Here is a 57289-nt window from a genome sequence, read left to right as displayed (position 1 = left end):
TGATCCCGGCCCGGGGCGTGGCCGAGGCGCGCGTGGCGCTCGCGCGGGGCGAGGAGCCGGACCTCGTGGTGCTCGACCTGCGGCTGCCCGACGGGTCCGGGAAGGACCTCGTGGCCGACCTGCGCCGCAGCGGGCGGCTGCGCCACGTCCCCCTCGTCGTGTACTCGGGGGCAGAGGTCGGGTCGCGCGAGCGGGACGACCTGCGACTCGGCAGTACCGTTTTCCTCACGAAGGGGAAGAAGGCACCGGACGCCGTCCTGCGCCCCGTGCTCGACCTCCTGGACGCGGCGTCCGGCCGCGTCGCCCCCGTGCCCCCCGACCCGTCGAACCCGAGGACCCCATGACCGAGCCCCTGACCATCCGCGTGAGCGCCGGCACCGGGAGCGGGCGCACCACCCTCGCGGCGTTCGACGCCGCGCTCGTCGCCGCCGGAGTCGGCGACTTCAACCTGGTGCGCCTCAGCTCCGTGGTCCCCCCGGGCAGCGTCGTCCTCGAGGTCGACGGCCCGGACCAGCTGCAGGGGGAGCACGGCGACGCGCTGTGGTGCGTGTACGCCGCGGGGTACGCGTCGCTGCCGGGCCACGAGGCGTGGGCTGGGGTGGCGTGGTCGCGCCGCGACGACGGCAGCGGCGCGGGCCTGTTCGTCGAGCACGACGGGCCGTCGCACGAGCAGGTCGCCACCGACCTCACGCACAGCCTCGAGGACCTGTCGACGACCCGCGGCGGCACCTACGCCCCGGAGGGGCGCATGGTCACCGGGCTGACGTGCGAGACGCTCCCGGTGTGCGCGGTCGTCGTCGCGACCTACCGGCGAGCAGGCTGGGAGGAGCAGGGCCGTGCACGCTGACGTCACGTTCGAGCCGACCGTGTCCGGCGACGTCGCCGACGGCTTCTGGCGCCTCTACCTGGAGGCGTTCGAGCCGCTGCGCACGCGCGCCGCGGCGCGGCACGTGCTGCACCGCGAGGAGTTCGACGAGGAGATGGCCGACCCGCGCGTGCTGAAGCTCCTCGCCCACGACCGGGCCGGCGAGCCGGTCGGCCTGACGACGCTCGCGACGGACCTGGCCGCGGTGCCGTGGGTGAGCCCGGAGTTCTTCGCGGCCCGCTACCCGGAGCACGCCGCGCGCGGCGCGGTCTGGTACATCGGCTTCACGCTCGCGCACCCCGGTCGGCGCGCCACGCGCACCTTCATGGACATGATCGACGCGTTGGTCGCCCACCTCGCCGAGCACCGGGTGGTGTGCGCGTACGACGTGTCCCGCTTCAACGACGACTCGCTGCGGTTCGCCGACAACCTGCGCCGCCGGCTGGAGCGCACGCAGGACGTCACGGTGGAGACGGTCGACCGCCAGACCTACTACGCGACGACGTTCCACTGACGGCCGGCGGGCCGGCTCAGACCCGGCCGGCGTCCCGGTGGGCGACGTCCACGGCCCGCGCCCACGCGGCGACGTCGGCGGGGAGCTCGGGGCTCCGCGGCGGCGCGTCGTGGCCCATCAGCGCGACGACGTCGGGGGCGGGGACCCGCGCGTTGCCGGGGCCCAGGAACCGCCCGGCCACGTAGCCGCGGGCGTAGAGGCGGCCCTTGCAGGTGAAGGCCTGCTCCATGTAGACGACGCGCTCGTCCCACCCGAGCACGCGGGTCGTGATCTCGAACCGGTCCCACAGCTGCAGGGAGCGCTTGTACGTCATCGTCGACGCGGCGACGACGGGGTACCACTTGCGGTCGCCGATCTTCGCGAACCCGTCGAGGTCGGCGATGAAGTTCGAGCGCGCCACGTCCATCATCTGCAGGTACGAGCCGTTGTTGACGTGCAGGTACAGGTCGAGGTCGCCGGGGTGCACCCGCATCGTCGTCACGGAGGGGTCGAGCAGGCCCTGGCCGGGGACGGGCTTGCGCGGCCGCAGGGAGGCCCAGGTGAGCTGGATCATTCGAGTCACCCGCGCAGGCTATATCGGCGACCGCCGGTATCAGGTACCCGGCGGTGCGGGGCGCGGGAGGCGGCGCTAGACCGGGGGAGCCGGGTCGTACTGGATGCCGCGCCGCACGGCGCGGGCGACCTCCGGCGACTCCAGGCGGGCCACGAGGTGCAGGGCCATGTCGATCCCGGCCGAGACGCCGGCCGCCGTGACGACGTCGCCGTCGTCGACGAACCGCGCCTCGGTGTCCACCACGACGCTCGGGTCGAGCTGCGCCAGCTCGTCGTAGTGGTCGCGGTGCGTCGTCGCGGGCCGGCCCGCCAGCAGGCCCGCCGCCGCGAGCACGAGCGCCCCGGTGCACACGCTCGCGAGGAGCGGCGTCTGGAGGCGCACCTGCCGCAGCCACTCCAGGTGCGCCGGGTCGGCGATCATGGCGCGCGTGCCCCAGCCGCCCGGGTACACGAGCACGTGCAGCGGCCCGACGTCGTCGGCGGAGTGCGCCGGCACGAGCCGGAGGCCCTTCGCCAGCCGCACGCCCTCGCCGTCGCGCGAGAACGTGCTCACGTGCGGCTTGAGCCCCGACTCGACGAGCGAGTGCTGCTCCCAGGCGGCGAGCACCTCGAACGGCCCGACGACGTCGAGCTCCTCGGCGTCGTCGAACACGAGGATCCCGATGTGGAGCCCGCTGTCCGTGCTCATGCCTTCTCCCGTGTCCCGGGCCGTGCGGCCCCCGGTCAGATCCCCGGCAGCGCCAGCATCTGGTCGAGCGCCACGCGCGCCCAGTGGGCGTCGTCGGCGTCGACCACGATCCGGTTGACCACGCGCCCCTCGACCAGGGACTCCATCGCCCACACCAGGTGCGGCAGGTCGATGCGGTTCATGGTCGAGCAGAAGCACACGGTCGAGTCGAGGTAGTGCACCTGCTTGTCCGGGTGGGCCTTGGCGAGGCGCCGCACCAGGTTGAGCTCGGTGCCGATCGCCCAGGAGCTGCCGGGCTCGGCGGACTCCAGGGCCTTGATGATGTACTCCGTCGAGCCGACCCGGTCGGCGGCGGTGACGACCTCGTTCTTGCACTCGGGGTGCACCATCACCTCGACGCCGGGCACCTTCGCCCGGACGTCCTCGACGTTGCGCACGGAGAACCGGCCGTGCACGGAGCAGTGCCCGCGCCACAGGATCATGCGCGCGTCGCGCAGCTGCTGCTCGGTGAGGCCACCCAGCGGCTTGCGCGGGTCGTACACCACGCAGTCGTCCAGGCTCATGGCGAGCTGGAGGACGGCCGTGTTGCGGCCCAGGTGCTGGTCGGGCAGGAAGAGCACCTTGCCGGTGCCCTCGACGCCACCCACGCGGTCGAACGCCCAGCGCAGCGCGACCTGGGCGTTGGACGACGTGCAGACGGTGCCGCCGTGCCGGCCGGTGAAGGCCTTGATCGCGGCGGAGGAGTTCATGTACGTCACCGGCACGGTGTCGTCGGCGATCCCGACGTCCTGCAGCACGGACCAGGCCTCCTCGACCTGACCGATCTCCGCCATGTCGGCCATGGAGCAGCCGGCGGCGAGGTCGGGCAGCACGACCTGCTGCGCGTCCGACGTGAGGATGTCGGCGCTCTCGGCCATGAAGTGGACGCCGCAGAAGAGCACGAACTCCGCCTCGGGGCGGGCGGCCGCCTCGCGCGCGAGCTTGAAGGAGTCGCCCGTGACGTCCGCGAAGTCGATGACCTCGTCGCGCTGGTAGTGGTGCCCGAGGACGAACGCGCGCTCGCCCAGCGCGGCGCGCGCGGCGCGGGCCCGGTCCACCAGGTCGGGGTCGGACGGCGCGGGCAGCGCCCCCGTGCACTCGACGCCGCGCTCGGAGGCGAGGTCGCGGCCCTGGCCGAGCAGCAGCAGCGCGGAGGGTGCGGGCTCGGCGAAGCCGGTCGAGGCGCCGGTCGGGGTGCCCGCGGTGTCGTTCAGCAGGGTGGTCACCCGCTCATGTTTCCACAGCGCACGCGTGCGCGAGGCCGTGCGTCCGGCCCGCGGCGTCGTCCCGCGGGCTCGCGCCGGACCCGTCGGCGTCCCGGCTGTGCCACGATCACGGCATGCACGTGCTGCTCTGCGTCGGCGAGGACGCCGACCTGGCCCAGGGGCTCGCGACCGCGTGGCGCGAGGCCGCGCCGTCCTGCGAGGTGCGGACCGCGGTGGTGCCCGGGGCCGCGCCCGCCCCGCCCGGCCACGGCGGGCCAGCCGGGGTGTTCGTCCCGCTGGACGCGCTGGGCCTGACCTCGGTGGCCGCGCCCGGGACGGGCCCGCTGGGCGCGCCGGCCGGCGCGGCGGACCTCGTGGTCGTGCACCTGGCGGTCCTGGACGCGACGACGCTGCGCGAGGGCCTCGTGGCCGCCGCCGTCCGTGCCGCCGCGCCCCTCGCGGTGCCCGTCGTGCTGCTGGTCGGCCGCAGCGAGGTCTCGCGACGCGAGTGGTCCGGGGCGGGCGTCAGCGGGGTGCACGAGACCGGTGCGGACGTCGTGGCGGCGACGGCGCGCGTGGCGCGGACGTGGGCGCCGTCGTGGGCCTGACGCGGCGTGACGTTGCCTGACGTTGCCCGACGTGGCCCGACGCGGCCCGAGGACCGCCGGTCCGGGCGTGCGGCACGCAGGCTGTGAGCCGCGTCATCGCGTCCGCGAGATTCGCGCGTAGGATCGGGAACAGCCGCAAAGGTCCGCCTGTTGGAGGAAGCATGACCGACACCACCGAGATCGCCACGCACGGCGTGGACCTGTCCGACGTCGCCGCCGACAAGGTTCGCAGCCTGCTCGAGCAGGAGGGCCGCGACGACCTGCGTCTGCGTGTGGCCGTCCAGCCCGGCGGCTGTTCCGGCCTGATCTACCAGCTCTACTTCGACGAGCGTCTGCTCGACGGGGACGCGCTGCGTGACTTCGACGGCGTCGAGGTCGTCGTGGACCGCATGAGCGTGCCCTACCTCGAGGGCGCGAAGATCGGCTTCGCGGACACCATCGAGAAGCAGGGCTTCACGATCGACAACCCGAACGCCGGCAGCTCCTGCGCCTGCGGCGGCTCGTTCAGCTGAGCCGCTGATCCCGGCCTCCGACGGCCCGGTCGCCCCTCTCGGGGGTGGCCGGGCCGTCGTCGTGCGCGGGCGTCGCGCTCACGGTCCGGCGGCGAGCCGCACCGTCAGCACCCACACGGCGTCACCCTCGTCCGGTTCGCGGAGCTCGGGGTCGCCCGCCATGGCGTGACCGCGCATCCGCGCCCACGCGGGGACGTCGTGCCGGGCGGCGGGGTCGGTCGACAGCACGGTGACGAGCGTCCCGGCGGGGAGGTCGCGGGCGGCGGCCGCGAGCCGGATCACCGGCAGCGGGCAGCGCAGGCCACGGGCGTCGACCACGACCGTGCCGGTGCCGTCCCCGGGGTGCGCGGTCACAGCCCGCTCACCCCGAGCACGTCGCGGACCCGCCGGACCGCACCGGGCAGCACGGCCAGGAAGCGCTCGACGTCGTCCTCCGTCGTGGAGCGGTCCAGCGCGACCCGGACGTTCCCGTGCGTGAGCACGCCCATCGCCGCGAGCACGTGGGAGGGCTCCAGGGTGCTCGACGTGCACGCGGAGCCCGAGCCGACGGCGAAGCCGGCCCGGTCCAGCTCGGTCACCAGCGCCTCGCCGTCGACGTAGAGGCAGGAGAAGGTCACGACGTGGGGGAGCCGGTCGTCCGGGTCGCCCACGACCTCGACGTCGGGGACCGCCGCGACGGCGGCCCGCACGCGGCCCACGAGCGCGCGGCGTCGCGCGTCCTCGGCGACCCGGTCGGCGACCGTGGCCTGCAGCGCGACGGCCGCGGCGAACGCCGCGGGCACGCTCACGCCGCCGGGCGCCCACGGGTCGGCGTCCTCGGGGCCGGGCGGCACGGTCCGCACGCGCTGGCGCACCGCGAGGACGCCGACGCCCGCCGGGCCGCCCCAGTCGGAGGGCTGGGCGGCGAGGAGGTCCCAGGCGTCGGGCACGTCGTCGTGGCCGAGGCTCGCGCCGGCGTCCACGAGGAGGGGCACGCCGGCGGCGCGGGCGGCCTCGTGGGCGGCGCGCAGCGGCTGGCGCGTCCCGACCTCCCCGTTGGCGTGCTGGAGCGCGGCGACCGCGACACCGGGTGCGGCGACGGCGGCGCGGAAACCGTCGAGGTCCACGCGGCCGTGGCGGTCGACGCCGACCGTCACCCGGGCCCCGCCGTGCGCCGCGGCGGACGCGGAGGCGGCGTGCAGCACCGCGGCACGCTCGGTCTCCCCGACGACGACGTCGCCGCCGGCGCGCCGCCGGGCCTCGGCGGTGCCGAGCACGGCGGCGTGGAGAGCGGCGACGTGGCTGGCGGTGAACCGGACCTCCTCGGTGCGCGCCCCGAGGACGGCCGCCACGGCCTCCCGGGCGCCGTCCAGCAGCCGGGCGGCACGCCGCCCCTCCGTGTGAAGACGGCGCGGGTCGGCCCAGCCGTCCTCGAGCGCCTGCAGCAGCCCCTGCCGCGCCAGCGGGTGCAGCGGCGCGCCGCCCCCGTTGTCCAGGTGCACCCGCGCGGCAGGCGCGGGTGTCGCGCGTGCGGGCGAGGCCGCGGGGGAGGGGGGCGCGGCGGGATCGGTGGTGTCCGTCACAGGTGTGCTCCGTGGGGGATGACGTGCGGCGCGACGGCCGGCGGACGGCGCGCGACGGGGCGCGGAACCCGCACCCAGGGCACGATCGTGCCATCTTCGGCGGGTCGGGGCGGGGCGCCGATCGGGCCGGCGGGCGGCCGAGGATCTGACACCCGAGGGCAACGATCTGACACTCCGCAGGGGTCTGTGTGCAACGAGCAGATGTGGACGTCCCGTGCGGAAAGAGTCACGTCCCGACGGGGCTTTCGCGGCGTCGAACCTGCTCCGGGCGCGCTAGGCTGCACCACATCGAGGACGAAGGTCCCGTCTGCGCGCCCGCCCCCCAGGGCGGTGGCGTTCGGGCAGGACGTGACGTGAAAGGCCTCCCTTGCACTCGAAGAGCCCCACCCGCACCCGGCGGGTCATCCTGCGCGCGACGGTCATCGCCGGCGCCGTCGCGGTGTTGGCGTCCGGTTGTGCCAGCGACTCCGTCAAGCGCGGATACCTGCCCGGCTACAGCGACGGGGAGGTGACCAACCAGACCGAGCGAATCACCAACCTCTGGGTCGGCTCCTGGATCGCAGCGCTGATCATCGGTGTCATCACCTGGGGCCTGATGCTGTGGTGCGTCGCGGCCTACCGCAAGCGCCGCAACGACCACCAGCTCCCGGTCCAGACGCGCTACCACATGCCGCTCGAGATCATGTACACGGCCGTGCCGACGATCATGATCCTCGTCCTGTTCTTCTACACGGACCGCGACATGTCCGCCGTGAAGGACACGAGCGCCGAGCCCGACGTGAACATCCAGGTCATCGGCAAGCAGTGGAGCTGGGACTTCAACTACCTGGACGACGGCGTCTACGACTCCGGCCAGCACCTCCTGGACGTCGGCGGTCAGACCGTCGACGACGAGGTGGACGGCGCCCCGGGCACATCGAAGGACGTCCCGACGCTGTACCTGCCGGTCGACAAGTCGGTCGAGTTCACGCTCGACTCGCGCGACGTCATCCACTCGTTCTGGATCCCCGCGTTCCTGTACAAGCAGGACATGATCCCGGGCCGCACCGGCACGTTCCAGGTGACGCCGACCCGCGAGGGCACGTACGCCGGTAAGTGCGCCGAGCTCTGCGGCGAGTTCCACTCCGGGATGCTCTTCAACGTCAAGGTCGTCTCCCAGGCGGAGTACGACGCACACATGAGCGACCTGCGCGACGCGGGGCAGACGGGCGAGCTCGGCCTCGACCTGAACCGCCAGCAGCACGCGAACTTCCCGCAGGACGACACGCTCCCGGAGGTCGAGAACTGATGGCGGCCACGACAGCCACCGCGTACGGCGCCGAGGTCATCCCCGGCCTCGCGCCGAAGCGCCAGAACCTCGGTCGCACCGTGGTCAAGTGGATCACCTCCACGGACCACAAGACGATCGGGTACATGTACCTCATCACGTCGTTCATCTGGTTCGCCGTGGGAGGCATCCTCGCCCTGCTGATCCGGGCCGAGCTGTTCTCGCCCGGCCTGCAGATCGTGCAGAGCAAGGAGCAGTACAACCAGCTCTTCACCATGCACGGCACGATCATGCTGCTGCTGTTCGCGACGCCGCTGTTCGCCGGCTTCGCCAACGTGATCATGCCGCTGCAGATCGGTGCGCCGGACGTCGCCTTCCCGCGGCTCAACATGTTCGCGTACTGGCTGTTCCTCTTCGGCGGCATCATCGCCGCGGCAGGCTTCTTCACCCCGCAGGGCGCCGCCTCCTTCGGCTGGTTCGCGTACGCACCGTTGTCGAACACGACGTTCAGTCCAGGGTTGGGCGGAGACCTCTGGGTGTTCGGCCTCGCGCTGGCGGGCTTCGGCACCATCCTCGGTGCCGTCAACTTCATCACCACCATCATCACGATGCGCGCGCCGGGCATGACCATGTTCCGGATGCCGATCTTCACGTGGAACACGCTCGTCACGAGCCTGCTGGTGCTGATGGCCTTCCCGCCGCTGGCCTCCGCGCTCTTCGCGCTGGGTGCCGACCGCCGCCTCGGGGCGCAGGTCTTCAACCCTGAGAACGGTGGCGCCATCCTCTGGCAGCACCTGTTCTGGTTCTTCGGCCACCCCGAGGTGTACATCATCGCGCTGCCGTTCTTCGGCATCGTGTCGGAGATCTTCCCGGTCTTCAGCCGCAAGCCGATCTTCGGTTACAAGGGCCTCATCATCGCGACGATCGCGATCGCGGCCCTGTCTGTCACGGTGTGGGCGCACCACATGTACGTGACCGGCGCCGTGCTGCTGCCGTTCTTCGCCTTCATGACGATGCTCATCGCGATCCCGACGGGCGTGAAGTTCTTCAACTGGATCGGCACGCTCTGGCGAGGCAAGCTCACGTTCGAGACACCGATGCTGTGGTCGATCGGCTTCCTCGTGACGTTCCTCTTCGGTGGTCTGACCGGCATCATCCTGTCGAGCCCCGCGCTGGACTTCCACCTGTCCGACTCGTACTTCGTCGTGGCGCACTTCCACTACGTCGTCTTCGGCACCGTGGTGTTCGCGATGTTCGCCGGCTTCTACTTCTGGTGGCCGAAGTTCACGGGGCGGATGCTGAACGAGCGCCTCGGCAAGGTCCACTTCTGGATGCTGTTCGTCGGCTTCCACATGACCTTCCTCATCCAGCACTGGCTGGGCGTCGAGGGCATGGCCCGCCGCTACGCGGACTACATGCCGGAGGAGGGCTTCACCTGGGAGAACCAGGTGTCGACCATCGGCGCGTTCATCCTCGCCGCCTCGACCCTCCCGTTCCTGTGGAACGTGTACACGACCTGGCGCAACGCGCCGAAGGTCACCGTGGACGACCCGTGGGGCTACGGTCGCTCGCTCGAGTGGGCCACCAGCTGCCCGCCGCCGCGCCACAACTTCACGTCGCTGCCGCGCATCCGCTCGGAGTCGCCGGCGTTCGACCTCCACCACCCCGAGGTCGCGGCGATGGAGCAGGCGCCCGGCCACGGAGCGCTGAACGCCGTGTACGGCGACTCGCAGCGCCGGGGCCAGCAGGAGGTCGTCGAGGAGCGGCGCGACAGCGCGCAGTCCGACGCGGCGCAGTCGACCACGACGGTCATCGAGGACGAGGGGGAGAACCGCAAGTGAAGATCGAGATCAAGCTCTTCCTGTTCCTCGCACCGTTCTTCGTCCTGGTGGGCGTGATCTACGGGCTCGTCACGCACTTCACGGAGCCGGTCGGCTACCTGGGCATCCCGCTCGTGGGTGCACTGATGGCCATGGTCGGTGCCTACCTCGCTCTGACGGCCCGGCGGATCGACGCGCGGCCCGAGGACGACGAAGAGGGCGAGATCGAGCAGGGCGCCGGCGACCAGGGCGTGTACTCGCCGTGGAGTTGGTGGCCTCTGGTCATCGCCGCGTCCGCCGCCATCGCCTTCCTCGGACTCGCGGTCGGCTGGTGGGTGCTCTACATCGGCTTCGTCCTCGGTGTGATCGGCCTCGTCGGCTGGGTCTTCGAGTTCAGCCGCGGACAGCACGCGCACTGACACAGCGGTAGCCGACGCGCCTCGCTCCTCCTCCGGAGCGGGGCGCGTCGTCGTTCGCCGGGCGGACACGGAACGGCAACGATCCGCGAAGGGTGCGGCCGCGCACCCCACCGTCGGGCCCTGCCGTGATGGAATGAAACCTCATCATTCCCTGAGAAGGAGCAGCACGTGCGCGTCCCCCAGAAGTCCGTGGCCCTGGCATCGGCGGGCCTGGTCGCCCTCGCACTGAGCGCCTGCGGGAGCGGAGAGCCCGCTGCCTCCACCTCTGGCGGCTCCGAAGCCGCCCAGGAGCAGACCGCCGAGATCACCACCGCGGCGGACCTCACCGACCTCGCCGAGCAGATGCAGGCGGCGCAGGAGAAGGCGACGACGTCGCACATGGAGATGACCTACGGCGGTGAGCTGGCCGACTCCGCCGGGATGAGCGAGACCACCACCACGGCGGACATCTCCTACGGCAAGACCGTCGAGGACACGGCCATGCAGATGTCCATGGGCGTCATGGGCATGGACATGGACATCATCCTGCTCGACGGCACGATCTACATGTCCATGGGCGAGCTGACGCAGGGGAAGTACCTCTCGCTGACGGCCGAGGAGATGGCCGCGGACCCGAACATGGCGGGCACCTTCGACTCGATGGAGTCGATGGACGCCGCCGCCCAGGCGGAGGCGATGGCCGACGCCGTCACGAAGTTCGAGCACACCGGCACGGAGAAGGTCGACGGCGTCGAGGCCGACGTCTACACGATGACCATCGACCCCTCGAAGCTCGAGAACGGCGCGACCGGCGTGAACGCGGACATGGCCGACCAGGTGGGGGAGATGACCCTGGTCTACAAGGTCGCCCCCGAAGGCCTGCCGGTCGCCGCGGACATCACGATGGACGTCAGCGGCCAGGAGATGGTCGTCTCGACGGCCTTCTCCAAGTGGGGCGAGCCCGTCGACATCAAGGCCCCGGCCAAGGACGAGGTCGTCCCGTACTCGGAGTTCGGCACCCAGGGCTGACGACCGGGCTCCACGACGACGGGGGCCCCGCACGCATCGCGTGCGGGGCCCCCGTCGTGCGTCCGGGCGGTCTGCGTCAGGCGGGGACGATCAGGCCGGCGGTCTGGGTGCGGGCGCGCTGCAGGCGGGCGGCGACGTCCTGCCAGTTGGCGATGTTCCAGACGGCCTTGACGTAGTCGGCCTTGACGTTGAGGTAGTCGAGGTAGAAGGCGTGCTCCCACATGTCGAGCATGAACAGCGGGGTGATGCCGACGGGCACGTTGGCCTGCTGGTCGAAGAGCTGGAAGATCGCGAGGCGTCGGCCGATGGAGTCCCAGCCGAGGACGGCCCAGCCGGAGCCCTGGATGCCGGTGGCGACGGCGGCGAACTGGGCCTGGAAGGCGGCGAAGGTCCCGAAGGCGTCCTTGATGGCCTCGGCGAGCTCGCCCTCGGGCTCGCCGCCGCCCTCGGGGGACAGGTTGTGCCAGAAGACGGTGTGGTTGGTGTGGCCGCCGAGGTTGAACGCGAGGTTCTTCTCGTGCAGGTTCACCGCGGCGTTGTCGCCGGACTCGCGGGCCTCGGCGAGCTTGTCGAGGGCGGTGTTGGCGCCCGCGACGTAAGCCGCGTGGTGCTTGTCGTGGTGCAGCTCCATGATCTTGCCGCTGATGTGCGGCTCCAGGGCGCTGTAGTCGTAGGGCAGGTCAGGGAGCGTGTAGACAGCCATGCTGAGATACCTCCGGTTGCGTGCCGCACGTCGTGGTCGGCGTGCGATGGGGACGTCGTCGAGGGCTGCGTCCGGCCGACACTAGGTGCCGGGAACGACGACGGCCCGCGCACCCCGCCCGACGAATCGGGGGAAGGGAGCGCGGGCCACCGTTCCAGCCTGCAGGAGACTCAGTGCTCCCGCTCGACGGATCCAGACCCCGAGACCAGCTCGGGGGTGTCGTGGGCCGGCTCGAGCTCGTCGTGCTCGCCGTGCGCGTGCGCCGCGGCCAGCTCGGCCGGGGTCACGGGCTCGACACGGTCCTCGTAGAAGAACCGCGACAGCTTCTGCCAGCGCTTGTCCTTCTTGTAGCCCTTGCGCTTGACGCCACGCGAGTCCGTCGCCGGCTCGATCTCGAGCGGGCGGCGCGGCTCGTAGTTCACGCGGAGCCAGCGCTCCTGCTCGTCGAGCGGGCGGTGGACCTCGATGTACTCGCCGTTCGCGAACCGGACGATGCGCCCGGTCTCGTGACCGTGGAGCACGAGCTCACGGTCCTTGCGCTGCAGGCCGATGCAGATCCGCTTGGTGACCCAGAACGCGAAGACCGGGCCGACGAAGAACAGGACCCGGAAGACCCAGGTGATCGCGTTGATCGACAGCGCGAAGTGCGTGGCGATGAGGTCGTTCGACCCGGCCAGCGCGAGGATGACGAACGCCGTGAGGAACGCGACGCCCAGGCCCGTGCGGGTGGGCACGTTGCGCGGCCGGTCGAGCACGTGGTGCTCGCGGTGGTCGCCCGTCACCTTCGCCTCGACGAACGGGTACACGAACAGGAACGTGAACAGCAGGCCCGGGATGATGACCGCCGGCACGAGGATGTTCAGCGAGAGCGTGAAGTCGCCCCACGTGACGATCTCGGCCTGGCCCGGCATGAGGCGTAGCGATCCCTCGAGGAACAGCATGTACCAGTCGGGCTGGGCGCCTGCGGACACCGGTGACGGGTCGTACGGGCCGTAGTTCCAGACGTTGTTGATCGCCAGGGTGCCGCCCATGAGGGCCAGCACGCCGAAGATGATGAAGAAGTTGCCGCCCATCTTCGTGGCGAACGCCGGGACCGCCGGGTAGCCGACGACGTTGCGGTCGGTGCGGCCGCCGCCCGGGTACTGCGTGTGCTTGTTGAGCACCATGAGGAACAGGTGCACGCCCACGAGCGCGAGGATCAGCGCCGGCACGAGCAGGATGTGCACCGTGAACAGGCGCGGGATGATGTGCTCGCCCGGGAACTCGCCGCCGAAGACGAACCAGGACAGGTACGACCCGATGATCGGGATCGACTTGATGACGCCGTCGGTGATGCGCAGACCGTTGCCGGAGAGCACGTCGTCCGGGAGGGAGTAGCCGGAGAAGCCGGCCAGCAGGCTCATGATCAGCAGCAGCGTGCCGACGAGCCAGTTGAGCTCGCGGGGCTTGCGGAACGCGCCGGTGAAGAAGACGCGCATCATGTGCACCACGATGCCGGCGACGAAGATCAGCGCCGACCAGTGGTGGATCTGCCGCATGAGCAGACCGCCGCGCACCTCGAACGACATGTCGAGGGTCGAGGAGAAGGCCACCGACATCAGCTGGCCGTCCATCGTCGCCGGGGCGCCGTGGTGCGTGGTGAGCGCCATCGACGGCTCGAAGAACATCGCCAGGAACACGCCGGAGATGAGGAGCACGACGAACGAGAACAGTGCGATCTCGCCGAGCATGAAGGACCAGTGGTCCGGGAAGACCTTGCGGACGAGCTGCTTCGCGAGCACGCCCATCTTGGTCCGCTGGTCGAGGTAGTCGGCGGACTTGCCGATCAACGTCGTGGGTTCCGCCGTGGCGGGGGGAGTTGTCGTGGTGCTCACTTCAGTCGCTCCCAGTAGCTCGGGCCGACGGGCTCGTCGAAGTCGTCCTCAGCCACAAGATACCCCTCGTCGTCGACGGTGATGGGCAGCTGGGGCAGCGGGCGCTTGGCAGGACCGAAGACCACCTTGGCGCCGTCGGCGACGTCGAACGTCGACTGGTGGCACGGGCACAGCAGGTGGTGCGTCTGCTGCTCGTAGAGGGCGACCGGGCACCCGACGTGGGTGCAGATCTTCGAGTACGCGACGATGCCGTCGTAGGAGGCACCGGGGCGGTGGTCGCGCTTGAGGTCGCGGGGGTCCATGCGCACGAGGAGCACGACCGCCTTCGACTTCTCGGTGATCCACTCGTGCGACTCGCGCTCCTCGGCGGGGACGTCGGGGATGACGTGGGCGACCGAGCCGACCGTGAGGTCCGAGGCCTTGATCGGACGACCGGACGGGTCGTACGCGAGACGCATGCCCTTCCGCCAGATCGTGTTGCGGAACGAGGCGACGTTCCAGGTACCGCCGACGCTCGACACGAGCGGCACGGCGATGGTCAGCGGGAAGAGGGCGAGCGCCGAGACGACCGCTCCCTTGAGCACGGGACGACGGGCGATGCCGGAGTCCTCGAGACCGTCCTTGAACTGCTGCTGGACGACCTCGCGCACGTCCTCCGAGCTCGCGCTCGAGTGGCGCTCCTCGACGTACTCCTTGGAGGACATCAGGGTCTTGGCCCAGTGCACGGCGGCGAAGCCGATGCCGAACAGCGAGACTGCGATCGCCACGCCGAGCAGCACGGTCGACATACGGACGCCGGGCGTCGTGCCGTCCGGCCGCACGGCGAAGTACGCCACGAGGGACGCGACGGTGCCCACGCAGGAGATCGCGAAGAGGATCGCGATGATCCGCTCGTTGCGCTTGGCGGCCTTGGTGTCGGTGTCCGCGAGGCGCGGGTGGTGCGTCGGGACGCCCGGGTCGGCGAAGCGGTCGGAGTGCTCGACCGTGCCGTTGCCACCGTGGGGGGTCACGTCGCGCGACGCGCCCTGGGGGTTCTGGTTCTCGCTCACGAGGACTTCGCTCCGATCCACACAGCGCCGCCGATGATCAGGCCGATGCCGATGATCCAGGCCCAGAGGCCCTCACTGACCGGGCCCAGCGAACCGAGGGTGAGGCCACCGGCCGAGCCCTGGTCCTGCTCGTCGAGGAACGCGATGATGTCGCGCTTCTCGGTCGGCGTGATGTTGGCGTCGTTGAACACCGGCATCGACTGCGGGCCGGTGAGCATCGCCTGGTAGACGTTGCGGCCGGAGGTGTCCCACAGCGGCGGCGCGAACTTGCCCTCGGAGAGGGCGCCACCGGCACCGACGGCGTTGTGGCACATCGCGCAGTTGGTGCGGAACAGGGCCATGCCGTTGGCCGGGTCGCCCTGGCTGCCGTCCACCTGCTCGTCGGTGGGGATGGCCGGGCCGGCGCCGAGGGACGCGACGTACGCGGCGAGCGCGGCCGTCTGCTCCTCGTTCATCTGCCGGGGCTTGGCCTCGGCCTGGGGGCCGTTCATCTGCATGGGCATCCGGCCGGTGGAGACCTGGAAGTCGACCGCGGCGGCGCCCACGCCGACGAGCGACGGCGCCTGAGCGGTGCCCTCCGCGTTCGGTCCGTGGCAGGTGGCGCAGTTGGCCTGGAAGAGCTTCTTCCCGGTCTCGATGTCCGCGGTGCTGGCGGTGTCGGCCTGGGCCGGGCTCGGGGCAAGGGCGGCGTAGACGCCGCCCGTGACCAGCAGCGCCAGCAGCAGCAGCACGACCGGCGCCAGCCGGTGGTGCCTGCGGGCGGCGAGTGCCTTCACGAAATGATCCTCGTCTCGCAGATCGAAGGTGCAGGTTCAGAGCCGGCTCCGACGCCGGCCGGGGGGTTCATCGCAGGAGGTAGATGACGGCGAAGAGGGCGATCCACACCACGTCGACGAAGTGCCAGTAGTAGGACGTGACGATCGCGGTCGTGGCCTCGTGGTGGCCGAAGTTCCGGGCGGCGAACGAGCGGCCGAGCAGGAACAGGAAGGCGATGAGGCCGCCGAGCACGTGGAGGCCGTGGAAGCCGGTGGTCAGGTAGAAGACCGAGCCGTACGGGCTGGACGAGATGGTCAGGCCCTCGTGCACCAGCTCGGTGTACTCGAAGATCTGGCCGCCGATGAAGAAGGCGCCCATGAGGTAGGTGAGGGTCATCCACTCGTGCATGCCCCACTTGTTCACCTGGAAGATGGAGCCGGAACGCACCGGCTTGAACCGCTCCGCGGCCCACACACCCATCTGGCAGGTGACCGACGACAGCACCAGCACGGTGGTGTTGATCGTCGAGAAGGTGATGTTGAGCTTGTCCGCCTGAGCGGCCCACTCCGCCTCGGGCATCACCGAGCGCACGGTGAAGTACATGGCGAAGAGGCCGGCGAAGAACATGAGCTCGCTCGCGAGCCAGACGATCGTCCCGACCGACACGGGGTTCGGACGGTTGACGCTCACGTGCTGGTGGGCATGGGGGGCAGCAGCCGTTGCGGTCGACACGTCAGCCATTATGGCCGACATGTGGCCGGTTCGAGCCACTCGTGTGGGCGCTGCGCGAAGTCGATGCGCACAGAATCTGCGGAAACTCGCCACTCTGCCCCTACGAGGTGACGGATCGATGGAGAGTGCCAGTAAAAGACCACGTTTGGTGGCTGCCCGAGGTGACGTGGGTGTGCCACGATGCCAGCAAACGTCGACGTCCGGCAGCCGCGCGCCTGGCCCGGGCGTCGTGTCCGTGCCCGGTGCCGCGCACGTCCACGAAGGGGAGCCTCGATGACGGATCAGACGACGGAACACCCGACCAGCCTCGAGCCGGCCGCGCCCGCCCGCGGGCCGCGCGTCCTGCTCTACAGCGACGACCGGACGGTGCGCGAGCAGGTCCGGACCGCCGTCGGCCCCCGGCTGCGGGCGCACGCCCCGGAGATCGCCTGGGCCGAGGTCGCGACCTCCGCCGCGCTGATCGCCGCCGCGGACCGTGGCGGGTGGGACCTGCTGGTGCTCGACGGCGAGGCGGACAAGGCCGGCGGGATGGGGCTGTGCCGCCAGCTCAAGAACGAGGTGTACCGGTGTCCGCCCGTCGTGGTCCTCACCGGCAGGCGGGACGACGGATGGCTAGCATCGTGGTCGCTCGCCGACGCCGTGGTGCCGAGGCCGCTCGACGCGATCGAGCTGCAACGCACCGTGGCCGGCTTCCTGACCGCAGCCGCCTGACCCGCCGAGGGGCGTACGCCCTGCCCCGGGTGCCCGGCTCCGAACCGAAGGGACCCTCGTGGCATCCACCGACCCGGCAACCGACCCCACCTGGCCCGGCATCCTCACCGAGCTGGTCGCCGGGCGCGACCTGACCGCCGCGGAGACGGCGTGGGCCATGGACGAGGTCATGTCGGGCGAGGTCCCGCCCACCCGCCTCGCCGGCTTCCTCGTCGGCCTGCGTGCGAAGGGAGAGACGGCGGCGGAGCTCACCGGGCTCGCCGACGCGATGCTCGAGCACGCGACGCGGATCGAGGTGCCCGGGAGGACGGTCGACATCGTCGGCACCGGCGGCGACCGGCACCACACCGTCAACGTGTCCACGATGGCCGCCGTCGTCATCGCCGGTGCCGGGCTCCGGGTCGTCAAGCACGGCAACCGGGCCGCGTCCTCGTCGTCGGGCTCCGCGGACGTGCTCGAGGCCCTCGGGATCCGTCTCGACCAGGCGCCCGAGCGGGTCGCGGCCCTGGCGGGCGAGGTGGGGATCACCTTCTGCTTCGCGGGGCTGTTCCACCCGTCGATGCGGCACGCGGGCGTGGCGCGCCGCGACCTGGGCATCGCCACCGCGTTCAACTTCCTCGGCCCGCTCACCAACCCGGCGCAGCCGGGTGCGACCGCCGTCGGCTGCGCCGACGCGCGCATGGCGCCCCTCATGGCGGGCGTGTTCGCCGGCCGCGGGACGGACGCGCTCGTGTTCCGTGGCGACGACGGGCTCGACGAGCTCGCCGCCACCGGGGGAGCGACCGTGTGGGAGGTGCGCGGCGGCACCGTCGTCGAGCACCGCCTGGACGCCGCGGCGGACCTCGGCCTGCAGCGCATCGAGGTCGCAGACCTGCGCGGCGGCGACGCCCCCCACAACGCGGGAGTGGCGCGCCGGGTGCTCGACGGGAGCGACCGCGGACCCGTGCGCGAGACGGTGCTGCTCAACGCCGCCGCGGGCCTCGTGGCCGACGGCAGCCTGCCGGGCACCGGCGAGGGGTCGCTCGTCGAGCGGCTCGCGGCCGGGATGGGTCTGGCGGCCCGGAGCGTCGACGAGGGCGGCGCCGTCCGCGTGCTCGACGGCTGGGTCGCGGCGACGCAGGCCTGACGGCCCGGGCTCGGCCGCGCCGGTCGGCCGCGAGGCTCAGTCGTCGAGGCCGAGGGCGAACGCCTGCTCGAGGTCCACGTGGGAGTAGGTGCGGAACGCGATGAGGGTCTCGGTCCGCACCACGCCGGGGACCTTGCTGATCCCGTCGGCGATCACGTCGGCCAGCTCCTCGTGCTCGCGCACGCGCACCATGGCGACCAGGTCGGCCTTGCCGGTGACGGAGTAGACCTCGCTGACCCCCTTGAGATCCGTGACCTTGACGGCCACCTCGGGAATCTGGTCGGCCTCGGTGTCGATAAGCACGATGGCGGTCAGCATGCGGTCATCGTAGCCACGCCGGCCAGCTCCGCGACGCTGGCCGACACGGTCCCGAGGTCGACGTGGGCCGCGGCAGACCGGGCCGGGCACGACCACGGCTCGCTCACGTGCACGAGGCGGACCCCCGGCGACTCGAGCCAGGCGAGCACGAGGGCGGCCTCCTCCGGGTGGCACGCGGGCGCGGGCGCCACGGGCGGGGCGACGTCCTCGGCCGTCGCCCGCAGGGCGTCGACCACGGGCAGCGGGTCCTCGTCGGGGCCCGTCACCGCCGTGGCCGCCAGCCGGGCGTGCTTGACCACGACGAGCTCCCAGCCCCCCGCCGCCGTCGGCCTGCCGGCGACGAGCTCGGCGCACCGTGCGACGGGGGTGAGGCGCTGGGCCCGCGCGGCGCCCTGGACGAACGACCGGAGCCGGTGCGTGACCTGCCCGGCCTCCTCGAAGCGTTCCTGGGCGGCGAGGCGTGCCACCCGGGCGGCGAGCGCGTCGACGACGGCGGACGGGTCGCCGGTGAGGGCCGTGCGCGCCGCGTCGACCACGGCGTCGTAGCCGGCGTCGGCGGTGCCGGTGGCCGTGCACGGCGCGGAGCAGCGCCCCATCCCGGCGAGCGCGCACGGGCTGCCCGGCGTCCGCGCGACGCGAGGCAGCCGCGCGGTGCACTGGCGCAGCGGAAGGGCGTCGTGCAGGGCGTCCACGGCCGCCTGGGCCGCCTGCCGGGAGCTGAACGGGCCGATGTGCGGGGCGCCCTCCCGGACGTCGCGCACGACCGACAGGCGTGGGTACGCCTCGTCGGTGAGCCGCACCCACGTCTGGCGCTCGGGGTGCTTGGAGCGGCGGTTGTAGCGGGGGGAGTGCTCGGTGATCAGGCGCAGCTCGCGCACCTGGGCCTCCAGCGGCGTCGCGCACACGACCGGGGTGACCGCGTGCGCGATGCGGACCATCTCTGTGATGCGGCCGCGCTTCTCGGCCGCCGTGAAGTACGACCGCACCCGCTTGCGCAGGTTGGTGGACGTGCCGACGTACAGCACCTCGTCGCCGGGCCCGCGGAACAGGTACACCCCCGGAGCCTCGGGCAGGCCGTCGGCGAGCGTGCGCTTGCGGCGCACGTCGGGCGGCACGGGGTCCGCGGCGGTGGCGAGGTCCTCCAGGTGCGTGATCCCCAGCGGCGCCAGGCGCTCCAGGAGCGCGTGCAGCACGTCGACGGTCGCGCGGGCGTCGGCGAGCGCGCGGTGGTCGGGCGTCACCCGGGCGCGGAACAGCATGGCCAGCGTGGAGAGCTTGTGGTTGGGCGCCTCGTCGCGCGTGACGACCCGCCGCGCGAGCGGCACGGTGTCGACCACGCGGAACCCGGGCCAGTCGTAGCCCAGCCGGTCGCACGCGGCCCGCAGGAACCCGACGTCGAAGGGCGCGTTGTGCGCCACGAGCACGGCGTCGCGGGCGAACTCCAGGAAGCTCGGCAGGACGAGGTCGATCGGGGGAGCGGTGGCGACCATCGAGGTCGTGATCCCCGTGAGCCGGGCGACGAACGCCGGGACCGGGTGGCCCGGGTTGACGAGCGACTGCAGCTCGCCGAGGACCTCGCCCGCCCGCACCTTGACCGCGCCGATCTCGGTGATGCCTCCGTCGGCGGCCCGGCCCCCGGTGGTCTCGAGGTCGACCACGACGAAGGTGACGTCGCTCAGCGGCGTGCCGAGGTCCTCGAAGGACGGCTGCAGCGGGGTCGGGCTCGCCGCGGGCGGGGTGGTGCTCGGCATGTCGGGAACGTAGCGAGACCCACCGACACGCACCGGGCGTGCCCGCCCGGTCCTCAGGACGCCGCCGTGAGGACCGGGCCGGCACCGCCGGTGCCGAGGTGGGTCCGGGTCAGCTCGCGGACTTCTGGCGGGTGTCGACGTACAGGTTGTCGATCTCCGTGGCGAAGTCCTTGACGAACACGTGCCGGCGCACGCTCTGCTTGGGGGTGAGGTACCCGTTCTCGACCGTGAGGTCGCCCGGCAGCACCGCGAACTTGCGGATGGACTCCGCCTTCGACACGGCCTGGTTGGCGCGGGTCACCGCGGCGTCCAGGGCGGCGAGCACGTCGGGGTCCGTCGAGGCCTGCTCGGGCGTCATCTCCGGCTTGCCGTGCATCTTCAGCCAGCCGGGCAGGCCCTCGGCGTCGAGGGTGACGAGCGCGGCGATGAACGGCCGGTTGTCGCCGACCACGACGCACTGGCTCACCAGGGCGTGGGCGCGGATCCGGTCCTCGAGGAGCGCGGGGGCGACGTTCTTGCCGCCCGCCGTCACGATGATCTCCTTCTTGCGGCCCGTGATGGTGAGGAACCCGTCATCGTCGAGGACGCCCAGGTCGCCGCTGCGGAACCAGCCGTCGTCGAACGCCTCGGCGGTCGCCTCGGGGTTGTTGTGGTAGCCCCGGAAGACCTGGATGCCGCGCAGCAGCACCTCGCCGTCGGGGGCGATGCGCACGCCGCAGCCGGGCAGCTGGGGCCCGACGGACCCGATCTTGATGGCGTCGGGGCGGTTCACGCTGGTGGGCGCGGTGGTCTCGGTGAGGCCGTAGCCCTCGAGGATGGTGACGCCCAGGCCGCGGAAGAAGTGGCCGAGCCGCTCCCCGAGCGGTCCGCCGCCGGAGACGGCGTACTGGGCCTGCCCGCCGAGCACGGCGCGCAGCTTGGAGAACACCAGGGTGTCGGCGACCTTGTGCTGGAGGCGCAGCCAGAGCGACGGGCCGGACGGGGTGTCGAGGGCCCGCGAGTACGCGATGCCGGTGGCGGCCGCCCAGTGGAAGATCTTGAGCTTGCCGCCCGCCGCGGCGCTCTGCTCCGCCGCGTTGTAGACCTTCTCGAAGACGCGCGGCACGGCGAGGATGTAGGTGGGGCGGAACGCGCCCAGCCCGGCGGTGACGGTCTTGAGGTCCGCCCAGTGGCCCAGCACGGTGCCGCTCGCGATCGCGAGGATCTCGATGTAGCGGGCGAAGACGTGCGCGAGGGGCAGGAACAGCAGCGTGCGCCCGCCGTCCTTGAACACCTCGGGGACGGCGGCGACGGCGTTGACGCCGAGCAGCGCGAGGTTGCCGTGGGTGATCTCCGCACCCTTGGGGGTCCCGGTGGTGCCGGAGGTGTAGATGATCGTCGCGACGTCGACGAGGTCCGCGATCGCGCGACGACGGGCGATCTCCTCGTCGGGCACCTCGGCGCCCGCGGCGGTGAGGGCGGCGATCGCGCCGTCCTCGATCTCGAGGACCTCGCGCAGCGCGGGGGCGCGGTCGGAGACCTCGGCGACGGTGGCGGCGAGGCCGGAGTCCTCGACGACGAGCACGGTGATGGCCGAGTCGGTGAGGATCCACTCGACCTGCTCGGCGGAGGACGTCTCGTAGATCGGCACGGGCACCGCGCCGGCGGCCCAGGCGGCGAAGTCGAGGAGCGTCCACTCGTAACGGGTGTGCGACATGATCCCGACGGGGTCGCCGGGCTGCACGCCCTTGGCGACGAGCCCCTTGGCGACGGCCACCACCTCGGCGTCGAACTGCGCGGCCGAGACCTGCTCCCAGCCGTCGCCGGACGGGCGTTCGGCGAGCGTGGCGCGCGGGTCGTTCGCCACGCGGGTGGCGAGGAGGTCGTTGAGGTTCGACGTGGCAGGCAGCTTGACCGCCTGCGGAATGGTGATCTCGTCCATGCTGACTCCATCGTCCATGCTGATGCATTGCCAGGGGTTCGTTCCCAGGCGGTCACGATACCGGGTCTCACGAGTGGTCCAGGACACGGTTTGGTGACGGACGGGCGTCGCACCCTCGCGGCGGTGGTGGCTAGTCTGGACCCTGCGCGCACCGCGCGCCCCCGTGCCGCTCGCCGACCGGGTGACACGCCGTGCGGACGCGGCGTCCCGACACATGAACGTGAGGTTCCTGCATGCACGCCATCGGAGTCGACATCGGCGGCACCAAGATTGCCGTGGGTGTGGTGGACGAGGCGGGCACGATCCTCGCGAAGGTGCGGCGCGAGACGGTCGCCGACGACGTCGCGGGCATCGACCGCGCCATCGCCGACGCCTGCGCCGAGCTGGCCAAGGAGCACGAGGTCGGCGCGATCGGCCTCGCGGCGGCCGGCTTCGTCAGCCCGGACCGCCGGTCGGTGCAGTTCGCGCCCAACATCGCGTGGCGTGAGTACCCCCTCGCGGAGCGCATCGAAGGGCTGCTCGACCTGGACGTGCCGGTGGTCGTGGAGAACGACGCGAACGCCGCCGGCTGGGCGGAGTTCCGGTTCGGCGCCGCGCGCGACGCGACCGACATGCTCATGCTCACGGTCGGCACCGGCCTCGGCGGCGCGATCGTCGTGGACCGCGAGCTGGTGCGCGGCAAGTGGGGCGTGGCGGCCGAGGTCGGGCACATGCGCGTCGTCCCCGGCGGCCACTACTGCGGCTGCGGCCACGAAGGCTGCTGGGAGCAGTACGCCTCCGGCTCGGCCCTGGTGCGCGACGCCCGGCAGGCCGCCGTCGCCCAGCCGGCCCGTGCGGCCCGGCTCGTGGAGCTCGCCGGCGGCGACGCCGCCGCGATCGAGGGGCCGCAGGTGACCCAGGCCGCCCAGGAGGGCGACGAGCTCGCGACCGAGCTGCTGGCGACGCTCGGCCGGTGGATCGGCGAGGGGTCGGCGTCCGTGGCCGCCCTGCTGGACCCGGAGCTGATCGTCATCGGCGGCGGCGTCGGCGCGGCCGGCGACCTGCTGCTCCTGCCCGTGCGCAAGGCCTACGAGGCGCAGCTCTCCGCCCTCGGCCACCGTCCGGTGGCGCAGATCGAGCTGGCCGAGCACGGCAACGAGGCGGGCATCATCGGCGCCGCGGACCTGGCTCGCCGCTGACGGACCGGGCCGGCGGCTCCTGATGCCGGCCCCTCCGTCCTCGCCGCCGAGGTCGTGCACCGCCTCGTGCGGCCGGGCGCCTCAGACGACGGCGCCCGTGTCGTGGTCCTCCGGGTCGCGCCGGTGCGGCATGCGCCAGAGCAGGATCCCCAGGGCGACCAGGAAGAGCACGCCCGCGACGGGTCCCGACCAGGTGGGGATGCGGAGCGTCGGCACGGCGGCGCGCACGACGACCCCCACGACCACCAGCACCGGGACGGCGAGCACGAGGGCCCACGCCAGGGTCAGCAGCGGGTCGCGCGAGAGCACCGGCTCCGGCTCCGGCGGCACAAAATGAGACTCCGTCTCCTCGAGCGCTTCGACCTCCGGCGTGACGGGCCAGTCGCGCGGGCCGTTCCCGGTGGTGCGCACGGGCCCCTCGTCGGTCTCGGACGGAGACTCGGTGTCGCGCGGCGGGGTCGCCTCGGACGCCGTGGTGCTCCTGCCGTCCCCGGTCGTCGCGTCGGCGTCGTCGCCGAGGTCGCCCAGCTGCGCGACGATGTCGGCCCAGCGGGCCTCGACGGCGTCGTCGGGCAGGTCGTCGTCCGGCAGGTCCGGTTCGGCGTCCGGGTTCGGTGCGGGCATGGGTTCACTCTATTGTCGTGGGCGATGCTTCGTGTCGGTGGCGACGCCCGCCGGCGCCACGGCCCGTCGCAGGCGGTCCGCTGACGGGGCGCTGCCGGCACTGGGCGAGGAGGACAGTTGTTCTACTGGGTGATGAAGAACGTGGTGGTGGGGCCGTGGCTCCGGCTGGCGTTCCGCCCCTGGACGAAGGGCGTCGAGAACATCCCGTCGTCGGGCCCGGCGATCCTGGCGAGCAACCACCTCGCCGTCATCGACTCGTTCGTGCTGCCGCTCGTGCTGGACCGCCAGGTCCAGTTCCTCGGCAAGTCCGACTACTTCACCGGCGGCGGCGTCCGTGGCCGGATGGTGGCGGGGTTCATGCGCGGGGTCGGCACGATCCCCGTGGACCGGTCGGGCGGCAAGGCCAGCGAGGCCGCCCTGCGCACCGGGCTGCGCGTGCTCGACGAGGGCGACCTGTTCGGCATCTACCCCGAGGGCACGCGCAGCCCCGACGGCCGCCTGTACCGCGGCAAGACCGGCGTCGCCCGCCTGGCGCTGGAGTCCGGCGCCCCCGTGATCCCGGTCGCGATGGTCGGTACCGACGTCGCGCAGCCGCTGGGCCGGGCGATCCCGAGGCCGATGTCCATCGGCATCGTCATCGGGGAGCCGCTCGACTTCAGCCGCTACCGCGGGATGGAGAACGACCGGTTCGTGCTGCGGTCGGTGACCGACGAGATCATGTACGCCATCCTGCGGCTGTCGGACCAGGAGTACGTGGACGTCTACGCGGCCACCATGAAGGCCCGGCTCGCGGCGGCGGCCCAGCAGCCGGACCAGGACCCCGCGTCCCCGCAGGTCCCTTCCGAGGGGCCGTCCTCCACCTCCTGAGGCCAGCGCGTCCCGCGGGGCCGGCACGACGGGGTCACGACACGGCGAGCCGGACCCACGCGTCGGGCGGCAGGTCCGGCCGGCCCGGCACGGCGCGGTGCTCGAGCACCCAGCGCTCGCCCGCGACCTCGGTCGCGACCCGCGGCCAGAAGGCCGCGGCGGGCGCGTTGGCGTCCTGGTACGCGATCTCCCACGGGCCGGGCACTGCCCGGAGCACCGCGGCGGCGACGTCGCGCCCGACGCCGTGCCGCCGGGCCGCCCGCACCACGAAGAACGCCGACAGCACCCGCACCGGGCCGTCGAGGCCGCGGACCAGGGCGAACGCCACCGGACGGTCGTCGACGGTCGCGAGGTGCGCCGCCCAGCCGGCGCCGTCGTGGCGGTCGAGGCCGTCGAGGGCCGCGCGCAGCCGCTCGTCGCGGAACCGGCCGTCGGGCCCCGGCAGCTCGCCGGTGACCCCCGAGAGGTCGTGACGGAAGAGCGCCCACAGCCGTTCGAGGACGTCGCGGTCGTCGACGGTCGCGGGACGGGTGCGGGGGCGGGGGAGGGGAACGCGTGAGGTCGTCATACGCAAGAGCCTCCCGGCGCCGGACGGCGGGGGAGGCTCGGCCGACATCATCTCACGCGAGGGGCGCCGGGCGCGCGCCCGGCTCGCCCGGCGGACGGCGGGACCGGGTCCCGGGCGGTGCTCCTAGGATGGGAGTGATCCCGTCCCCCACCGAGAGGTAGCCCCTGTCATGTCGGTTCGTCGCGTGGCTCTCCTGACCGCCGGCGGCTTCGCGCCCTGCCTGTCCTCCGCCGTCGGCGGCCTCATCGAGCGTTACACGGAGCTCGACCCGTCGATCGAGATCATCGCCTACCAGTACGGCTACCACGGCCTCCTCACGGGCACGAAGATCGTGGTCGACGAGGAGGGCCGCAAGCAGGCCGGCATCCTGCACCGCTTCGGCGGCTCGCCCATCGGCAACTCCCGCGTGAAGCTCACCAACGCCGCGGACTGCGTCAAGCGCGGCCTCGTCCAGGAGGGGCAGAACCCGCTGGAGGTCGCGGCCGAGCAGCTCAAGGCCGACGGCGTGGACGTGCTGCACACCATCGGTGGCGACGACACGAACACCACGGCCGCGGACCTCGCCGCGTACCTCCACGACAACGGGTACGAGCTCACCGTCGTGGGCCTGCCCAAGACGATCGACAACGACGTGGTGCCGATCAAGCAGTCGCTCGGCGCCTGGACGGCGGCCGAGGAGGCCGCCGGCTTCGCCGGGAACGTCATCGGCGAGCACCGCTCCGGCCCGCGCATGCTCATCGTGCACGAGGTCATGGGCCGCCACTGCGGCTGGCTCACCGCGGCCGCCGCGCAGGAGTACCGCACGTGGCTCGACACGCAGGAGTGGGCGCCCGCCCTCGGACTCACGCGTGAGCGCTGGGACGTGCACGCCGTCTTCCTGCCCGAGCTGGAGATCGACATCGACGCCGAGGCCGCCCGCCTGCGCGCCGTCATGGACGAGATCGGCAACGTCAACATCTTCCTGTCCGAGGGCGCGGGGATGAACGAGATCGTCCAGCAGCTCGAGGCCGCCGGCGAGGAGGTGCCGCGCGACCCGTTCGGGCACGTCAAGCTCGACACGATCAACCCGGGCCAGTGGTTCGCCAAGCAGTTCGCGGAGAAGCTGGGCGCCGAGAAGGTCATGGTGCAGAAGTCGGGCTACTACTCGCGCGCCGCGGCCGCGAACGCCGAGGACCTGCGCCTCATCAAGTCCATGACCGACCTGGCCGTCGAGTGCGCGCTGCGCGGCGAGGCCGGCGTCATCGGGCACGACGAGGAGGACGGCGACCGCCTCAAGGCGATCGCGTTCCCCCGCATCGCCGGCGGCAAGGCGTTCGACGTCTCGCAGCCGTGGTTCGGCGAGATCCTCGCGGGCATCGGCCAGCCGCTGGTCCCCGCGAAGCCCGCCGCGCACTGACGTACCCACCCCGCAGCCACCGGCAGGAGCAGCCCGCATGACCACCGCCGTCGACACCGTGGCGCCCGGGAGCGACCCCGAGGGCCTGGACAGGTTCCGGAGCCTCGAGGCGCGCCAGCAGCCCACGTGGCCGGACGCCGACGCGCTCGCGGCGGTGGCGGGCAGGCTCTCGCAGGCGGCACCCCTGGTGGTGCCGGCCGAGGCGAGGCGGCTCACGGAGCGCCTCGCCTCGGCGGGCCGGGGCGAGGCGTTCCTGCTGCAGGGCGGGGACTGCGCCGAGACGTTCGCCGACGCGAACGCGACCCGGATCCGCAACAAGATCCGCACCATCCTGCAGATGGCGGTGGTGCTCACCCACGGCGCGAGCACGCCGGTGGTGAAGATGGGCCGGCTGGCGGGGCAGTACGCCAAGCCGCGGTCGTCGGACCTGGAGACGCGCGACGGCGTCACGCTGCCCGCGTACCGCGGCGACATGGTCAACGGGCACGAGTTCACGCCCGGCTCCCGCACGCCCGACCCGGTGCGCCTCGAGCAGGCCTACCGGATCTCGTCGGCGACGGCGAACGTCGTGCGCGCCTTCACGCAGGGCGGTCACGCCGACCTGCGGCGCGTGCACGAGTGGAACCGCGGGTTCATGCGCAACCCCGCGTACTCGCGCTACGAGCGCACGGCCGCCGAGATCGACCGGGCGATCCGGTTCATGGAGGCCTGCGGCGCCGACTTCGACGCCCTGCGCTCGGTGGAGTTCTACCTCAGCCACGAGGCGCTCATCCTCGACTACGAGCGGGCGCTCACCCGCGTCGACTCCCGGACCGGCGAGGCGTACGCGACGTCGGCCCACTTCCTGTGGATCGGCGAGCGGACGCGCCAGCTGGACGGCGCGCACGTCGAGTTCCTGTCGCGGGTCGCCAACCCCATCGGGGTGAAGCTCGGCCCGACGACATCGGCGGACGACGCGCTCGCCCTGGCGGCGCGGCTCAACCCGCGCAACGCCCCGGGGCGCCTGACGTTCGTCACCCGCATGGGGGCCGGCAAGGTCCGGGACGTGCTCCCCGAGGTGGTCGAGAAGGTCACCGCGGCGGGCGTGGCCGTCACCTGGGTGACCGACCCGATGCACGGCAACACGATCACGTCGGAGAGCGGCTACAAGACGCGCCGGTTCTCCGACGTCCTGGACGAGGTGACCGGCTTCTTCGAGGTGCACCGCGCCCTCGGCACCGTGCCCGGCGGCCTGCACATGGAGCTCACCGGCGACGACGTCACCGAGGTGCTGGGCGGCAGCGAGGAGATCGACGACGCGGGCCTGGCGCTGCGGTACGAGACCCTGGTCGACCCGCGCCTCAACCACCAGCAGTCGCTCGAGATGGCGTTCCGCGTCGCGGAGATGCTCACCAGCTGGTGAGCCTGGCGAGCCGGGCGGCTACCAGACCGTCAGCGTGACCGTGCTGCCCTTCGGGGCCTTGCCGGTGGTGTCCTGGAAGCGGACCGTGTCGAGCAGGCCGCCCAGGTAGGCGTTCTCCTTGACCTTGAGGCCGGCCTTCTCGAGCGCCTCGCGGGCCGGCCCGGTGCGCTTGCCGACGACGTTCGGCACCTCGACCAGCGGCGGGCCCTGGGAGATCGTCAGGGTGACCGTGTCCGTGCGGTGCGCCGCGGCGCCCTGCTCCGGGTCCTGCGCCACGACGTGGCCCTTCGGGACGTCCTCGGAGTACTTCGGGTCGGCCAGCTTCACCACGAGCCCGAGGCCCTCGAGGTCGGCGACGGCGGCGTCCTTCTCCTTGCCCACCTCCTGCGGCACCTGCACCGGCGCGGGGCCGTCGGAGAGGGTGAGCGTCACGGGGGTGTCGTGCCGCTGGCGGGTGCCCTCGCCCGCCGAGACGTCGAGGACGGTGCCGCGGTCGGCCTCGTCGTCGTACGCCCTCGTGGGCGACCCGACGGTGAAGCCCGCGCGCTCCAGCGCGGCGGTCGCGTCCTTGCGGTCCGCGCCCACGAGGTCGTGGGGCACCGTGAGCATCCGGACTCCCCGCGAGAGCACCAGCTCCACCGAGCCGTCGTGGCGGACCCTCTCGCCCGGCGCGGGGACGGTGGTGACGACCGCGCCGACGGGGACCTCGTCGTCGAACGCGCGGCTGGTCGTGGTGTCGAGACCGGCCTGCTCGAGGGCGGCACGCACGTCGTCGGCGGACGCGCCGGCCACGCCGGAGGGCACCGAGGTCCAGGCGCCCGGGCCGTCGGCGAACCACCACCAGGTGCCGAGTCCGCCCCCGCCGAGCAGCAGCACGAGGGCGAGCGACCAGGCGACCGCGCGCCGGCGCCGGGAGGGCCGTCGGTACGCCTCGGTGGGCTGCTCGACGAGCCGGGCGGTGGGCTGGGAGGGTGCGGTCGCGGACACCTCCTGGAAGAACGCCGTGGGGATCTGGTCCACGGCGTCGGTGGCCCCCGCGCCCTCGTCGCCCTCGTCGCCGTCGGCGTCGTCCGCGGCGTCGTCGGAGGTGCCCGGGGCGTCCTCTGCGGGTGCCTCCGCGCGGCGGTCGAGCAGCTCGGGGTCGAGCGACGCGCGCAGGGCCTCGACCGCCTCGAGGGCGGCGCCCGCGTCGGCGGGTCGGCGCTGCGGGTCGCGGGCGGTGAACGACGCGACGAGCGCGTCGAGCTCCTCGGGGAGCCAGTCGACGCGCTCCGAGGGCGCCGGGTGGTCCTCGTGCACGTGGTGGAAGGCGACCTGGATCGGCGTCTCGCCGGGGTAGGGGAGGGCGCCGGTCGCGAGCTCGTAGGCGAGCACGCCGACGGCGTACACGTCCGTGCGGGCGTCGCAGCGGCCGCTGGTGATGACCTCCGGGGCGAGGTAGGCCACGGTCCCGAGCACGGTGCCCGTCGTGGTGGTCGTGACCTCGGTGACGGCCCGCGCCAGGCCGAAGTCGGCGACCTTCACCCGGCCCTCGCCGGTGGGGCCGTCGCCGTCCCCCACGACGAGCACGTTCTCCGGCTTGACGTCCCGGTGCACCAGGCCCTTGCGGTGGGCCGCGGCCAGCGCCGCGAGCACCTGCGCGACGACGTCGAGGGTGCGGCCGAGGGTGAGCGCGCCGGCGTCGTGCAGCTCGCGCCGCAGGTTGGTGCCGGGCACGTACTCCATCGCCAGGTAGCTGGTGTCCCCGTCGACGCCCTGGTCGTAGACGGCGACGACGCCAGGGTGGGTGAGACGGGCGGCCGCGCGCGCCTCGCGGCGGAACCGGGACACGAACGCGGCGCCGTCCACGCCGTCGGCCAGGTGCGGGTGCATGACCTTGATCGCGACCTCGCGGTCGAGGCGGCGGTCGGTGGCCCGGTAGACCGTGGCCATGCCCCCGCGCGCGACGCGCGCGACGATCTCGTACCGCCCGTCGACCAGGCGGCCGAGCATCGGGTCGGTCGTCGCGATGGCCACGCGACGAGTGTAGGGGCGGCCCGATCGGCGGGCCCGTAGGCTTGCCGGGTGAACGACACCGCATCCCCCGCGCCCGTCCCCGACGGCGCCACCGACGACCGCGCCGCGCTCGAGTCCCTCGTGGACGAGTGGCTGACCCTCCCCGACGTCGCCGAGGTGCTCGGCACCCCGGTGAGCAAGGTGCGGGGGCTGGTCGCCGAGCGGACGCTGGTGGGAGTCAAGCGCGGCGAGCGGAACACCTTCCAGGTGCCCGCCGTCTTCCTCGTCACCGACGGCGACGTGCCGCACGTGCTGCCCACGCTGCGCGGCACGGTCCTGGTGCTCTCGGACGTGGGGCTCGACGACCCGGCCATCCTGCGCTGGCTGTTCGAGACCGAGCCGTCGATCGGGAACGCACCGATCGCCGAGCTGCGGGCCGGCCGCCGCGCCGAGGTGCGGCGGGTCGCGCAGGCCCTGCTCTGACCGCTCGCTGACGGAGTCCGCGGAGGACCGCGCGCCCGGCTCAGGCCGCGCGGTCCACCGCGGCACGCGCCAGGTCCAGCAGCACCGTGCGCCCCGGCTCCGCGAGGTCCGCCGCGGCGAGGCTGGCGAGGCCGCCGTCCGCGAGCGTCCCGATGAGCGTCTCGACCCCGTCGAGCGCGCCGGAGCCCGCGATCACCCCGCGCAGCCGCTCGACCGCCGCGACGTCGAGGTCGGGGTCGCCGAGCCGGGCGACGACGAGGTCGCGGTCGGCGGGGCTCGCGGCGGCCATGGTGCGGGCCACGAGGACGGTGCGCTTGCCCTCGCGCAGGTCGTCGCCGGCGGGCTTGCCCGTGACCGACGGGTCGCCGAAGACGCCGAGCACGTCGTCGCGGAGCTGGAACGCCTCCCCGAGCGGCAGGCCCGCCGCGGAGACCGCGTCGACGCGGGCGGGCGCGGCGCCGGCCAGGACGGCGCCCAGCACGAGCGGGCGCTCCACCGAGTAGCGGGCGGACTTGGCGCGCAGGACGGCCCGCGCGCGCTCCTCGTCCGCCGCCGGGTCCAGCCCCCACGGCTCCGCCTGCACCAGCACGTCGAGGTACTGGCCGACGACCACCTCGGTCTGCATGGCGTCGAACAGGTCCCGGGCGTCGGCGGCACGGCCGGGGAGGGCGACCGACGCCGCGGCGATCTCGCGCTGGCACGCGACCAGGCACAGGTCGCCCAGCAGGATCGCGGCCGCCGTCCCGAAGCGCTCCGCCGAGCCCGACCAGCCGGACCCGGAGTGCCGGGCCTCGAACGCGCGGTGCGCGGTGGGCTCGCCGCGGCGCGTGTCGGAGGCGTCCATGACGTCGTCGTGCAGCAGCGCCGCGGCCTGGAACAGCTCCAGGGCCGCACCGACGCGGACGACGGCGTCGCGCTCGGGACCGTCCGCGGGGCCGCCGTGGGCCCGGAACGACCAGTAGCAGAACGCCGCGCGCAGCCGCTTGCCCCCGCGGAGCAGGACGGCGGCCTGGTCCGTGAGCGCGGCGGCGGGGGCACCGATCGCGGCCACCTCCTGCGCCAGGTCGGCGAGGTGCCGCTCGACCTGGGCGTCGACGTCGTGGCGGAGGTTCTCGAGGTCGACCAGGGACGGTGCGGTGGGCATGCGGCCAGCCTATGCGTCCGGCCCGGTGCCGGGGCCCGGGTCAGCCGACGAGGACCGAGCCGCTCACCGTCACGAGGCGGCGCTCGCCGTCGTCGAGGACGCCGAGGGTGACCGACTCCACGACCGGGCCGGCGTCCTTGGCGCCCTTCTTCGACTTCGGGGTGGTCTCGCGGCCGAACGTGGTCTGGGCGGTGAGCCCGGTGAGCGTCCCCGTCTCGGACTGGGTGAAGCCGGCCTTGTCGAGCCGCTTCGCGAGCTGGTCGATGACCTCCTGCGTGCTGCGGGTCGAGCTCAGGTTGAGCGTCACGTCGGTGAGCCTGCCCTCGCCGGGCGCGGCCGAGCTGGCGAGGACCGTGGCGTCCTCGGGGGCGCCGAGCAGCTTCTCGGGGAAGCCGGGGGCGTAGCCGCCGACCACGGTGTCCGGGTCGAACGTGGGCAGGGCCGCCGGGGCGTCCGGGTCGGGGCTCGCCGTCGCGTCCGCGTCGCCGCGGAGCCCGACGCCGGAGCCGTCCTCGCCGGTCGCGGAGACCTCGTCGTCGGGGGTGCCTCCGCCGAGCAGGCCGCACCCGGACAGCGCCAGGAGCACGGTGAGCGCCGTGGCGACGCCGCCCGCACGGGCACCGCGGACGGTGCGGGCGCGTCGCGTCGGGCGGGGGAGCGTGGGCACGGCGCCCACCGTAGCGGGCCGTGCGGGTGGACCCGGCAACGCCGACCGGCCCGAGGCCGGCGAGGACGCCTCACCGCGCGCCGTGGCCTGGAGGCTGCCCCCAAGGGCGGTACGTCCACAACCGGCCGCGGGTGGCGGTCGGGCCTCCGCCGGACCCGATGGGATCGGGTCATGGAAGCCGTCTATGCCACGCCGCACGCCGGGGAGCCGGGCTCCCCGTTCGACCTGCCCGTCGTGCTCCGCTCGTCCCGCGACCTGCTCGCCGCCGTGCCGTACCTGCTCGGGTTCCGGCCCCGCGAGTGCTGCGTGGTCGTCTGCGTGACCACCGAGGGCCGGATCGGGCTCGTCGCCCGGACGTCGCTCACCGACGCGGACGGGGTCGCCCGGGCCGACGGGCCGGGGCCGGACGCCCGCACGGTGGCCCGGGCCGCGGCGCGGGCCGGAGCCGCGTTCGTCCTCGTCGTCCTGTGCACCGCACGTCCCGAGGCCGCCGTGCTGCGGCACGCGGTCGACGTGCTCGCCGCCCTCGACGAGGTCCTGGACGTGGCGGCCGACGTCGAGACCTGGCTGATGGGTGCCGACGGCTACCGCGGTCTCGGCTGCTCCGACCCGGCGTGCTGCCCGCCCGGCGGCCGCCCGCTGGGCGAGCTCGAGCACGGCGAGGTCGGGGCGGCGTTCGTCGTCGCTGGGCGTGCGGTCGCGGCCTCGGAGCAGGAGGCGCACCGCATCGTTCGGGCGCCGGTCGCCGTGCGCGACCGGGCGGCGAAGGCCGCCGGCCGGGCCGAGCGGGCGCGCCCCACGGCCCTGGACGGCGAGGCCGCGGGCGTCTCGACGGCGCGATGGCGCTCGGAGGCCTACGGCGTGTGGCGCGACCTCGTGCGCCAGGCCGCCGACGAGCGGCGCGCCGCCGTCCCGGGCGGCGAGACGGTCCTGCCGCCCGCGAGGCTCGGACGCCTGGCAGCCGCGCTCGCGGACGTCTCCGTGCGCGACGCGGTGCTCCTGTCGCTCGTCCCGGGAGGCGCCGACGTGGCGGACCTGACCGCGGGAGGCGCCGAGGACGAGGCGGCGGTCGAGGTGGCCACGGCCCGGGCGATCGCGCGCGTGGTGGACCCGCGGGTCGGTGTCCCGCCCGACCCCGCGACCGCCGATGCCGCGCGGCTGGTCCTCGAGCAGGTGGTCGGCGCCGCGCCGCGCCGCTGGCACGCGGCCCCGCTCGCCCTGCTGGGGTTCCTCGCATGGTGGCGGGGCGACGGCTGGCTCGCCTCGCGACGTGTCCGCGAGGCGCTGCGCCAGGACCCGTCGCACCGCCTCGCGGCGCTCCTCGCCGGGGTGCTGCGGGCGGCCGTGCCGCCGGGCTGGGTGGCGTCCTCCGGGGGCCGGGTCCCGTCGGACGCGACCGGCCCCGCGACCGGGCTCGTGACCGGCCCCGCGACCGGGCTCGTGACCGGGCTCGTGACCGGCCCGGCGACCGGGGTCGTGGGCGGTCCGGTGACCGGGCTCGACGTCGGGTAGCGTGCCCCCATGGCGATCGTCGTCGGACTCCTGAGCACGGCCGAGGGACAGGCGGCACTCGCCGCAGCGAAGCGTGAGGCGCGGGAGAGGTCCGTCCCGCTCACGGTGGTCGCGACCAAGGGCGACGGCGACCCCGGGAGGCAGGCGGTCGAGGACGACCTGGCCGCCTCGGGGCTGCCCTACGCGGTGGTCGGCGGCACCGGAGACCTCGCCGAGGACCTCGTGCGCACCGCCCAGGAGGCCGGGGCGGAGCTGATCGTCGTGGGGCTGCGCCGGCGCAGTCCCGTCGGCAAGCTCATCCTCGGCTCGGGGGCCCAGCGGATCCTGCTCGAGGCCCCCTGTCCCGTGCTCGCGGTGAAGCCGTGACCGCGGCGCGCCGCGCCACGCCGCGGGGTGTGACGCTCGTGACCGTCGGCGGTCACCGGGCGGAACCGCCGGGCGACCGCACGGTGCGCCGTTCCCCGCGGTACGGCGGGAATCTTCGAGCGCTCCCGTGCGTTGAGCCAGCACCGGAGACCGCACGACGCGGGTACTGGAGCGGGCGCAGGAGCCCGCGGTGCCCCACCGTCGCGGATGTCGCCGGTACAATAGGGGTGTCCGCCTGAGCCACGACAGTCCGAGTCGGAGGCCTTGACGGCGGTGCACCGTCCCCTCGAATGCCGAAAGGTCGGTTTGTGGCGTCCACTGCGCAGAACCCTGCACTTCCCCGCGAGTTCGAGCACCCTGCCCTGCAGGGCCTGCTCGCTCGAGGCACCGCCGACGGCCGGGTCGACGCCGAGAGCTTCCGCGCTGCCTGCGAGGACGCCGCGGTGGCGGACCCGAAGCGTCTGAAGGCGGTCCTGCGCGCCTTCGCGACCGCGGGCGTCGAGATCGGTGTGCCCACGGCCACCAAGGTCGCCGCCGCCAGCACGAGCCGGAGCACCGCGACGCGCGCCAAGGCGCCGGCGGCGCGGTCGGGCGCGGTGAAGACCTCCACGGTGAAGTCGTCCTCCGCCACGACCCCGGCCGACGAGGAGTCGGGCGAGGCGGCCCCGGCCGCCAAGAAGCCCGCCGCCGCGAAGTCGGCGTCGGCCAAGGGCGCCAAGACGACGCGTGGGCGCAAGGCCGCCTCGAAGGACGAGCCGGGCCCGGACGACATCGAGGAAGTCGAGCTCGACGACGACGCGACCGAGGGCGCGGACGACGAGCAGGACAACACCGCCGAGCGTGCCGTGAAGGGCACGAAGGCCACCGCGGGCAAGGACGGCAAGGGCGAGGACGAGGAGACGGGATTCGTCGTCTCGGACACCGACGACGACGACCAGCCCGCGCAGCAGGTCGTCACCGCCGGCGCCACGGCCGACCCGGTCAAGGACTACCTGAAGCAGATCGGCAAGGTCGCGCTGCTGAACGCGGAGCAGGAGGTCGAGCTCGCGAAGCGCATCGAGGCCGGCCTGTTCGCCGAGGAGCGGCTGTCCAAGGACTACGCCGACTACGACAAGACGAAGGCGAGCGCCGACGAGCGTCGCATGTACCGCGACCTGCGGTGGATCGCGCACGACGGCAAGCGCGCCAAGAACCACCTGCTCGAGGCGAACCTGCGCCTCGTCGTCTCGCTCGCCAAGCGCTACACCGGCCGCGGCATGCTGTTCCTGGACCTCATCCAGGAGGGCAACCTCGGTCTGATCCGCGCCGTCGAGAAGTTCGACTACACCAAGGGCTACAAGTTCTCGACGTACGCCACCTGGTGGATCCGGCAGGCGATCACCCGCGCCATGGCCGACCAGGCCCGCACCATCCGCATCCCGGTGCACATGGTCGAGGTCATCAACAAGCTCGCCCGCGTGCAGCGCCAGATGCTCCAGGACCTGGGCCGCGAGCCCACCCCGGAGGAGCTGGCCAAGGAGCTGGACATGACCCCCGAGAAGGTGGTCGAGGTCCAGAAGTACGGCCGTGAGCCCATCTCGCTGCACACGCCGCTGGGCGAGGACGGCGACAGCGAGTTCGGTGACCTCATCGAGGACTCCGAGGCCGTGGTCCCGGCCGACGCCGTGAGCTTCACGCTGCTGCAGGAGCAGCTGCACCAGGTGCTCGACACCCTGTCGGAGCGCGAGGCGGGCGTCGTCTCGATGCGCTTCGGTCTGCAGGACGGGCAGCCGAAGACCCTCGACGAGATCGGCAAGGTCTACGGCGTGACGCGCGAGCGGATCCGTCAGATCGAGTCCAAGACGATGTCGAAGCTGCGGCACCCGAGCCGGTCCCAGGTGCTGCGGGACTACCTGGACTGATCCCGCGCAGCGCGCACAGGGCCCCGGTGCCGGTCGATCCCTCGACCGGCACCGGGGCCCTTCGACGTCCCGGCGTCAGGCGGCCGGGACGCCGGGGACGCCCTGGACGGCGGCCCAGCGGGAGGACGGCGCGAGCACGCCCAGCGGGTCGAGCCGTCGCCGCATCGACACCAGGCGGTCGTATGTGCCGGTCCCGAACGCCGTGCGCAGCAGCTGCGCCGAGGCGGCGTCGCGGGGCCCCGCGAAGTTGAGCAGCGACCCGCCGGTGCACCACGGACGCATGGCGTCGTGCACGGCCTGGACGTGGGCGGCGGCGTCCGGCGGCCCCAGGGGCACGCCGAGGGAGCCGACGAACAGGGTGCAGGCCGCGTCGCGGCCGGCGACGGCGTTCGGGACGGCGGCGGGCCGTCCCACCGCACCGCCGAGGAGGCGGATCTCGGCCATCATCACGGGCGAACCCGGCGGCACGGCCGCGAGGAAGACGTCGACGGCGTCGGCCGAGAGCTCGCGCAGCTGACCGCCGCGCTCGACGAACGGCATCGGGTCCTCCGGGTCGGCGTGGATCTCGCCGATCCGCACGTAGGGCAGGTCGCCGACGGTGTCCAGGATGGGTGCCGCGACCGACCGCAGCGCGTCGACGAGGCCGTCCGCCGGCGCGTCGTCCCGCCCGCCCTGCCCGTCGTCGCCGAGGTGGCGCACGTACCGCACCACGAGGACGGCGCGTCCGCGCATCGGCTCGGGCAGGTCGGGGAGCGGCGGCAGGTTCAGGCGCGCGACGGACGTGGACACGGACTCCGGCAGGTCGGGCACCAGCCCGCGCCAGCGGTGCAGGACGGGCGCCGCGTCGGCGACGTCGAACCACAGGGTGCCGCCGTGCACCGTGCGCAGCGGGAACAGGTCGAACGTCATCGACGTGACGACGCCGAAGGCGCCGCCGCCGCCCCGCAGCGCCCAGAACAGGTCCTCGTTCCGGGTGGGGGACGCGGTGACGAGCGCGCCGTCGGGGGTGACGACGTCGAGGGAGCGGACGTGGTCGGCGGCGAAGCCGAACGTGCGCGCGAGCGGCCCGAGCCCGCCGCCGAGGGTGTAGCCCACCACCCCGACGTGCGGCGACGACCCGCAGAGGCCGCCGAGCCCGTGCGGCGCGCCGGCGTCGAGCACGGCGCGCCACGGCGTGCCCGGCCCGACCGTGGCCGTGCGCTCCACGGGGTCGATCTCCAGTCCGTCGAGTGCGGACACGTCGAGCAGGACGTCGGCGGGCCCGGTCGGGGCCGCGCTGTGCCCGGTGGAGCGCACGCCGACGCCGAGCCCGTGGCCGGCGGCAGCCCGGACGGTGCGGGCCACGTCCTCGGGCGAGGCGGCGCGCACGACGAGGGCCGGGCGGTGCACCAGCGCGAGGTTGAAGCCCTCGAGGGCCGCGTCGTAGGCGGGCTCGCCGGGGAGGTGGACGGTGCCGGCGAGGCCGGGCCGGACCTCGTCGGCGACGGTGGAGGCCGAGGCGGTGAGGTGCTGCGCCGTCGGGTCGTCGAGCGACGCGGCGGCGGGGGTGGTGCTGGACATCGGTGACTCTCCTTCGGTGGACGGTGCCGGGGAGAGGGAGCCGTGCGCGGCCCGGCGGTGACGGGTCGGTGCCCGGGGCCCCGGGTGAACTGTGGGGGCATTCCCCTGGCCTGGGCCGATGTGGCAGGGTGTCCGCGTGCTCCAGACCACGGCCTTCCCCGGGCGGTCCCGGTTCGTCGCTCTGCTCGCGCTCGTCGTCTCGCTGGCGCTGGCGCTCGCGTCGGTGCTCGTGGCCCCGCCGGCACAGGCGGCCACCTGGTCCCTGACGGGCTCCGGCGGCGGGACGACGACGGCGGCGAGCGGCAAGACCCTCACGGTCCGCTACCTCAGGTCCGGCAAGCCCGTGAAGGGCGCGACGGTGACGCTCCAGCGCAAGAAGGGCTCGTCCTGGGTCAAGGTCCGTACCGTGCGGACCGGCACGAAGGGCCGCGCGTCGACCACGGTGAAGCCCACCGTGTCGGCCAGCTACCGCTTCCGGACCAGCCACGCCACGAGCGGCGCGGTCAAGGTGCTCGTCGTGCCCGTGCGGTTCGCGATCTCCGGCTCGGGGTCGGGCCACGGCGTCGGGATGGCCCAGTGGGGCGCGTACCAGCAGTCGCGGTCCGGCCGTACGGCGGCGCAGATCCTGGGCTACTACTACCCGGGCACCACGGTCTCGACGGCGAACGACCCGCGCACCAGCCTCGACGTGCAGGTGCTCGGACCGCCGTCGGACAGCCGGACCACGACCGTGCTGGCCATCGGCTCCGGCAGCTGGCAGCTCAAGGACCCCGCGGGCGCGGTGGTGGCGAGCGGAGGCGCCGCGGAGCAGGTCACGACGGGCGTCGCGTCCGCGGGCGTCACGGCCAAGGTCACCCGGGGCGGCGCGACCGTCAAGAGCGTGCCGGCGCGGTCCAGCCTCACCTTCGAGTGGTCCGGCACGCGCTACTTCCAGCCCACCGGGACGAAGGCGGTCGCGACCGTCGCGGGCGCCCAGGGGACGTACCGCAACGGTCGCCTCGTGGTGACCAAGCGGTCGAACCGGCCGAACGTCGTCAACGAGGTGGTCATCAACACCGAGTACCTCTACGGGCTGGACGAGATGCCGTCGGGATGGGGCGCGAGCGCCAACCGCGGCGCGGCGGCCCTGCAGGCGCAGGCGGTCGCGGCGCGCAACTACGCGATCGTCGAGAAGGTGAAGGGCCTCAAGTCCACCTGCGGCTGCCACGTCTACGACGACACCCGCTCCCAGCACTACACCGGGTGGAAGAAGCAGGGCGGCAGCTGGGGCGGTACCTGGGTCGCGGCCGTGGACGCCACGGTGCAGGACGGCACGGTGACGGTGCTGCGCGACGCCGACGGCCTGTTCGCCGAGACGCCGTACTTCGCGTCGACGGGCGGCGCGGGCGGGCGCCGCGGCACGGCGACCAACGCGGAGGTGTTCGGGACGACGGCCCTGCCGTACCTCAAGCACGTGCCCGACACGTACTCGGCCAAGGCGCCCGGCAACCCGTACGTGACGTGGAGCGACTCGATCACGCAGTCGAAGGCCCGGTCGCTCTTCGGGCTGTCGTCGGTGCGCTCGATCGCGGTGACGTCACGGTGGTCGAGCGGTCAGGTCAAGACGCTCACGGCCACGTCGGCGACCGGGAAGAAGGTGTCGCGGACCAGGACGGCGGACGGGTGGCGCACCGCCCTCGGGGTGCGGGCGTCGTGGGTCGGCTCGCTCACCGGCCGCAACAGCTGACCCGCGCGGACCACGCACGAGAGCCCCGCATCGTTCCGGTGCGGGGCTCTCGTCGTTCGTCGGTCGGGCCGAGGGGGTCGGTCGCGGGTCAGCGCGCCCCGTGCTCGGCGAGGAGCCGGTCCGTCTCGTCCTGGACGTGGACGGCGATGCCCTCGTAGGCGCCCGCGTGCGCACGTGCGTGGTGCCCGCAGAAGAGGAGCTCTCCGACGGGCAGGACCACACGCACGTACGCCTGGGCGCCGCAGCGGTCGCAGCGGTCGGCGGCGGTCAGCGGCTGGGTCGGTTCGGTCGTCGTGGTGCTCACGTCTCCATCCAACCAGACCGGTGGCCCGGAGCATCCCGGACCCCGGCCGGGTTCGCTCCCGGCATAGCGGCGTGGAGCACACGGAACACCTGTTCGGGTCGTCTACCCTCGTTCCCGTGACAGCCACCTCCGAGTCCGGGTACACCGCGCGCCACCTGACCGTCCTCGAGGGCCTCGAGGCGGTGCGCAAGCGCCCCGGCATGTACATCGGGTCCACGGACTCGCGCGGCCTCATGCACTGCCTGTGGGAGATCATCGACAACTCCGTCGACGAGGCCCTCGGCGGGCACGCGTCCGACATCCGCGTGGTGCTGCACGCCGACTCGTCCGTGACCGTCGAGGACGACGGCCGCGGCATCCCGGTCGACATCGAGCCGAAGACGGGCCTCACGGGCGTCGAGGTGGTCTTCACGAAGCTGCACGCGGGCGGCAAGTTCGGCGGCGGCTCGTACACCGCGTCGGGCGGCCTGCACGGCGTGGGCGCGTCGGTGGTCAACGCGCTCTCCGCGCGGCTCGACGTCGACGTGGACCTCGGCGGCAAGACGCACCGGATGACGTTCCACCGCGGCGAGCCGGGCATCTTCTCCGACCCGGCCTCGGGGGCCTCGCCCGAGTCGCCGTTCGCGCCCTTCACCGACCACAGCGAGCTCGCCGTCGTCGGCAAGGTCAAGCGCGGGGTCACCGGCACCCGGGTGCGGTACTGGGCGGACCGGCAGGTGTTCCCGAAGTCGGCCGTGTTCAGCTACGACGAGCTCGTCACCCGGGCGCGCCAGACCACGTTCCTCGTGCCCGGCCTGAAGATCACGCTGCGCGACGAGCGCGGGCTGCCCGGCACCCCGGGCGAGTCCGGGCCGTTCGAGGAGGTCTTCCAGCACGACGGCGGCGCCGTCGACTTCGTCGAGTTCCTCGCTCCGGACGCCCCGGTGACCTCGACCTGGCAGCTGCAGGGCAGCGGGCACTTCACCGAGACGGTGCCGGTGCTCGACTCGCGCGGCCACATGACCCCGCAGGACGTGCAGCGCGAGTGCGAGGTGGACGTCGCCCTGCGCTGGGGCGGCGGCTACGACACGGAGGTGCGCACCTTCGTCAACATCATCGCCACGCCCAAGGGCGGCTCCCACCTGTCGGGCTTCGAGCAGGGGCTGCTCAAGACGGTGCGCAAGCAGATCGAGGCGAACGCGCGCCGGCTGAAGGTCTCCACCAAGGACGCCGCGGAGCGCATCGAGAAGGACGACGTCCTGGCGGGCCTGACGGCGGTCGTCACCGTGCGGCTCGCGGAGCCGCAGTTCGAGGGCCAGACGAAGGAGGTCTTGGGCACGGCGCCCGTGCGCGCCATCGTCTCCCGCGTCGTGGAGAAGGAGCTGGGCGCGCTGCTCACCTCCTCCAAGCGCGACGAGAAGGCACAGTCGGCGCTGCTGCTGGACAAGGTGGTCGCCGAGATGCGCGCCCGCGTCACGGCGCGCAAGCAGAAGGAGATCTCCCGGCGCAAGAACGCCCTCGAGGCGTCGTCGCTGCCGGCGAAGCTCGCGGACTGCCGCAGCGACGACGTCACCCGCAGCGAGCTGTTCATCGTCGAGGGGGACTCGGCGCTCGGGACGGCGAAGCTGGCGCGGTCGAGCGACTTCCAGGCGCTGCTGCCGATCCGCGGCAAGATCCTCAACGTCCAGAAGGCGTCGATCAGCGACATGCTCCGCAACGCGGAGTGCGCCGCCATCATCCAGGTCCTCGGCGCGGGGTCGGGGCGGTCCTTCGACCTCGAGGCCGCGCGCTACGGCAAGATCGTCCTGATGACGGACGCCGACGTCGACGGCGCGCACATCCGCACGCTCCTGCTGACGCTCTTCTACCGGTACATGCGCCCGATGCTCGAGGCCGGCCGGGTCTTCGCCGCCGTCCCGCCGCTGCACCGCGTCGAGGTGCTGGGCAGCGGGCGGCGCAAGAACGAGTACGTCTACACGTACTCGGAGGCCGAGCTGACCGCCACCCTCAAGAAGCTGGACCGCGCGGGCCGCCGGTACAAGGAGGACATCCAGCGCTACAAGGGCCTGGGGGAGATGGACGCCGACCAGCTCGCCGAGACCACGATGGACCCGCGCCACCGCACGCTGCGCCGCGTGACGGTGGAGCACGCCGAGGCCGCCGAGCGGGTGTTCGAGCTGCTCATGGGCAGCGACGTGGCCCCGCGCAAGGAGTTCATCGTCGCCGGCGCGGGCACCCTCGACCACTCCCGGATCGACGCCTGACCCGGTGCGCCCGGGCCGTCCGGATGGCGGCCCGGGCGGCGGGTGACCACGGGTGATGGGTACCCTTCGGCCGTGAAGATCCCCCGCTCGACCACCTCCCGCCTGCTCGCCCTCCTCCCGGCGACCGCCCTGGCCGCCGGCCTGCTGGCCGGCTGCGCCGACGGCGGCTCCGCCGACACGAGCTCCTCGGCGTCGGCGTCCGTGGACGCGACCGAGCAGGTGGCGGAGAACCTCAGCGAGTTCTCCTACGCCGGCGAGGACGGCAAGACGGCGCTCGAGCTGCTGGAGAAGCACGACCCGGAGGCCCAGGTCCAGGGCAAGGGCGAGAACGCGTTCGTCACGGCCGTGCGCGGCCGCGAGGCCGACCCCGACACGGAGTTCTGGGGCCTGTACGTCGACGACGAGATGGCGCAGGTCGGCGCCGGCTCGCTCGAGACGAAGGACGGGCAGACCATCACCTGGAAGCTCGAGGAGATCGAGAAGTGACCGTCTCCGCGTCGTCGCGCCTCGAGGCCCCGCTGTCCGCTCGCGAGCTCGCCCACCGCTGGTGGCGGCCCGCCGTCGCCGTGCTGCTCGTCGCGGCCGCCGTCGTGTGGCGGCTGGTGAAGAACGACCTCGGCGCCCCGCCGAACCTCGAGATCTCGACCGCCGCGGCGTTCGCGGCGGCGGGCCTGCTGCGCCACCGCGTCGCGATGCTCGCACCGCTGGTGGTCGTCGCCCTGAGCGACGTCCTGCTCGGCAACTCGTCGGTGCTGGTGTTCACGTGGAGCGCCTGGGCCGTCATCGGCGTCGGCGCCTGGTGGGCGGGCCGCACCCGCGGCACGACCGGCCGCCTGGTGGCCGCGCTCGGCCTCGGCGTCGGCGGCTCGCTGTTCTTCTACCTGTGGACCAACGCCGGCGTGTGGTGGCTCGGTCGCGGCACGTTCTACCCCGCGGGCCTCGACGGGCTGCTGGCCAGCTACGTCGCCGGGCTGCCGTTCCTGCGGCCGATGCTGCTCGGCAACCTGGTCCTGGTGCCGCTCGCGGCCGGACTGGTGGCCCTGGTGGTGCGGCTGGAGCGCGCGTCGGCGGCAGCCCCCGCCGCGCTGCCGGCGCGATAGCCTCGACGGACCGACAGGGAGGCGAGGACCCATGCCCGCAGACCGGATCCGGCGGATGACGTTCGCCAGCATCTACCCGCTCTACGTGCAGAAGGTGGAGCGCAAGGACCGCGACGCGGCCGACGTCGACCGCGTCGTCTCGTGGCTCACGGGCTACGACGACGCGGGCCTCGAGCTGGCCGTCGCGGACGAGGTCGACCTGGAGACGTTCTTCGCCCGGGCGCCCGCGATGAACCCGCACGCCTCGCTCATCACGGGCGTGATCTGCGGCGTGCGGGTCGAGGAGATCGACGACCCGCTGATGCAGCAGATCCGCTGGATGGACAAGCTGGTGGACGAGGTCGCGAAGGGCAAGAAGATGTCGTCGATCCTGCGCGGCGGCACCGGCGCGGCCGCGTAGCCGACCGTACGACGGGCCCCCGGTGGGCGGGAGCGGCAGGTGCCGCCCCCGCCCACCGGGGGCCCGTGTCGTGCTGCGCCGGTGCCTCTCGGGCTACGGCGTCTCGAGGGTGAACGTCACCGTGGTGGCGTTCCCGGCGACGTCGCGGACGACGAGGGTGTTGGTGCCCTCGACCGCGCCGAACGCCCGCGGCTTGACGAAGTTCAGGTCCGACCACGTGTTGTCGGTCAGGTCCTTCGCCGTGCCGTTGAGGGTGAGGCGGTCGACCTTGCCGGCGTCGTGGAGCTTGAACGAGACCAGGCTGTAGGTGCCGTCGGCGCCGGCCGTGAACTGCGCGCCGTCCTTGACGGTGACGGTCGGGCCCGTGACGTCGAGGGTGAACGTCACCGTGGTGGCGTTCCCCGCGACGTCGCGGACGACGAGGGTGTTGGTGCCCTCGACCGCGCCGAACGCGCCCGGCTTCACGAAGTTCAGGTCCGACCACTCGTCGTCGACGAGGTCCTTCTCCACCCCGTTGAGGGTGAGGCGGTCGACCTTGCCGGCGTCGTGCAGCCTGAACGAGACCTTGCTGTACGTGCCGTCCCGGCCGGTGGTGAACTCGTCGCCCTCCTTCACGGTGACCGTCGGCCCGTCGACGTCGGCCGGCGACGTCGTGACCGTGAGGTCGCGCAGCCGCCCGTAGTTGTCGAACGAGCCGAACCCGACCCGGCCGGACGTGAACGTCGTGTCGTCCGCGGTCAGCAGCGGGGTGTCGAGGCCGTCGAGGTAGACGGCGATGTCGCCGCTGTCCGCGCAGCGCACGACGCGCACGTCGTGCCACTCCTCGTCGGTGATCGCCGGGGGAGCCCCGACCTTGCCGTCCCACTGGTCGTCGATCCGCTCCCGGTCCTTGCCGTCGACCTTGAAGATCCCGTTGTGGGGGTAGATCGTGTTGTCCTTCGAGAGGTGGGCGTAGTAGTACTTCGTGTCGGACTGCCACCCGAACACCACGATGACGTCGCGGTTGTTGACGCTGGCGGGCTCGTCGATCCGGACCTGGGCGCCGAGGTCGAACGACCCGAGCTCCGGCCCCTGGGTGAGGACGGCGTACTCGAACGGCCGCCGGATACCGTCGGCGGGGTCGGTCCCCGCCGAGGTCTGGACGATCTGGTCCCCGGGGAACTGCCACTTCGAGGGCGTCCTCGGGGCCCAGTTCTCGCCCGCCATGACGTCGGTGACCGTGGATCCGGCCGGCGTGCACGACGGCGGCTCGGTGGGCTCGGTCGGCGTGGCGCCGAACAGCGCGTACTGGGCGGCGACCTGCTCGGGCGACGGGACGGTGTCGAGGAACATCAGGTCGTCCATCCGGCCGTTGAACGGGTTCGCCTCCTTGGTGTCCTGCGGGAAGCTGCCGCCGATCTTGATGCCGCGCGACGTCGTCGCCGACGTCGGTCCGGAGCCCCACGGGTTGGACGAGGTGTACCGGCCCGCGAGCTCCTCGCCGTTGCGGTACAGCTTCATCTCGCCCGCCGCGAAGTCGAACGTCGCGGTGAGGTGGACCCACCGCCCCTGCGCCAGGATCTCGTCCCAGGGCATGTCGGCGGCGAAGGTCCACGACCCCGCGCCGTCGACGCGCCGCCCGAGGGCGACCAGCTTGAGCTCGTCGCCCACGGTGATGACCTCGAGCAGCGCCCGCACCCCGTGGCCGTCGGAGTCGCCCGTCAGCACGCCGGCGAGGCCGATCGCGTTGTACCGGTCGTCCGGGCTCGCCGTGCCCGAGTTGAGGCCGGCGACGTTCGCGCCCGTCCGCTTGAACCAGCCCATGACGGCGGCCTGGTCGGTGGCCGAGAACGCGTCGAGCGAGCCGACGCCCTTCGCGTCGTAGACGCCCGCCTTCCAGTCGTCGTTCGACGCGGTCGTCGGGCTCATCTGCTGGGTCTGCAGGGCCCGGCCGGCACCCGGGTAGGCCCGGTCGGTGACCCGCTGCTCGACGCCGCCGTTGATGAGCTCGATCTTCGTGCCGGACCATCCCTGGTCGGCCTCGAAGGTCGTGGCGCCCGCGACGGGGTGGTCGAAGTCGTAGTGGGCCACCAGGTTCGGCGCGAGCTCGGGGAGCGCGACCGGGGAGGTGGGCGCGAGCCGGTGCGCGCCGGTGACCTTCCAGATCTTCCCGTTCGCCTTCGAGATCAGGTAGAGCTCGCCGTCGGCGTCGGAGCCGAAGCGCAGGTCGACCCGCGTGTCGCCGACCAGCTCCTGGAACGTGGTCTCCTTGCCGCCGGCGAAGACGCGGAGCTGCTCGATCGGCGCCAGGTCCTCGAGGTCACCGTCGTTGCGGACCATCGTGTCGGCGTCGGTCGAGAGCACCCAGCCGTGCACGAGGTCCGTGAACAGGTAACGCCCCTGCAGGGCGGCGATGTCGCCGCGGTAGACGAACCCGCCGTTGTTGGCGACGCCGGCGTCGCCCGTCTGGCCGGGGTCGCGGTTGTGGTCGTAGGCGGCGACGGGGTAGGTGAAGCCGTTCCCGGCGTCGTCGGCCGGCAGCGGGTAGATCTGGCGGTTGTCCGCCCGGAACGGGCCCTCGCGCTCGGACCAGCCGAAGTTGTCGCCGGGCTCGACGGCGTAGATCGACTCGACCTGCCACTCGCCGATGTGCCCGAGGTACATGGTGTGGTCGCCGGCGGGGTCCCAGCTGATGCGGTGCGGGTCACGCATGCCGACCGCGTAGAGCTCGGGCAGCGCGCCCTCGGTGCCGAGGAACGGGTTGTCGTCGGGGATGCCGTACCGGCCGTTGGCGCTGTCGTCCCCCAGCGGGTCGATCCGCATGATCGTGCCCTGCGGCGTGGAGAGGTCCTGCGGGTTGCCGTTCCCGACCCCGTTGCCGCCGTCGCCCGCGAGGACGTAGAGGTTGCCGTAGTCGGCGTCCCCGGGCCGGACCGTCGGGTTGAAGGCGATCTGCTGCACGGTGTGCACGCGGCCGTTGAAGGGGACGCGCATGATCTCCCGGCTGGTGCCCTCGAAGACGGGGGCCGACGGGTCCGTGGCCTTCCACTCGGTGACCACGCTGTGGAACCCGGTGGTGCCGTACGCGGGGAAGTCGGGGGTGTCCTCGGTGAGGGCCGTGCCCGCCTCGGTGTGCACCGTGTAGAACAGGCCGTTCTCGGCGAAGTCCGGGTGGAACTCGGCGGCACCGAGGCCGGTGCCCAGGCCGGCGGAGTTGTGGAAGTTGTCGATGAACGCCTGGCGCACGTCGAGGTACGGCGTGTACTCGCCGGTGTTCTTGTCGACCGTGTAGAGGGTGCCGTTGTTGTCCGGCACCATGAGCCGCCCGGAGCCGTCCGGGATCTCGTCGAGGTGCGTGATCCGGTTGTACCGGTCGAGGCGCGGGTCCTGGGTCGCGGGCGTGGTGTGCGACTCGGGGAGCTGCGCCAGCTCCTCCACCTCGACGCCGAGCGTCGACATCTTGGGGTCGGGCAGCGGGTTGATCAGCGGTGCCTCCGACTGGCCGCCCGCGGCGCAGTCGCCGGGGTTGCCGGTCGCGATCGAGAGGTTCTCGCCCGCGGTGTCGACGGCGACGTCGTCGAGCATGAGGTTGCCGGCGCTGCTCGCGCCGTTGATCCACCAGAACCGGTCGAGCGCCGTCGAGACACCCTGGCGGAACCCGAACTGCTGCTCGGTGCCCTCGGGGAGCCGCGTGAGCTCCTCGTACGGACCGCCCTGGCTGTACACCGAGACCTTGTCGGCGGCGTTGTCGGCGACGACCCAGACGCACTGCCAGGCGTCGCGGCCCCAGACGCCGGCGGGCTTGAACGCGCCGCCGTCCCGGACGAGGAGGACGTCGCTGTTCTGGTTGTTGACGTAGGCGCGGCTGTCCCCGGTCCCGGACGGCTGGTCGACGTCCGTGAGCCCGAAGGACGTGTCGACGCTCCCCGTGCGCAGGAACCGGAAGAACAGGGTGCCGGTGGTGCCGTCGGCGATCTCCGGGACGGCGCGGTAGGCCTTCTGGTTGCCGCCGGTCATCTCGAGCACCTGGTTGTTGCCGTTGAGCGGGTCCGCGATCACCTTCGCGGCCCCGGACGCCGACCAGCCGTCCTGGCCGTTCAGCGCCGTGCGCTCGTACTGCTCGAAGCCGAGGAGCTCGGTGAACTCCTGGTCGGCGGCGGTCCTGGACGGCGAGCCCGCCGCGGTGCGCTCGGCGGCGAGGGCGGGCGCGCCGACGAGGAGGGTCGTGCCGGCGACGGCCGCGGCGGTGATCGCGGCCGCGAGGCGCACGGGCCCCGACCGTGGGGTGGTGGGTGTGGGCGGTCGGGCCGGTTCGGCCGACCGCCGGGGCATGAGCTCGCGCATCTGTGACCTCTCAACGTCGTTGTCGATCAGTGCTTCATGGTCCTGAAAGCGCTTGCCAGGCAAGCGCTTTCAGGATCCTAGGACGACCCACAGGATGCGGCAAGGGATGTCTCAGCGTGCTCGGAGGGCCGGCCCGGCCCGGGCGTTCAGGGGGCGGGCGAGCGGTCGGCGCCGGACGGCGGCACGGCGTCGACGGCCTCGGGCCCGCAGGTCAGCGGCCGGACAGGGGCATCCCCATCGTCCGGCCCCAGGGCTGCTCCTCGAGCGTGCGGAAGCCGAGGTGCTCGTAGAAGCCGATGGCGCGGAGGTTGCGTCCGCCGACGCCCAGGTGGATCCCCGGGGCGCCCGCGGCGGCGACGGCGTCGAGCACGGCCTCCAGCACGCGTCGCCCCGCGCCGCCGCCCTGCGCCCCGGGCAGCAGGTCGATGTGCAGGTGCGCCGGGTACTGCTCCAGCCACGGCGCACCCGACCGCGACGGCGCGTGGATCATGCGGAGCAGGCGCGCGTCCGCCGACTCGTCGTCGGCAGCCGGAGCGGCGAGCCTCGCCCGCAACGGCGGCCACCAGGACTCCTCGCAGCGGCGCTCGAAGTCCGTGGTGCTCGCCGTCGCGACGCAGTACCCGACCGCCGTGCCGTCCGCGCGCCGCAGCACGCGGGCCAGGTCGGGCTCCAGGGCGAGGTAGGCGCCGAGGTAGACGTGGCCGAGCAGCGCGCCGTCCTCGTACTGGCCCGTGGCGTCGTCGCCCGAGTCGCCGGTGCGCAGGCAGACGTCGTAGAGGGCGTCGCGGTCGGAGAGGTCGTAGCGGTCCACGGTGAGCGCGGGGCGGGCGCCCTGGGCGGGCGTGGTGACGTCGTGTCCGGGGTGGGGGCTCATGGACGTATCGTCCCCGGTCGCGCGAGCGGAGTCACGCGGTCGGCCGACGGGGGCGGCATGCGGACGGTGCCGCGTCCGGGGTCTGACGGTCGTCCCGGACGCGGCGGGTCGGGTCAGGCCCGCGGGACCCTCAGCTTCCGCAGGTTCGCGTACGAGACCTGGGCGGTGCGGACGGGGTCGGGCTGCTGGTCGCGCTCGACGACGAACTCGTGCCGCCCCAGCGCGTGGACGTGGGAGAGGATCCCCCGGAAGTCCACGCTGCCCTCGCCGAGGTCGTTCTCTATGCCCTGCGTCGGGATGCCGTCCTTGAGGTGGAACAGAGGGAACCGGTCCTGGTGCGCGTCGAGATAGGCCACCGGGTCGGCGCCCGCCCGCAGGATCCAGTACAGGTCGAGCTCGAACGCCACCAGGTCGGGGTCGGTCTCCCGCAGCCAGACGTCGAACAGGACCTCGCCGGTCGTGGGGTCCCTGTGGAACTCGTTGTCGTGCAGGTGGGCGTACCACCGCAGCCCGTAGGTGCGCGCCACCTCGCCCCAGCGGTTCATCTCCTCGGCCATCCGGCGGTAGCCGTCCGCGGTCTGGGCGCCGTCCATGTAGGAGACGCCGACGTACCTCTGACCGAGGGTCACCGCGCGCTCGAGGGTCACCTCGGCGAGGTCGCCCCGGAAGTCGTACGGGTTGTGGTGGCTGCCGACGACCCGCAGGCCGTTGGCGTCGACGATGGCGCGGAACTGCTCCGGGGTGCGGTTGCCGTAGTCGTATGCCGGCTCGACCGACGCGTACCCGGCCGCCGCGACCATCGCGAGCGTGCCCTCGGGGTCGGCGCGGAGCATGTCCCGCACCGAGTAGAGCTGGAAGCCGATCTTGCCGGGCGGGACCGCGCGGCCCCCGCCGTCGGTCGCGGCCGAGGCGGTGCCCGGCAGCGCGATGGCGCCGAGCCCGGCCGCCGCGGCGGCGCCGGCGCCCTGCAGGAAGATGCGACGGGAGTACTTCTGAGCGTGACCTGTCAACTTTTCCACCTCATCGTCAAAAGTCGGGTGAAATCGACTGTAGGCCTGGCCCCAGGTCTTGACAACACCCGCGGCCGACGCCGGTGGCCGTCGGCGATGTGCCCGGCGGGCTGGCGCGAAGCCTCGTCAGGCGTGCCCGGGGCTCCATGTTTCGGCCAAATCTGATGGGTCCTGACCAATTGCTGTGCTCCCGTCTGACAACTTCTGATTGACAGTCGACAGAAGGCTCCCTAAGGTCGGCACCGCACCTGTGATGTGCGTGCGCACCCCTTCGAGTCGTCGTCAGACTGATCCCTCGGGGAGGTACGCGAGCTGTGTCCTGGAGGGAACGACGATGAGGTCTGCCTTCGCACCACCAGCACGTGTCGTCCGCGGCGTCGCCGCGGACGGTCTCGCGCGCACGAGACCCGTCGCCTCCCGCACTTCTGTCCGCCGGACGAGCTGACCGGCCCCCGGCGACGTCGAACGGAGTCTCATGCCTGAGAACAGCACGGAGTACAGCGGCACCACGGCGGGACCACGGAAGGACCGGGTCTCGCGTCGGTCGATGCTGACCGGCACCCTCGCCGGTCTCGTGGTGCCGGCCACGACCGGCGCCCTCGGCGTCGGCGTCGGCGCCGCCTCGGCCGCCCCGAAGCCGATCCCGACCCCCACCCCGACCACGACGCCGACAGCGGCACCCCGCGCCACCACCCGGAACATCACGGTGTTCGCGGAGTCGCTCGGCAACGGGCAGATCGGGTACGGCCTCGCGCCGGGGGAGGCCACGATCCCCGGCCCGCTGCTCGAGATGTGGGAGGGCGACACCCTCCAGATCGAGCTGGTGAACACCACCGACAAGCGGCTCTCGATCCACCCGCACGGCGTCGACTACGAGACCGACTCCGACGGCAGCCCGTTCAACGACTCGTTCAACGAGCCCGGCGAGACCCGCACCTACGTCTGGCGCTCGCACACCACGCACCAGGCCGACGACGGCCGGTGGGTGAGCGGATCGGCGGGCTACTGGCACTACCACGACCACGCGCTCGGCGGCGAGCACGGCACGGCCGGGCTGCGCGCCGGGCTCTACGGCGCCCTGGTCGTCCGACGCCGGGGCGACCGCGTGCCCGACCGCCAGTACACGGTCGTGTTCAACGACATGACGGTGAACAACCAGATGGCCCCGCACACCCCGATGTTCGAGGCGAACCTCGGCGAGACCGTCGAGTGGATCGCGATCGGGCACGGCGACCAGCTGCACACGTTCCACCTGCACGCGCACCGCTGGGCGGACAACCGGACCGGGTACCTCGCCGGCCCGGACGACCCCAGCCGGGTCATCGACACGCGCGACCTCAACCCCGGGACGTCCTTCGGGTTCCAGGTGGTGGCGGGCGAGGCGGTCGGGGCCGGGGCGTGGATGTACCACTGCCACGTCCAGTTCCACTCCGACGGCGGCATGGCCGGCGTCTTCCTCGTCCGGAACGCCGACGGCTCCATGCCCGACGGCGCCCAGGCAGCGATCGACCGCTTCCAGCAGCACGGCGGCCACTCGATGTGATCCCGGGTGCGGGGACGCCCCCGCCCGACGCACTTCGGTCCCACGCAAAGGAGCAGTGATGGAACGGACAGCAAGAGGCAGCGCCCGGATCACACCACGGGCTGCTCGCGGCATTCTCGCCGCGCTCACCGGTGCCACCCTCGCCTTCGGGCTGGCGGCCACGCCCGCGGCCGCGCAGCGCACGCCGCAGGACGAACCGACGCAGGCGCCCTCGGCCGACGCGGCGAAGGCCCCGACGGCCAGCGTCGTGCCCTCGGCCGCGATCCTCCCGACCAGCGCCGAGAACCCCCGGGTGCTCGTGTTCCACGGTGACCCGGCCGAGCAGGTCGACCCCGTCAACGTCGCGACCACCACGATCAGGCAGCTCGGCAAGGCGAACGGCATCGCCGTCGACACGGCGACGGAGCCCACCGTCTTCACGGCGAAGAACCTCGCGGAGTACCGCGGCGTCGTCTTCCTCTCCTCGGAGGGCGTCGAGATGTCCACCGCCCAGGAGGACGCGCTGCAGGCGTACGTGCAGTCGGGCGGCGGGTTCCTCGGGATCCGGGACGCCGCGCGGGCGCAGGCGCGCTCGCAGTGGTTCACGGGCCTCATCGGCACGCGGCCGGCCGGCAACCTGCCGGACTCCGTGCCGGTCAAGACCGTGACGGCGAGCGCGGAGAACCCGCCGAACGAGGTCGCGACGAAGCTCACCGACCGCAACCCGTCGACGAAGTGGCTCGCGTTCCAGCCCACCGCGTGGCTCCGCTTCGACCTGAACGAGCCCGTGGCGGTGGCCCGGTACGCCCTGACGTCGGCGAACGACTCGGACGGCCGCGACCCCAAGGACTGGACGCTCCAGGGCTCGAACGACGGTGGCGCTACCTGGAAGGACCTCGACCGGCGGACCGGCGAGGACTTCCCCGAGCGGTTCCAGACCAAGGACTACGCCGTCGCGAACACGGACGCGTACTCGTCCTACCGCCTCGACATCACGGCGAACTCCGGCGAGGGCCTCACGCAGCTCGCCGACCTCGACCTCTTCGACGCGGCCTCCGCGGAGGAGCCGGAGCCCGAGATCCCGGTGCAGGAGGCGACGGTGAACGTCACCGACCGGAAGCACCCCGCGACCAAGGAGCTGCCGGTCAAGTGGACCCGGTCCGACCGGTGGCTGAACTGGTCCCCGAACCCCGTGGGCGACGTGCACACCGTCGCCCAGGTGCAGGAATGGGACTACGACCCGGGCGAGGGCGCGAACGGCCCGTTCCACCCTGTGTCCTGGTGCCGTGACTACGACGGCGGACGCTCCTTCTACACCGGCATGGGCGGCACCGCCGACAGCTACCAGGAGGAGGGCTTCCGCGACCACCTGCTCGGCGGCCTGCTCTGGTCCGCGGGCATGGTGCGCGGCGACTGCCAGGCGACCATCGCGGCGAACTACAAGGCCGAGCGGCTGACGCAGCAGAACGCGGCGGGCACCCTCGACCAGATCGGTGAGCCCCACGGCCTGACGGCCGCGCCCGACGGCGGGATCTTCTACGTCGGCAAGGCGGCGTGCCCCAGCGGCCCGATCGTCTCGTGGGACGACCCGGACGTCGGCCTCGGGTGCGGCACGATCCACCGCTGGGACCCGGAGACCAAGACGACCAAGCTCCTGACCACGCTGCCCGTGATGGGCAACCGTGGCTCTGGCGACGAGCTCGTCAAGAACGAGGAGGGCCTGCTGGGCATCACCCTCGACCCGAAGTTCGAGGAGAACGGCTGGTTCTACGTCTTCTGGATGCCGCACGAGTCGGTCGACCGGGAGCGTCAGGTCGGCGACCGCACCATCTCGCGGTTCACCTACGACGCCGAGGCGAACACGATCGACCAGTCGACGCGCAAGGACCTCCTGTCGTGGGAGACGCAGATCCACTCCTGCTGCCACGCGGGTGGCGGGATGGACTTCGACGACGAGGGCAACCTCTTCGTCGGGTCCGGCGACAACAACTCGTCGGGCGGCTCGGACGGCTACTCCGGCAACAACTGGACCAAGGAGTTCGCCGGGCTGTCCTTCCAGGACGCGCGCCGCACCGCCGGCAACACCAACAACCTCAACGGGAAGATCCTGCGGATCCACCCGGAGCCGGACGGGACGTACACCGTCCCCGACGGGAACCTCTTCCCCGAGAAGGACGACCCGGGCGACAAGACCCGGCCGGAGATCTACGTGATGGGCGTGCGCAACATCTCGCGCCTGGCGTGGGACTCCGAGAAGGACTGGCTGACGGCCGCCTGGGTGGGCCCGGACGCGTACACCCCGGACCCGGAGCTGGGCCCGGCGAAGTACGAGACCGCCACGATCATCACCGAGGCGGGCAACCAGGGCTGGCCCTACTGCATGGGCGACAAGCAGCCCTACCGTGACCGGAGCAACGAGGACGCGAGCGTCCTGACCGGTTGGTACGACTGCGACCACCCGAAGAACACCTCGCCGCGCAACACCGGCCTGGTGGACCTGCCCCCGGTCAAGAAGAACATGATCTGGTACTCGCCCAGCGGCGGTGGCCCCGTCTTCCCGATCGGCGAGGACGGCATCCCGTCCTACGTCGACGACGAGGCGACGTACACCGAGCCGTACCTGCGCGGCGGCGGCCAGGCCGTGATGAACGGCCCGACCTACCACCGGTCCGAGGTCGACACCGACAGCGGTGCCGCGTGGCCGGACTACTGGGAGGGCAAGTGGTTCCTCGGCGACCAGTCGAACGCCGCGAACCGCATCGCCGTCACGGTGGACCCGGACACGGTCGACGAGGCCGGGGCCCCGCTCTACGCCGAGGACCTGCGCCGCATCATCCGCGGTGGCAACGGCGCGACCCAGGTGCAGAGCTGGATGGACGCCAAGTTCGGCCCCGACGGTGCTCTGTACCTGCTCGACTACGGCGGCGGCTTCTTCACCCTGCACAACAACCAGAAGCTCGTCCGGATCTCCTACACGGGCGGCCCGGCGACGCCGGCCCCGGCCGCGTCGGGGGCGAGCGTGCAGAGCGACCCGCTGACCGTCGCGTTCGTCGGCAGCCGCTCGGGCGGCGTCTCGTACGCGTGGGACTTCGGTGACGGCTCCACGTCCACCGAGGCCAACCCGCAGCACACCTACAAGCGCGTCGGGAAGTACGCCGCGACGCTCACGGTGACGTACGCGGACGGCGAGAAGGAGACGGTCGACGTGTCGGCCGCCACCACCTGCACCATCCCGGACACCCGCGGCACCGTCGTGATCGGCGAGGTCGACTCGACGGTGAAGAACACGGACCTGGGCGGCTGCACCATCGCCGACCTCATCCGCGACGAGGCGCAGTGGGACTCCAACGGCCGGTTCGTCAACCACGTCACCGCCGTCGCCGACCAGCTCCTCGCCGACGGGAAGATCAAGGGCGGCGAGCGCAGCAAGCTGATCAAGGCGGCGCAGACCTCCCGCATCGGTGCCCCCGGGACCACCGGGTACCGGTGGCTCTTCGACGGCACCGCCTCCTCGCTCGCGGGCTGGCGTCAGGCGCCGAGCGGCGGCTTCGACCTGAGGGACGACGGGTCCATCCGGGCGCACGGCGGCCTGGGCATGCTCTGGTACGCGAAGCAGGAGTTCGGCGACTTCTCGGTCAAGCTCGAGTTCAAGGACGTCGCACCCGGGGAGGGCCATGCCAACAGCGGGGTCTTCACCCGGTTCCCGGACCCGCGGGTGCCGCGTGACCAGCGGCCCGAGTGCGGGCAGCTCACGTCCGCCGAGGCGTGGGTCGCGATCTATTGCGGCCAGGAGATCCAGATCTACGACGGTCCCACCGGCGAGGTCCAGAAGACGGGGTCGGTGTACAACTTCGACCCCAACACCCTGGAGGCCGCCCGGGTCACTCCGAAGGGGGAGTGGAACACCTACGAGATCCGCGTCGTCGGGCAGCAGTACACGATCATCCGCAACGGCGTCGTGATCAACGAGTTCGACAACTCGCCCGGGAAGCAGTCGTCGCGCGCGGGTGACCCGCCGACCGACCTGCGCCAGTTCCTGAGCGGGTACATCGGCCTGCAGAACCACAGCGACGCCGACGCCATGGAGTTCCGCAACATCCGGGTGCGGGACCTGTGACCGCCCCCGCGACGACGAGAGGAACGTCGATGTCCCGAAGGAGAGTGCCCCGCCCGTGGGTGGGGGCGTCAGTGGTAGCACTGAGCATCCTGTCGTTCGGCCTCGCCGGCGCCGCGTCAGCGGCGCCGGCCGGGCCGGCCGCCCCGGCGGCCCTCGTGGCCCTGCCGGCCGCGGACGCCGGCACCACGGCCGCCGACCAGGTGCTGACCTGGACCGGCAGCAACAGCGTCACCCAGTACGCGTCCGCGCCCGCCACGGCGAAGGCGGGGCCGGCGACGATCGTGTTCGAGAACAGCGTCGCCACCGGCAACACCGTCAGCATGAGCCACACGCTGACGTTCGACACCAGCACGCCGGGGTACAACCACGACGTCGCCCTCGACATCCTGGCCAACCCGCTGGACGAGAACGGCGGACGCTGGGAGGTGGACGTCGACCTGACGCCCGGCACGTACCGGTACTTTTGCGTGATCCCCGGGCACGGGCAGATGGTCGGCGAGCTCGTCGTGACCGAGGGGGGCGGCCAGGAGGACACCACCGCCCCCACGGTGACCCCGCAGGTCACGGGGGACAAGGACGCGGACGGCGCCTACATCGGCGCCGCCACCGTGAGCCTCGCCGCCGAGGACGCGGACTCGGGCGTCGCGAGCGTCGAGTACGCGCTCGACGGCGGCGACCTCCAGCCGTACACCTCTCCGCTGGTCCTGAACGAGCCGGGCATGCACATGGTCGACTACCGGGCCACGGACAACGCCGGGAACGTGTCGGAGACCGGCACCGTGCACGTCGTCGTCGTGGCCGCCGGGGAGGACACGACGGCCCCCGTCGTGTCGGCGGAGGTCACCGGCCAGCTCGACGACGACGGTGCCTACGTCGGTACCGCGACGGTCGCGCTGACCGCCACGGACGTCGGCTCGGGCGTCGCGAGCGTCGAGTACGCGCTCGACGGCGGCGAGTACACCGCCTACGCGTCGCCGGTCCCGGTGGGAGAGCCGGGCGAGCACACGGTGACCTACCGGGCCACCGACAAGGCCGGCAACGTCTCCGAACCCGGCTCGACCACGTTCACCGTGGTGGAGGCGCCCGAGGACACCACCGCACCGGTGGTGACCGCGGAGGTCACGGGCAAGCAGGACGCCGACGGCGCCTACGAGGGCTCGGCCACGGTGCAGCTGCACGCGGTGGACGACGGGTCGGGCGTGGCGAGCGTGGAGTACGCGCTCGACGGCGGCGACTACCAGGAGTACACCGCGCCCGTGGTCCTCGACGAGGTCGGCATGCACATGCTCGACTACCGGGCCACGGACAAGGCCGGGAACGTGTCCGAGGCCGGCATGGTGCACGTGGTCGTCGTGGAGGCCGGCCCCCCGCCGGACACCACGCCGCCCATCGCGTCGGCCCAGGTCGACGGCGTCCAGGACGCCAACGGCGTGTACGTCGACGAGGCCACCGTGACGGTCACGGCCCGGGACTCCGGCTCCGGGGTGGCGTTCATCGAGTACTCGCTCGACGACAGCGCCTTCCGCGAGTACGACGGCCCGATGGTGATCGAGGAGCCGGGGGCGCACGCCCTGCGGTACCGCGCCACCGACAACGTCGGCAACGTCACCCGGACGGGGACGCTGCGGTTCACGCTCCTGCGGCAGGGCATCGACGCGTGCCCCGCGTCGGACGAGCGGGCCACCGTGTTCTTCGGAAACCTCGACAGCAGGGTCGCCAACGTCGACACCGGTGACGGCTGCACCGTCGCCGACCTGCTCGACGCGGACGGGCCGTGGGTGAGCCACAAGGCGTTCGTCTCGCACGTCACGGACGTCGCGGGGGGCATCGCGGCGAAGGGCATCATCACGAGCGCCGACCTCAAGGCGCTCGTGCAGGCGGCGAAGCGTTCCAGCATCGGGAACTGACCCCCGCACGCGAGTCGGGGGGGGCCCCCCCCCGGGGGGGGGGGGGGCGCGCGGGGCGGGGCCCGGCGCTTATTAAAAAAAGAAACAGGCGGCCGAAGGG

Annotated in this window: 50 protein-coding genes (1 of these 50 running past the window's edge); 27 read left to right on the top strand and 23 right to left on the bottom strand. The window is 72.8% G+C overall.

Annotated elements, in window-relative coordinates:
- The 3 genes in view from ACFU9A_RS14545 to ACFU9A_RS14535 are tightly spaced (each overlapping or abutting the next) and all read left to right on the top strand, a layout consistent with a single transcriptional unit that may run on beyond the window.
- Positions 1 to 344, top strand: partial view of a response regulator gene (locus ACFU9A_RS14545; protein ID WP_430575990.1) — the 3' portion only. It extends 2560 nt beyond the left edge of the window; the window shows 344 of its 2904 coding nt (coding positions 2561–2904); the start codon falls outside the window, past its left edge; it ends in the stop codon at positions 342 to 344.
- Positions 341 to 847 (top strand): pyruvoyl-dependent arginine decarboxylase, encoded by a 507-nt coding sequence (locus ACFU9A_RS14540; RefSeq protein WP_430575989.1) that lies wholly within the window; start codon positions 341 to 343, stop codon positions 845 to 847. Before ACFU9A_RS14545 ends, ACFU9A_RS14540 begins: the two co-directional genes overlap by 4 nt.
- Positions 837 to 1379, top strand: a complete 543-nt coding sequence (locus ACFU9A_RS14535; RefSeq protein WP_430575988.1) for a hypothetical protein — start codon at positions 837 to 839, stop codon at positions 1377 to 1379. Before ACFU9A_RS14540 ends, ACFU9A_RS14535 begins: the two co-directional genes overlap by 11 nt.
- A gap of 16 nt (positions 1380 to 1395) precedes the next feature.
- Here the strand turns inward: ACFU9A_RS14535 and ACFU9A_RS14530 are convergent, their stop codons facing one another.
- From ACFU9A_RS14530 to nadA, 3 genes are all read right to left on the bottom strand, one after another.
- The gene (locus ACFU9A_RS14530; protein ID WP_430576474.1) at positions 1396 to 1932 is read right to left on the bottom strand and encodes an acyl-CoA thioesterase; all 537 of its coding nucleotides are present in this window, start codon (positions 1930 to 1932) and stop codon (positions 1396 to 1398) included.
- Positions 1933 to 2007: 75 nt separating this feature from the next.
- Positions 2008 to 2619 carry a DJ-1/PfpI family protein gene (locus tag ACFU9A_RS14525; protein WP_430575987.1) on the bottom strand — a complete coding sequence of 204 codons (612 nt, stop codon included), beginning with the start codon at positions 2617 to 2619 and terminating at the stop codon, positions 2008 to 2010.
- A gap of 35 nt (positions 2620 to 2654) precedes the next feature.
- On the bottom strand, positions 2655 to 3875 hold the full coding sequence (gene nadA / locus ACFU9A_RS14520; protein WP_430576473.1) for a quinolinate synthase NadA: 1221 nt from the start codon (positions 3873 to 3875) through the stop codon (positions 2655 to 2657).
- A gap of 122 nt (positions 3876 to 3997) precedes the next feature.
- On the opposite strand from nadA, the gene ACFU9A_RS14515 reads away from it, so the two are divergent.
- On the top strand, positions 3998 to 4471 hold the full coding sequence (locus ACFU9A_RS14515; protein ID WP_430575986.1) for a hypothetical protein: 474 nt from the start codon (positions 3998 to 4000) through the stop codon (positions 4469 to 4471).
- 161 nt (positions 4472 to 4632) lie between these two features.
- On the top strand, positions 4633 to 4983 hold the full coding sequence (locus ACFU9A_RS14510; protein WP_380319894.1) for a HesB/IscA family protein: 351 nt from the start codon (positions 4633 to 4635) through the stop codon (positions 4981 to 4983).
- Positions 4984 to 5061: 78 nt separating this feature from the next.
- Here the strand turns inward: ACFU9A_RS14510 and ACFU9A_RS14505 are convergent, their stop codons facing one another.
- Together ACFU9A_RS14505 and ACFU9A_RS14500 are read right to left on the bottom strand one after the other, a co-directional pair.
- Positions 5062 to 5337, bottom strand: a complete 276-nt coding sequence (locus ACFU9A_RS14505; protein WP_430575985.1) for a sulfurtransferase TusA family protein — start codon at positions 5335 to 5337, stop codon at positions 5062 to 5064.
- Entirely contained in the window at positions 5334 to 6464 is a 1131-nt protein-coding gene (locus tag ACFU9A_RS14500; RefSeq protein ID WP_430576472.1) for a cysteine desulfurase family protein, read from the bottom strand. The genes ACFU9A_RS14505 and ACFU9A_RS14500 overlap by 4 nt, the downstream gene beginning before the upstream one ends.
- 448 nt (positions 6465 to 6912) lie before the next feature.
- On the opposite strand from ACFU9A_RS14500, the gene coxB reads away from it, so the two are divergent.
- The 4 genes from coxB (at position 6913) to ACFU9A_RS14480 (ending at position 11059) form a co-directional block, all read left to right on the top strand.
- Positions 6913 to 7833, top strand: a complete 921-nt coding sequence (coxB, locus tag ACFU9A_RS14495; protein WP_430575984.1) for a cytochrome c oxidase subunit II — start codon at positions 6913 to 6915, stop codon at positions 7831 to 7833.
- Positions 7833 to 9653: a cytochrome c oxidase subunit I gene (gene ctaD / locus ACFU9A_RS14490; protein WP_430575983.1), complete on the top strand. Its 1821-nt coding sequence runs from the start codon at positions 7833 to 7835 to the stop codon at positions 9651 to 9653. Before coxB ends, ctaD begins: the two co-directional genes overlap by 1 nt.
- A complete protein-coding gene (locus ACFU9A_RS14485) occupies positions 9650 to 10051 on the top strand; it encodes a cytochrome c oxidase subunit 4 (RefSeq protein ID WP_430575982.1) in 402 nt (133 codons plus the stop codon). The genes ctaD and ACFU9A_RS14485 overlap by 4 nt, the downstream gene beginning before the upstream one ends.
- Positions 10052 to 10219: 168 nt before the next feature.
- Complete coding sequence (locus tag ACFU9A_RS14480) at positions 10220 to 11059, top strand: hypothetical protein (protein ID WP_430575981.1); 840 nt, start codon at positions 10220 to 10222, stop codon at positions 11057 to 11059.
- A gap of 76 nt (positions 11060 to 11135) precedes the next feature.
- Here ACFU9A_RS14480 and ACFU9A_RS14475 read toward each other — a convergent pair whose 3' ends face one another.
- From ACFU9A_RS14475 to ACFU9A_RS14455, 5 genes are all read right to left on the bottom strand, one after another.
- The gene (locus tag ACFU9A_RS14475; protein ID WP_430575980.1) at positions 11136 to 11762 is read right to left on the bottom strand and encodes a superoxide dismutase; all 627 of its coding nucleotides are present in this window, start codon (positions 11760 to 11762) and stop codon (positions 11136 to 11138) included.
- Positions 11763 to 11932: 170 nt separating this feature from the next.
- On the bottom strand, positions 11933 to 13636 hold the full coding sequence (locus ACFU9A_RS14470) for a cytochrome bc complex cytochrome b subunit (RefSeq protein WP_430575979.1): 1704 nt from the start codon (positions 13634 to 13636) through the stop codon (positions 11933 to 11935).
- Positions 13633 to 14685 carry a Rieske 2Fe-2S domain-containing protein gene (locus ACFU9A_RS14465; protein ID WP_430575978.1) on the bottom strand — a complete coding sequence of 351 codons (1053 nt, stop codon included), beginning with the start codon at positions 14683 to 14685 and terminating at the stop codon, positions 13633 to 13635. The genes ACFU9A_RS14470 and ACFU9A_RS14465 overlap by 4 nt, the downstream gene beginning before the upstream one ends.
- Positions 14682 to 15461: a c-type cytochrome gene (locus ACFU9A_RS14460; RefSeq protein WP_430575977.1), complete on the bottom strand. Its 780-nt coding sequence runs from the start codon at positions 15459 to 15461 to the stop codon at positions 14682 to 14684. The genes ACFU9A_RS14465 and ACFU9A_RS14460 overlap by 4 nt, the downstream gene beginning before the upstream one ends.
- A 67-nt stretch (positions 15462 to 15528) precedes the next feature.
- Positions 15529 to 16182, bottom strand: coding sequence for an aa3-type cytochrome oxidase subunit III (locus ACFU9A_RS14455; protein ID WP_380323495.1), 654 nt, complete (start codon positions 16180 to 16182; stop codon positions 15529 to 15531).
- 264 nt (positions 16183 to 16446) lie between these two features.
- On the opposite strand from ACFU9A_RS14455, the gene ACFU9A_RS14450 reads away from it, so the two are divergent.
- Together ACFU9A_RS14450 and trpD are read left to right on the top strand one after the other, a co-directional pair.
- A complete protein-coding gene (locus ACFU9A_RS14450) occupies positions 16447 to 16884 on the top strand; it encodes a hypothetical protein (RefSeq protein WP_430575976.1) in 438 nt (145 codons plus the stop codon).
- Between the two features lie 58 nt (positions 16885 to 16942).
- Positions 16943 to 18010 carry an anthranilate phosphoribosyltransferase gene (gene trpD / locus ACFU9A_RS14445; RefSeq protein WP_430575975.1) on the top strand — a complete coding sequence of 356 codons (1068 nt, stop codon included), beginning with the start codon at positions 16943 to 16945 and terminating at the stop codon, positions 18008 to 18010.
- A 36-nt stretch (positions 18011 to 18046) separates the two neighbouring features.
- On the opposite strand, the gene ACFU9A_RS14440 is transcribed toward trpD, so the two are convergent.
- The 3 genes from ACFU9A_RS14440 to ACFU9A_RS14430 form a co-directional block, all read right to left on the bottom strand.
- Entirely contained in the window at positions 18047 to 18328 is a 282-nt protein-coding gene (locus tag ACFU9A_RS14440; protein ID WP_430575974.1) for an Lrp/AsnC family transcriptional regulator, read from the bottom strand.
- Positions 18322 to 20079, bottom strand: coding sequence for a DEDD exonuclease domain-containing protein (locus ACFU9A_RS14435; protein ID WP_430575973.1), 1758 nt, complete (start codon positions 20077 to 20079; stop codon positions 18322 to 18324). The genes ACFU9A_RS14440 and ACFU9A_RS14435 overlap by 7 nt, the downstream gene beginning before the upstream one ends.
- A gap of 109 nt (positions 20080 to 20188) precedes the next feature.
- Complete coding sequence (locus ACFU9A_RS14430) at positions 20189 to 22000, bottom strand: AMP-dependent synthetase/ligase (protein WP_430575972.1); 1812 nt, start codon at positions 21998 to 22000, stop codon at positions 20189 to 20191.
- Between the two features lie 233 nt (positions 22001 to 22233).
- On the opposite strand from ACFU9A_RS14430, the gene ACFU9A_RS14425 reads away from it, so the two are divergent.
- On the top strand, positions 22234 to 23178 hold the full coding sequence (locus ACFU9A_RS14425) for an ROK family glucokinase (protein WP_430575971.1): 945 nt from the start codon (positions 22234 to 22236) through the stop codon (positions 23176 to 23178).
- An 81-nt stretch (positions 23179 to 23259) separates the two neighbouring features.
- Here ACFU9A_RS14425 and ACFU9A_RS14420 read toward each other — a convergent pair whose 3' ends face one another.
- Complete coding sequence (locus tag ACFU9A_RS14420) at positions 23260 to 23802, bottom strand: hypothetical protein (RefSeq protein WP_430575970.1); 543 nt, start codon at positions 23800 to 23802, stop codon at positions 23260 to 23262.
- Positions 23803 to 23919: 117 nt separating this feature from the next.
- On the opposite strand from ACFU9A_RS14420, the gene ACFU9A_RS14415 reads away from it, so the two are divergent.
- The gene (locus ACFU9A_RS14415; protein ID WP_430575969.1) at positions 23920 to 24669 is read left to right on the top strand and encodes a lysophospholipid acyltransferase family protein; all 750 of its coding nucleotides are present in this window, start codon (positions 23920 to 23922) and stop codon (positions 24667 to 24669) included.
- Positions 24670 to 24703: 34 nt separating this feature from the next.
- On the opposite strand, the gene ACFU9A_RS14410 is transcribed toward ACFU9A_RS14415, so the two are convergent.
- Complete coding sequence (locus ACFU9A_RS14410) at positions 24704 to 25237, bottom strand: GNAT family N-acetyltransferase (protein WP_430575968.1); 534 nt, start codon at positions 25235 to 25237, stop codon at positions 24704 to 24706.
- A 169-nt stretch (positions 25238 to 25406) separates the two neighbouring features.
- Between ACFU9A_RS14410 and ACFU9A_RS14405 the strand changes: the two genes are divergently transcribed.
- Both ACFU9A_RS14405 and ACFU9A_RS14400 read left to right on the top strand, forming a co-directional pair.
- Positions 25407 to 26633: a pyrophosphate--fructose-6-phosphate 1-phosphotransferase gene (locus tag ACFU9A_RS14405; RefSeq protein ID WP_430575967.1), complete on the top strand. Its 1227-nt coding sequence runs from the start codon at positions 25407 to 25409 to the stop codon at positions 26631 to 26633.
- Between the two features lie 37 nt (positions 26634 to 26670).
- Entirely contained in the window at positions 26671 to 28035 is a 1365-nt protein-coding gene (locus tag ACFU9A_RS14400; protein WP_430575966.1) for a class II 3-deoxy-7-phosphoheptulonate synthase, read from the top strand.
- An 18-nt stretch (positions 28036 to 28053) separates the two neighbouring features.
- On the opposite strand, the gene pknB is transcribed toward ACFU9A_RS14400, so the two are convergent.
- A complete protein-coding gene (gene pknB, locus ACFU9A_RS14395; RefSeq protein ID WP_430575965.1) occupies positions 28054 to 30051 on the bottom strand; it encodes a Stk1 family PASTA domain-containing Ser/Thr kinase in 1998 nt (665 codons plus the stop codon).
- Between the two features lie 48 nt (positions 30052 to 30099).
- On the opposite strand from pknB, the gene ACFU9A_RS14390 reads away from it, so the two are divergent.
- The gene (locus ACFU9A_RS14390) at positions 30100 to 30513 is read left to right on the top strand and encodes an Rv2175c family DNA-binding protein (RefSeq protein ID WP_430575964.1); all 414 of its coding nucleotides are present in this window, start codon (positions 30100 to 30102) and stop codon (positions 30511 to 30513) included.
- A gap of 40 nt (positions 30514 to 30553) precedes the next feature.
- Here ACFU9A_RS14390 and ACFU9A_RS14385 read toward each other — a convergent pair whose 3' ends face one another.
- Both ACFU9A_RS14385 and ACFU9A_RS14380 read right to left on the bottom strand, forming a co-directional pair.
- Positions 30554 to 31657, bottom strand: coding sequence for a polyprenyl synthetase family protein (locus tag ACFU9A_RS14385; RefSeq protein WP_430575963.1), 1104 nt, complete (start codon positions 31655 to 31657; stop codon positions 30554 to 30556).
- A gap of 40 nt (positions 31658 to 31697) precedes the next feature.
- Positions 31698 to 32324: a hypothetical protein gene (locus tag ACFU9A_RS14380; RefSeq protein WP_430575962.1), complete on the bottom strand. Its 627-nt coding sequence runs from the start codon at positions 32322 to 32324 to the stop codon at positions 31698 to 31700.
- Between the two features lie 171 nt (positions 32325 to 32495).
- Here ACFU9A_RS14380 and ACFU9A_RS14375 point away from each other — a divergent pair, with 171 nt between their 5' ends.
- The 3 genes from ACFU9A_RS14375 to ACFU9A_RS14365 all read left to right on the top strand — a co-directional run bounded on the left by ACFU9A_RS14375 (position 32496) and on the right by ACFU9A_RS14365 (position 36103).
- The gene (locus ACFU9A_RS14375) at positions 32496 to 33836 is read left to right on the top strand and encodes a DUF4192 domain-containing protein (protein WP_430575961.1); all 1341 of its coding nucleotides are present in this window, start codon (positions 32496 to 32498) and stop codon (positions 33834 to 33836) included.
- A 9-nt stretch (positions 33837 to 33845) separates the two neighbouring features.
- Complete coding sequence (locus ACFU9A_RS14370; protein WP_430575960.1) at positions 33846 to 34202, top strand: universal stress protein; 357 nt, start codon at positions 33846 to 33848, stop codon at positions 34200 to 34202.
- Positions 34203 to 34510: 308 nt separating this feature from the next.
- On the top strand, positions 34511 to 36103 hold the full coding sequence (locus ACFU9A_RS14365) for an RNA polymerase sigma factor (RefSeq protein WP_430575959.1): 1593 nt from the start codon (positions 34511 to 34513) through the stop codon (positions 36101 to 36103).
- 75 nt (positions 36104 to 36178) lie between these two features.
- On the opposite strand, the gene ACFU9A_RS14360 is transcribed toward ACFU9A_RS14365, so the two are convergent.
- Entirely contained in the window at positions 36179 to 37663 is a 1485-nt protein-coding gene (locus ACFU9A_RS14360; RefSeq protein WP_430575958.1) for an FAD-binding oxidoreductase, read from the bottom strand.
- Between the two features lie 136 nt (positions 37664 to 37799).
- Here ACFU9A_RS14360 and ACFU9A_RS14355 point away from each other — a divergent pair, with 136 nt between their 5' ends.
- Positions 37800 to 39389: a SpoIID/LytB domain-containing protein gene (locus ACFU9A_RS14355; protein WP_430575957.1), complete on the top strand. Its 1590-nt coding sequence runs from the start codon at positions 37800 to 37802 to the stop codon at positions 39387 to 39389.
- Positions 39390 to 39477: 88 nt separating this feature from the next.
- Here ACFU9A_RS14355 and ACFU9A_RS14350 read toward each other — a convergent pair whose 3' ends face one another.
- Entirely contained in the window at positions 39478 to 39693 is a 216-nt protein-coding gene (locus tag ACFU9A_RS14350) for a hypothetical protein (RefSeq protein WP_430575956.1), read from the bottom strand.
- Between the two features lie 116 nt (positions 39694 to 39809).
- Between ACFU9A_RS14350 and ACFU9A_RS14345 the strand changes: the two genes are divergently transcribed.
- The 4 genes from ACFU9A_RS14345 (at position 39810) to ACFU9A_RS14330 (ending at position 43436) form a co-directional block, all read left to right on the top strand.
- Positions 39810 to 41936 (top strand): type IIA DNA topoisomerase subunit B, encoded by a 2127-nt coding sequence (locus ACFU9A_RS14345; protein ID WP_430575955.1) that lies wholly within the window; start codon positions 39810 to 39812, stop codon positions 41934 to 41936.
- 72 nt (positions 41937 to 42008) lie between these two features.
- Positions 42009 to 42422 (top strand): DUF4430 domain-containing protein, encoded by a 414-nt coding sequence (locus ACFU9A_RS14340; protein WP_430575954.1) that lies wholly within the window; start codon positions 42009 to 42011, stop codon positions 42420 to 42422.
- Positions 42419 to 43036 (top strand): DUF6580 family putative transport protein, encoded by a 618-nt coding sequence (locus ACFU9A_RS14335; protein ID WP_430575953.1) that lies wholly within the window; start codon positions 42419 to 42421, stop codon positions 43034 to 43036. The genes ACFU9A_RS14340 and ACFU9A_RS14335 overlap by 4 nt, the downstream gene beginning before the upstream one ends.
- Before the next feature lie 31 nt (positions 43037 to 43067).
- A complete protein-coding gene (locus tag ACFU9A_RS14330; RefSeq protein ID WP_430575952.1) occupies positions 43068 to 43436 on the top strand; it encodes a DUF2200 domain-containing protein in 369 nt (122 codons plus the stop codon).
- 93 nt (positions 43437 to 43529) lie between these two features.
- On the opposite strand, the gene ACFU9A_RS14325 is transcribed toward ACFU9A_RS14330, so the two are convergent.
- The 3 genes from ACFU9A_RS14325 to ACFU9A_RS14315 all read right to left on the bottom strand — a co-directional run bounded on the left by ACFU9A_RS14325 (position 43530) and on the right by ACFU9A_RS14315 (position 49643).
- Positions 43530 to 47684, bottom strand: coding sequence for a PQQ-dependent sugar dehydrogenase (locus ACFU9A_RS14325; RefSeq protein WP_430575951.1), 4155 nt, complete (start codon positions 47682 to 47684; stop codon positions 43530 to 43532).
- A 286-nt stretch (positions 47685 to 47970) separates the two neighbouring features.
- On the bottom strand, positions 47971 to 48633 hold the full coding sequence (locus ACFU9A_RS14320) for a GNAT family N-acetyltransferase (protein WP_430575950.1): 663 nt from the start codon (positions 48631 to 48633) through the stop codon (positions 47971 to 47973).
- A gap of 113 nt (positions 48634 to 48746) precedes the next feature.
- Positions 48747 to 49643, bottom strand: coding sequence for a sugar phosphate isomerase/epimerase family protein (locus tag ACFU9A_RS14315; protein ID WP_430575949.1), 897 nt, complete (start codon positions 49641 to 49643; stop codon positions 48747 to 48749).
- A 475-nt stretch (positions 49644 to 50118) separates the two neighbouring features.
- On the opposite strand from ACFU9A_RS14315, the gene ACFU9A_RS14310 reads away from it, so the two are divergent.
- The 3 genes from ACFU9A_RS14310 to ACFU9A_RS14300 all read left to right on the top strand — a co-directional run bounded on the left by ACFU9A_RS14310 (position 50119) and on the right by ACFU9A_RS14300 (position 57189).
- Positions 50119 to 51186 carry a multicopper oxidase domain-containing protein gene (locus ACFU9A_RS14310; protein ID WP_430575948.1) on the top strand — a complete coding sequence of 356 codons (1068 nt, stop codon included), beginning with the start codon at positions 50119 to 50121 and terminating at the stop codon, positions 51184 to 51186.
- A 58-nt stretch (positions 51187 to 51244) separates the two neighbouring features.
- Positions 51245 to 55282, top strand: a complete 4038-nt coding sequence (locus ACFU9A_RS14305; RefSeq protein WP_430575947.1) for a ThuA domain-containing protein — start codon at positions 51245 to 51247, stop codon at positions 55280 to 55282.
- Between the two features lie 71 nt (positions 55283 to 55353).
- Complete coding sequence (locus ACFU9A_RS14300) at positions 55354 to 57189, top strand: OmpL47-type beta-barrel domain-containing protein (protein ID WP_430575946.1); 1836 nt, start codon at positions 55354 to 55356, stop codon at positions 57187 to 57189.
- Positions 57190 to 57289: the final 100 nt, after the last annotated feature.

Source organism: Isoptericola sp. NPDC057653 (assembly GCF_042799955.1).
Taxonomy (GTDB): Bacteria; Actinomycetota; Actinomycetes; order Actinomycetales; family Cellulomonadaceae; genus Isoptericola.
Note: the sequence above shows the minus strand (reverse complement) of the source record. Positions and strands in the feature narration are given on the sequence as shown.

Bases quoted from the DNA above. Each gene is read 5' to 3' on its own strand.
- ctaD (WP_430575983.1), top strand. From the start codon at position 7,833: ATGGCGGCCACGACAGCCACCGCGTACGGCGCCGAGGTCATCCCCGGC.
- ACFU9A_RS14420 (WP_430575970.1), bottom strand. From the start codon at position 23,802: ATGCCCGCACCGAACCCGGACGCCGAACCGGACCTGCCGGACGACGAC.
- ACFU9A_RS14435 (WP_430575973.1), bottom strand. From the start codon at position 20,079: ATGCCGAGCACCACCCCGCCCGCGGCGAGCCCGACCCCGCTGCAGCCG.
- ACFU9A_RS14410 (WP_430575968.1), bottom strand. From the start codon at position 25,237: ATGACGACCTCACGCGTTCCCCTCCCCCGCCCCCGCACCCGTCCCGCG.
- ACFU9A_RS14450 (WP_430575976.1), top strand. From the start codon at position 16,447: ATGACGGATCAGACGACGGAACACCCGACCAGCCTCGAGCCGGCCGCG.
- ACFU9A_RS14310 (WP_430575948.1), top strand. From the start codon at position 50,119: ATGCCTGAGAACAGCACGGAGTACAGCGGCACCACGGCGGGACCACGG.
- ACFU9A_RS14455 (WP_380323495.1), bottom strand. From the start codon at position 16,182: ATGGCTGACGTGTCGACCGCAACGGCTGCTGCCCCCCATGCCCACCAG.
- ACFU9A_RS14430 (WP_430575972.1), bottom strand. From the start codon at position 22,000: ATGGACGAGATCACCATTCCGCAGGCGGTCAAGCTGCCTGCCACGTCG.
- ACFU9A_RS14360 (WP_430575958.1), bottom strand. From the start codon at position 37,663: ATGTCCAGCACCACCCCCGCCGCCGCGTCGCTCGACGACCCGACGGCG.
- ACFU9A_RS14540 (WP_430575989.1), top strand. From the start codon at position 341: ATGACCGAGCCCCTGACCATCCGCGTGAGCGCCGGCACCGGGAGCGGG.
- ACFU9A_RS14510 (WP_380319894.1), top strand. From the start codon at position 4,633: ATGACCGACACCACCGAGATCGCCACGCACGGCGTGGACCTGTCCGAC.
- ACFU9A_RS14515 (WP_430575986.1), top strand. From the start codon at position 3,998: ATGCACGTGCTGCTCTGCGTCGGCGAGGACGCCGACCTGGCCCAGGGG.
- ACFU9A_RS14305 (WP_430575947.1), top strand. From the start codon at position 51,245: ATGGAACGGACAGCAAGAGGCAGCGCCCGGATCACACCACGGGCTGCT.
- ACFU9A_RS14405 (WP_430575967.1), top strand. From the start codon at position 25,407: ATGTCGGTTCGTCGCGTGGCTCTCCTGACCGCCGGCGGCTTCGCGCCC.
- ACFU9A_RS14370 (WP_430575960.1), top strand. From the start codon at position 33,846: ATGGCGATCGTCGTCGGACTCCTGAGCACGGCCGAGGGACAGGCGGCA.
- ACFU9A_RS14475 (WP_430575980.1), bottom strand. From the start codon at position 11,762: ATGGCTGTCTACACGCTCCCTGACCTGCCCTACGACTACAGCGCCCTG.
- ACFU9A_RS14330 (WP_430575952.1), top strand. From the start codon at position 43,068: ATGCCCGCAGACCGGATCCGGCGGATGACGTTCGCCAGCATCTACCCG.
- ACFU9A_RS14525 (WP_430575987.1), bottom strand. From the start codon at position 2,619: ATGAGCACGGACAGCGGGCTCCACATCGGGATCCTCGTGTTCGACGAC.
- ACFU9A_RS14320 (WP_430575950.1), bottom strand. From the start codon at position 48,633: ATGAGCCCCCACCCCGGACACGACGTCACCACGCCCGCCCAGGGCGCC.
- ACFU9A_RS14385 (WP_430575963.1), bottom strand. From the start codon at position 31,657: ATGCCCACCGCACCGTCCCTGGTCGACCTCGAGAACCTCCGCCACGAC.
- ACFU9A_RS14375 (WP_430575961.1), top strand. From the start codon at position 32,496: ATGGAAGCCGTCTATGCCACGCCGCACGCCGGGGAGCCGGGCTCCCCG.
- ACFU9A_RS14425 (WP_430575971.1), top strand. From the start codon at position 22,234: ATGCACGCCATCGGAGTCGACATCGGCGGCACCAAGATTGCCGTGGGT.
- ACFU9A_RS14530 (WP_430576474.1), bottom strand. From the start codon at position 1,932: ATGATCCAGCTCACCTGGGCCTCCCTGCGGCCGCGCAAGCCCGTCCCC.
- ACFU9A_RS14440 (WP_430575974.1), bottom strand. From the start codon at position 18,328: ATGCTGACCGCCATCGTGCTTATCGACACCGAGGCCGACCAGATTCCC.
- ACFU9A_RS14400 (WP_430575966.1), top strand. From the start codon at position 26,671: ATGACCACCGCCGTCGACACCGTGGCGCCCGGGAGCGACCCCGAGGGC.